44 protein-coding genes and 4 pseudogenes are annotated in these 46576 nt (G+C 72.5%); 33 read left to right on the top strand and 15 right to left on the bottom strand.

Translation table 11 applies throughout. From position 1 onward, the window contains the following. Positions 1-92: 92 nt before the first annotated feature. From ACYVGN_RS12325 to ACYVGN_RS12315, 3 genes and pseudogenes are all read right to left on the bottom strand, one after another. Positions 93-1403, bottom strand: a complete 1311-nt coding sequence (locus ACYVGN_RS12325; protein ID WP_460791103.1) for an ISL3 family transposase — start codon at positions 1401-1403, stop codon at positions 93-95. Between the two features lie 182 nt (positions 1404-1585). Continuing rightward, a pseudogene (locus ACYVGN_RS12320) lies at positions 1586-1897 on the bottom strand (NaeI family type II restriction endonuclease); the annotation flags it as partial. 29 nt (positions 1898-1926) lie between these two features. Next, positions 1927-2190, bottom strand: a pseudogene (locus ACYVGN_RS12315) (NaeI family type II restriction endonuclease); the annotation flags it as partial. Between the two features lie 151 nt (positions 2191-2341). Between ACYVGN_RS12315 and ACYVGN_RS12310 the strand changes: the two are divergent. The 6 genes from ACYVGN_RS12310 to ACYVGN_RS12285 all read left to right on the top strand — a co-directional run bounded on the left by ACYVGN_RS12310 (position 2342) and on the right by ACYVGN_RS12285 (position 8267). Beyond that, entirely contained in the window at positions 2342-3496 is a 1155-nt protein-coding gene (locus ACYVGN_RS12310) for an exonuclease SbcCD subunit D (RefSeq protein WP_460791101.1), read from the top strand. Further along, the gene (locus ACYVGN_RS12305; RefSeq protein WP_460791100.1) at positions 3493-6480 is read left to right on the top strand and encodes an AAA family ATPase; all 2988 of its coding nucleotides are present in this window, start codon (positions 3493-3495) and stop codon (positions 6478-6480) included. Before ACYVGN_RS12310 ends, ACYVGN_RS12305 begins: the two co-directional genes overlap by 4 nt. After that, positions 6477-6674 (top strand): YkvA family protein, encoded by a 198-nt coding sequence (locus ACYVGN_RS12300; protein WP_460791099.1) that lies wholly within the window; start codon positions 6477-6479, stop codon positions 6672-6674. Before ACYVGN_RS12305 ends, ACYVGN_RS12300 begins: the two co-directional genes overlap by 4 nt. 196 nt (positions 6675-6870) lie before the next feature. Continuing rightward, positions 6871-7053 (top strand): hypothetical protein, encoded by a 183-nt coding sequence (locus tag ACYVGN_RS12295; RefSeq protein WP_134745812.1) that lies wholly within the window; start codon positions 6871-6873, stop codon positions 7051-7053. Then, entirely contained in the window at positions 7053-7667 is a 615-nt protein-coding gene (locus ACYVGN_RS12290) for a nucleoside deaminase (protein WP_055992902.1), read from the top strand. The genes ACYVGN_RS12295 and ACYVGN_RS12290 overlap by 1 nt, the downstream gene beginning before the upstream one ends. Before the next feature lie 42 nt (positions 7668-7709). Next, positions 7710-8267 carry a hypothetical protein gene (locus ACYVGN_RS12285; RefSeq protein WP_055992905.1) on the top strand — a complete coding sequence of 186 codons (558 nt, stop codon included), beginning with the start codon at positions 7710-7712 and terminating at the stop codon, positions 8265-8267. A 149-nt stretch (positions 8268-8416) separates the two neighbouring features. Here ACYVGN_RS12285 and ACYVGN_RS12280 read toward each other — a convergent pair whose 3' ends face one another. After that, positions 8417-9871 carry a lipase maturation factor family protein gene (locus tag ACYVGN_RS12280; protein ID WP_460791097.1) on the bottom strand — a complete coding sequence of 485 codons (1455 nt, stop codon included), beginning with the start codon at positions 9869-9871 and terminating at the stop codon, positions 8417-8419. A 129-nt stretch (positions 9872-10000) separates the two neighbouring features. Continuing rightward, positions 10001-12076 carry an NAD(+) synthase gene (locus ACYVGN_RS12275; protein WP_460791095.1) on the bottom strand — a complete coding sequence of 692 codons (2076 nt, stop codon included), beginning with the start codon at positions 12074-12076 and terminating at the stop codon, positions 10001-10003. 186 nt (positions 12077-12262) lie between these two features. On the opposite strand from ACYVGN_RS12275, the gene ACYVGN_RS12270 reads away from it, so the two are divergent. Further along, positions 12263-15802 carry a TM0106 family RecB-like putative nuclease gene (locus tag ACYVGN_RS12270; protein ID WP_460791094.1) on the top strand — a complete coding sequence of 1180 codons (3540 nt, stop codon included), beginning with the start codon at positions 12263-12265 and terminating at the stop codon, positions 15800-15802. Positions 15803-15823: 21 nt separating this feature from the next. Here ACYVGN_RS12270 and upp read toward each other — a convergent pair whose 3' ends face one another. Next, complete coding sequence (gene upp / locus ACYVGN_RS12265) at positions 15824-16456, bottom strand: uracil phosphoribosyltransferase (RefSeq protein WP_134745815.1); 633 nt, start codon at positions 16454-16456, stop codon at positions 15824-15826. A 66-nt stretch (positions 16457-16522) separates the two neighbouring features. Between upp and tadA the strand changes: the two genes are divergently transcribed. Both tadA and ACYVGN_RS12255 read left to right on the top strand, forming a co-directional pair. Continuing rightward, complete coding sequence (gene tadA, locus ACYVGN_RS12260) at positions 16523-16984, top strand: tRNA adenosine(34) deaminase TadA (protein ID WP_460791092.1); 462 nt, start codon at positions 16523-16525, stop codon at positions 16982-16984. 235 nt (positions 16985-17219) lie between these two features. Then, positions 17220-17890: pseudogene (locus ACYVGN_RS12255) on the top strand (DUF1731 domain-containing protein). 75 nt (positions 17891-17965) lie between these two features. Here the strand turns inward: ACYVGN_RS12255 and ACYVGN_RS12250 are convergent. Together ACYVGN_RS12250 and ACYVGN_RS12245 are read right to left on the bottom strand one after the other, a co-directional pair. Continuing rightward, positions 17966-18259: a DUF503 domain-containing protein gene (locus ACYVGN_RS12250; RefSeq protein WP_460791091.1), complete on the bottom strand. Its 294-nt coding sequence runs from the start codon at positions 18257-18259 to the stop codon at positions 17966-17968. Between the two features lie 16 nt (positions 18260-18275). Further along, complete coding sequence (locus ACYVGN_RS12245; RefSeq protein ID WP_460791090.1) at positions 18276-19247, bottom strand: cation diffusion facilitator family transporter; 972 nt, start codon at positions 19245-19247, stop codon at positions 18276-18278. Between the two features lie 90 nt (positions 19248-19337). On the opposite strand from ACYVGN_RS12245, the gene proC reads away from it, so the two are divergent. From proC to ACYVGN_RS12230, 3 genes are all read left to right on the top strand, one after another. Next, positions 19338-20210 carry a pyrroline-5-carboxylate reductase gene (gene proC, locus ACYVGN_RS12240; protein ID WP_460791088.1) on the top strand — a complete coding sequence of 291 codons (873 nt, stop codon included), beginning with the start codon at positions 19338-19340 and terminating at the stop codon, positions 20208-20210. 82 nt (positions 20211-20292) lie between these two features. Beyond that, positions 20293-21657 carry a TrkH family potassium uptake protein gene (locus ACYVGN_RS12235; RefSeq protein WP_460791086.1) on the top strand — a complete coding sequence of 455 codons (1365 nt, stop codon included), beginning with the start codon at positions 20293-20295 and terminating at the stop codon, positions 21655-21657. Positions 21658-21682: 25 nt separating this feature from the next. Then, a complete protein-coding gene (locus ACYVGN_RS12230) occupies positions 21683-22378 on the top strand; it encodes a potassium channel family protein (protein WP_460791085.1) in 696 nt (231 codons plus the stop codon). Between the two features lie 9 nt (positions 22379-22387). On the opposite strand, the gene ACYVGN_RS12225 is transcribed toward ACYVGN_RS12230, so the two are convergent. Next, entirely contained in the window at positions 22388-23059 is a 672-nt protein-coding gene (locus ACYVGN_RS12225; RefSeq protein WP_055992931.1) for a potassium channel family protein, read from the bottom strand. Further along, the gene (locus tag ACYVGN_RS12220; protein ID WP_460791083.1) at positions 23052-24491 is read right to left on the bottom strand and encodes a TrkH family potassium uptake protein; all 1440 of its coding nucleotides are present in this window, start codon (positions 24489-24491) and stop codon (positions 23052-23054) included. The genes ACYVGN_RS12225 and ACYVGN_RS12220 overlap by 8 nt, the downstream gene beginning before the upstream one ends. Before the next feature lie 86 nt (positions 24492-24577). Here ACYVGN_RS12220 and ACYVGN_RS12215 point away from each other — a divergent pair, with 86 nt between their 5' ends. The 8 genes from ACYVGN_RS12215 (at position 24578) to ACYVGN_RS12180 (ending at position 27652) form a co-directional block, all read left to right on the top strand. Beyond that, the gene (locus tag ACYVGN_RS12215) at positions 24578-24991 is read left to right on the top strand and encodes an ArsR/SmtB family transcription factor (RefSeq protein ID WP_460791081.1); all 414 of its coding nucleotides are present in this window, start codon (positions 24578-24580) and stop codon (positions 24989-24991) included. 188 nt (positions 24992-25179) lie between these two features. Beyond that, positions 25180-25965, top strand: coding sequence for a hypothetical protein (locus ACYVGN_RS12210; protein ID WP_460791079.1), 786 nt, complete (start codon positions 25180-25182; stop codon positions 25963-25965). After that, positions 25944-26111, top strand: a complete 168-nt coding sequence (locus ACYVGN_RS12205; protein ID WP_460791077.1) for a hypothetical protein — start codon at positions 25944-25946, stop codon at positions 26109-26111. Before ACYVGN_RS12210 ends, ACYVGN_RS12205 begins: the two co-directional genes overlap by 22 nt. A gap of 107 nt (positions 26112-26218) precedes the next feature. Continuing rightward, a complete protein-coding gene (locus tag ACYVGN_RS12200) occupies positions 26219-26410 on the top strand; it encodes a helix-turn-helix domain-containing protein (protein WP_055992940.1) in 192 nt (63 codons plus the stop codon). Positions 26411-26525: 115 nt separating this feature from the next. Further along, entirely contained in the window at positions 26526-26624 is a 99-nt protein-coding gene (locus tag ACYVGN_RS12195; RefSeq protein ID WP_003792170.1) for a 30S ribosomal protein bS22, read from the top strand. A 122-nt stretch (positions 26625-26746) separates the two neighbouring features. Continuing rightward, the gene (locus ACYVGN_RS12190; RefSeq protein ID WP_055992946.1) at positions 26747-27040 is read left to right on the top strand and encodes a rhodanese-like domain-containing protein; all 294 of its coding nucleotides are present in this window, start codon (positions 26747-26749) and stop codon (positions 27038-27040) included. 11 nt (positions 27041-27051) lie between these two features. Continuing rightward, the gene (locus tag ACYVGN_RS12185) at positions 27052-27321 is read left to right on the top strand and encodes a glutaredoxin family protein (RefSeq protein ID WP_134745823.1); all 270 of its coding nucleotides are present in this window, start codon (positions 27052-27054) and stop codon (positions 27319-27321) included. A 31-nt stretch (positions 27322-27352) separates the two neighbouring features. Further along, positions 27353-27652, top strand: a complete 300-nt coding sequence (locus ACYVGN_RS12180; protein WP_055992952.1) for a Dabb family protein — start codon at positions 27353-27355, stop codon at positions 27650-27652. Positions 27653-27659: 7 nt separating this feature from the next. Here the strand turns inward: ACYVGN_RS12180 and ACYVGN_RS12175 are convergent, their stop codons facing one another. After that, a complete protein-coding gene (locus tag ACYVGN_RS12175) occupies positions 27660-28127 on the bottom strand; it encodes a DUF2231 domain-containing protein (RefSeq protein WP_134745824.1) in 468 nt (155 codons plus the stop codon). Positions 28128-28245: 118 nt separating this feature from the next. Here ACYVGN_RS12175 and ACYVGN_RS12170 point away from each other — a divergent pair, with 118 nt between their 5' ends. The 3 genes from ACYVGN_RS12170 (at position 28246) to ACYVGN_RS12160 (ending at position 30028) form a co-directional block, all read left to right on the top strand. Next, positions 28246-28773 (top strand): sigma-70 family RNA polymerase sigma factor, encoded by a 528-nt coding sequence (locus ACYVGN_RS12170; RefSeq protein WP_134745825.1) that lies wholly within the window; start codon positions 28246-28248, stop codon positions 28771-28773. Continuing rightward, entirely contained in the window at positions 28770-29429 is a 660-nt protein-coding gene (locus tag ACYVGN_RS12165; protein ID WP_460791073.1) for a zf-HC2 domain-containing protein, read from the top strand. Before ACYVGN_RS12170 ends, ACYVGN_RS12165 begins: the two co-directional genes overlap by 4 nt. 89 nt (positions 29430-29518) lie before the next feature. Continuing rightward, positions 29519-30028, top strand: coding sequence for a COG4315 family predicted lipoprotein (locus ACYVGN_RS12160; protein ID WP_460791071.1), 510 nt, complete (start codon positions 29519-29521; stop codon positions 30026-30028). Positions 30029-30049: 21 nt separating this feature from the next. On the opposite strand, the gene aspS is transcribed toward ACYVGN_RS12160, so the two are convergent. Beyond that, positions 30050-31831 (bottom strand): aspartate--tRNA ligase, encoded by a 1782-nt coding sequence (gene aspS, locus ACYVGN_RS12155; protein WP_460791070.1) that lies wholly within the window; start codon positions 31829-31831, stop codon positions 30050-30052. Between the two features lie 177 nt (positions 31832-32008). Between aspS and ACYVGN_RS12150 the strand changes: the two genes are divergently transcribed. Then, a complete protein-coding gene (locus ACYVGN_RS12150; protein ID WP_460791069.1) occupies positions 32009-32668 on the top strand; it encodes a DedA family protein in 660 nt (219 codons plus the stop codon). 53 nt (positions 32669-32721) lie between these two features. Here ACYVGN_RS12150 and ACYVGN_RS12145 read toward each other — a convergent pair whose 3' ends face one another. Further along, positions 32722-34719, bottom strand: a complete 1998-nt coding sequence (locus ACYVGN_RS12145) for a hypothetical protein (RefSeq protein WP_460791067.1) — start codon at positions 34717-34719, stop codon at positions 32722-32724. 93 nt (positions 34720-34812) lie between these two features. On the opposite strand from ACYVGN_RS12145, the gene ACYVGN_RS12140 reads away from it, so the two are divergent. The 5 genes from ACYVGN_RS12140 to resB all read left to right on the top strand — a co-directional run bounded on the left by ACYVGN_RS12140 (position 34813) and on the right by resB (position 39137). Further along, positions 34813-35442 carry a histidine phosphatase family protein gene (locus tag ACYVGN_RS12140; RefSeq protein WP_134745830.1) on the top strand — a complete coding sequence of 210 codons (630 nt, stop codon included), beginning with the start codon at positions 34813-34815 and terminating at the stop codon, positions 35440-35442. A gap of 39 nt (positions 35443-35481) precedes the next feature. Further along, positions 35482-35874 carry a hypothetical protein gene (locus ACYVGN_RS12135; RefSeq protein ID WP_460791065.1) on the top strand — a complete coding sequence of 131 codons (393 nt, stop codon included), beginning with the start codon at positions 35482-35484 and terminating at the stop codon, positions 35872-35874. Positions 35875-36033: 159 nt separating this feature from the next. Continuing rightward, positions 36034-36669 (top strand): TlpA family protein disulfide reductase, encoded by a 636-nt coding sequence (locus tag ACYVGN_RS12130; protein ID WP_460791064.1) that lies wholly within the window; start codon positions 36034-36036, stop codon positions 36667-36669. Positions 36670-36688: 19 nt separating this feature from the next. Continuing rightward, positions 36689-37447, top strand: coding sequence for a cytochrome c biogenesis CcdA family protein (locus ACYVGN_RS12125; RefSeq protein ID WP_134745832.1), 759 nt, complete (start codon positions 36689-36691; stop codon positions 37445-37447). Next, positions 37428-39137, top strand: a complete 1710-nt coding sequence (gene resB, locus ACYVGN_RS12120) for a cytochrome c biogenesis protein ResB (RefSeq protein WP_460791062.1) — start codon at positions 37428-37430, stop codon at positions 39135-39137. Before ACYVGN_RS12125 ends, resB begins: the two co-directional genes overlap by 20 nt. A 3-nt stretch (positions 39138-39140) precedes the next feature. On the opposite strand, the gene ACYVGN_RS12115 is transcribed toward resB, so the two are convergent. Further along, entirely contained in the window at positions 39141-39578 is a 438-nt protein-coding gene (locus ACYVGN_RS12115) for a VOC family protein (protein ID WP_460791061.1), read from the bottom strand. 83 nt (positions 39579-39661) lie between these two features. On the opposite strand from ACYVGN_RS12115, the gene ccsB reads away from it, so the two are divergent. From ccsB to ACYVGN_RS12095, 4 genes are all read left to right on the top strand, one after another. Continuing rightward, entirely contained in the window at positions 39662-40654 is a 993-nt protein-coding gene (gene ccsB, locus ACYVGN_RS12110; RefSeq protein ID WP_460791059.1) for a c-type cytochrome biogenesis protein CcsB, read from the top strand. Between the two features lie 427 nt (positions 40655-41081). Beyond that, positions 41082-41861 (top strand): DeoR/GlpR family DNA-binding transcription regulator, encoded by a 780-nt coding sequence (locus tag ACYVGN_RS12105; RefSeq protein WP_460791058.1) that lies wholly within the window; start codon positions 41082-41084, stop codon positions 41859-41861. After that, entirely contained in the window at positions 41858-42811 is a 954-nt protein-coding gene (locus ACYVGN_RS12100) for a 1-phosphofructokinase family hexose kinase (RefSeq protein ID WP_460791056.1), read from the top strand. The genes ACYVGN_RS12105 and ACYVGN_RS12100 overlap by 4 nt, the downstream gene beginning before the upstream one ends. A gap of 84 nt (positions 42812-42895) precedes the next feature. Next, positions 42896-44917: a PTS fructose transporter subunit IIABC gene (locus ACYVGN_RS12095; protein WP_460791054.1), complete on the top strand. Its 2022-nt coding sequence runs from the start codon at positions 42896-42898 to the stop codon at positions 44915-44917. Between the two features lie 164 nt (positions 44918-45081). On the opposite strand, the pseudogene ACYVGN_RS12090 reads toward ACYVGN_RS12095, so the two are convergent. Then, positions 45082-46576, bottom strand: a pseudogene (locus tag ACYVGN_RS12090) (hypothetical protein); the annotation flags it as partial.

The following is a 46576-nucleotide window of genomic DNA, read 5'->3' as shown; positions in this document are numbered from 1 at the left end:
TCCCTGCCCGCGACCGCGGACAACAGGACGACTCTCATAACGACTGGACCTACGAAACGGGGTCAGCCCAGGTCCAGGCGCCGTTTACTGGCTCATCGCATTTGAGCGTGTAGCTGGGGTCTGAAGCCGCCGGCTTCGAGTAGGGATCTCGCGATGTAGTTGGCGAGGTTGCGGAAGCCGAGTGCGGAGCCGCGCAGGTGCTCGAGACGCCCGTTGATCGCCTCGGTCGGGCCGTTGCTGGAGCCCGGGAGGTCGAAGAACGCGAGGATGTCGGCGCGACGCTTCTTGAGCGTGGCGGCGAGGCGGCGGACCTCGGCGAGCCCGGCCGGGATGCCGGTGGCGAAGTTGTCGATGAGTGCCTCCATGAGTTGCTTGCCGACCTTCCGGTTCGGGGTGCGGTAGGCGGTGATCATCTGCTGGTAGACGCCCCAGGTCGCCTCGACCGGCGCATGCTTGTCGTCTGCGAACAGGAGCTCCAGGCGCAGCCAGTGTCGTTCGGTGAGGAGCTTCTCGCCCGTGACCAGCAGGCGGCGGGCTTTGTAGAGCGGGTCGTTCTTGCGGCCGCGGCGTCCGAAGATGTCGTTCTGAATCCGGCGCCGGCAGACATCCAGCGCTTCGCTGGCGAGACGGACGACGTGGAACGGGTCCATCACCGCCGTCGCCTTCGGTAGTTCCTCGGTGGTGGCGGTCTTGAACCCGGTGAACCCGTCCATCGCGACGACCTCGACCCGCTCCCGCCAGCTCTCGGGGCGCTCCGCGAGCCAGGTCTTGAACACGAGCTTGGAGCGACCCTCGACCATGTCCAGCAACCGTGCAGGGCCGGTGCCGTCGCGGATCGGGGTGAGGTCGATGATCACCGTGACGTACTTGTCCCCGGCCCGCGTGTGACGCCAGACATGCTCATCGACGCCAAGCACACGGACGCCATTGAACCGGCCCGGATCATCGATGAGCTGGCGACGTCCTTCGGCGAGGACGGCATCGTTGGCGGTGTGCCAGGAGACGCCGAGGCCCGCGGCGACGCGGGCGACGGTGAGGTGATCGACGACCAGCGCAGTGAGCGCCCAGACCATGGCGAGCCGCGTGAGCTTCACGCGCGGCTCGGCGACCCGGCGCGTGTCCTCCTGCCAGAACCGTCCGCAGGGCGAGCAGCGGAACCGCCGAACGCGCAGCAGCACTGTCGTCGGGCGGTGCCCGAACGGCTCGTGTGCCAGCCAGCGCGCCGCCGTCCCACGCGGGGTCGCCTCGGCGCCGCATCCATGGCACCACGGGTCGACCTCGGCGAGGCGGCACTCGATCACCGCGCGATCGGCAGTGATGTGCTGGCCGACGGCTTCGAGGCCGAGCTCGTCCAGGCGGCAGAACGTGGTCAGGTCCGGGGTCGCGAATGTAGCGTTGATCACCGTCGAGGTCTTCTTGAGATGGCGAGCGTAGGAACTTCCATCTTCCGGGAGACCTCGACGCCTACCCGGCCACCGCGACGCTCAAACCGCTACACGCTCAAATGCGATGAGCCCGTTTACTCCGCGTGTTCTGGCGCGTACGTGATCTCTACGTATGAAAGCGATCGAGCCGACTCGCGAAATCATCTCCCTGGCCGCGGGAGCCGCCAGAGTTCGCCGTCGATGAGCCCCCGGGGCTCCGCGCCCGACGGCAGGACTCGGACTGCAACAAACTTATCGCGCTTCGGGATCGGCGCACCGAGATCGCGCGCGATGCGCGGGTGGTACTCGCCGCTCAGGATCAGGGGCCGCTCAGGTGCGAGAGAGCGACGGGAGCCGCCGCGTCCGCCGCGGATTCGGCACATGGCGTCGAGCTGTCGTGCGGCGGTGAGTATGGCTCCGCGGGGGACGATGCGGCCTTCCGCGACTCTGAAGAGCTCGTCGATTCGCTTGGTTCCGCCCTCAGGGCGGGAACCTCCTCAACGGCCGAGCGATCGAGCAGCAAGACATTCGGTCTGAGTAGCGCGTCACGCCACAGCCAGCGGGCGGCATCGCGGCCGGGGTTGTTCAGCGGGCTCTTCTCATCCCGATTCGACCCCTCGCTACGGTGCTCGGGACGCGCTCGGATCAACCCCGAGACCACACCGACCTGCTGCCGTCGCCTGTTGCCACGAGAGCAAATGTGGTCCACCACCTCCGGGGAAGCATCCATCCGCCAAACTCGCTGGCTCCACTTCGCGTCGACCATGTGCGCCGAGTGGCGGATCTACCAGTCGACGAGATTACGCACCCGTCACGGGCCGTGTTGTTTTCTTGCCTTCAGCGGTCCGACTAGTCAGACCGGCGGCATGTCGGCGGTCCTCCCGGCCAATGTCCCACCCCGTCCTTACCGTGGAGGCATGCGGATCCTGCACACCTCGGACTGGCACATCGGGCGGTCGTTTCACGGCCACCAGACGCTCGATGCGCTGCGCGGTGTGCTCGCGACGCTGACCGAGCAGGTGCGGGAGCATGAGGTCGACGTCGTGGTGATCGCGGGCGACGTGTTCGACTCCGCGACGCCGGCGGCCGCGTGCTACACGCTGCTGACGGATGTGCTGCGCGAGTTCAGCGCGACGGGCGCTCAGATCGTGGTGACGAGCGGCAACCACGACAACGCCGCTCGGCTCGGGTTCCTCGCGCCGCTGCTGCGCGACGGCATCCACGTCGTGACCGACCCCGCGAGCGTCGGCACGCCCGTGACCCTGAACGACGCGCACGGACCCGTGCACTTCTACGGCATCCCGTACCTCGAGCCGATCGTCGTGCGGAGCATCTGGACGGGCGCCGCGCTGCGCACGCAGGAGCACTCCATCACCCACGCGATGGGGCTCGTCGAGGCGGACCGCGCCGAGCGCGGCGGGCGATCGGTCGTCGTGTCGCACTGCTTCGCCGCCGGCGTCGAGCCGTCGCACGGCGTGGAGCGTGAGATTCGGCAGGGATCGCTCGACGTCGTGCCGCTGTCGGCGTTCGACGGGCCCGACTACATCGCCCTCGGCCACATCCACGGGCGCTCGCGCCTCGCCGAGCACATCCGGTACAGCGGCGCCCCGCTGCACTACAGCTTCAGCGAGGCAGACAAGCCGCGCGGCTCGTGGCTCGTCGACCTCGACGCCGACGGGCTCGCGAACGTCGAGTGGCTCGAGCTCCCGGTTCCGCGGCCGCTCGTCACCCTGCGCGGCACGCTCGAGGAGCTGCTCACTGACGCCGCCCACGACGCGCACGTCGACGCGTGGGTGTGCGCCGTGCTGACCGACGCGACCCCGCAGCCCGAGCCCATGCGCCGCCTGCAGCAGCGCTTCCCGTACTGCGCCACCATCCAGCCCGACCCGCAGAACCGCGCCGCGGACGACGGGCTCAGCTACCGCTCGCGCGTGCAGCAGACCACCAGCGACCCCGAGCTGATCGACACGTTCCTCACTCTCGTGCGCGAGGGCGAGGGCGCGACCGACGACGAGCGCGAGCTCATCGCCGACGTCGTCGCCGGCCGCACGCTCGCCGAGGTGTCGGCATGAGGATCCACCGCGTCGAGATCGAGGGCTTCGGCCCGTTCCGCTCGCGGCAGACAATCGACCTCGACGCATACGCCGCCGACGGCATCTTCCTCATCTCCGGCCGCACCGGCGCCGGAAAGTCGAGCATCCTCGACGCCATCTGCTTCGCGCTCTACGGCTCCGCGCCCCGCTACGAGGACGGCGAGAAGCGCCTGCGCAGCGACCACGCCGACCCCGAGGACCCCACCGAGGTCGCCCTCGAGTTCACCACCGGCGGCCGCACCTGGCGCATCGAACGCAGCCCCGAGTTCCAGCGCCCCAAGAAGCGCGGCGACGGCCTCACACCGCAGAAGGCCGAAGCCCGCATGTTCGAGCGGGTCGACGGCGAATGGATCGGACGCGCCGCGCGACCCGTGGACGTCGCCACGCTCGTCGACGAGGTCATCGGGCTCACGCAGCAGCAGTTCCTGCAGGTCATCCTGCTCGCGCAAGGCCGCTTCGCCCGCTTCCTGCTCGCCAGGAACGACGAGCGGCAGGCCCTGCTGCGCACGCTGTTCGGCACCAAGCGGTTCGAGGAGTACGAGAAGGCCCTCGACGAGCGGCGCAAGGAGGCCCTCGCTGAGGTCGAGCGCCGCAGCCACGCCCTCACCGCCCAGCTGGGCGAAGCGGAGCGCGTCGCAGAGGGCCTCGTCGACCCCGTCGACGGCGAGCCGCCCCTCGAGGAGCGGATCGAGCGGATCGGCCGCGCCGCCCTGCTTGCGCGTCACCTCGCCGAGAGCGCCGACGCCGCCGAGCGCGAGACCTCCCAGGCGCTCGCCGCGGCCGAGAGCCTCCACACCGAGCGCACCTCGCAGCGCGAGAAGCAGCAGCGCCGCGACGCGGCCCGCGCCACGCTCGCGACCCTCGAGCAGCGTGCGGACGAGATCTCCGGCCTCCGCGCAGAGCGCGACGCGGCCCTGCGGGCCGAGCCCGTGCGCGGGGCGAAGGACGCGGCGACCCGCGCGCTCGCCGCCGTGAACGCCGCGGCCGCGCGGCAGGACAGCGCCGCCGCGGCATGGGACGACGCCCAGCGTCCCGAGATCGACGACGCCCCGGCGGCGCTCGACGCGTTCGTCGCCGAGGCCCAGCAGCGCATCGGCGCGTGGCGCCCGCTCGGCGAGATCGAGGCGCGGCTCGACGCAGACGCCGCGGCGCTCGAGGCCCTGCGTGCGGACGCCGAGGCCACGGCGGCGCGCGCCGCCGAGCTCGAGGAGCGGGGGAAGGCCCTGCCCCAGGAGCAGAAGCGTGTGCAGGATGCGCTCGACGCCGCGACCGCGCTCGCCGCCGACGCGAAGTCGCTGCGCGCCGCCGTCGCGCAGCTCGAGGCCCAGCTCGCGGCCGCGCGCTCGATCCCGGCCCTCGCCGAGGCGCAGCGGCAGGCGTTCGAGGCGCTGCAGCAGGCGAAGCGGCGCAAGGACGAGGCCGAGGCACACCTCGCCGACCTGCAGCGCCGCCGCTTCGCGGGCATGGCCGGCGAGCTCGCGGCCGAACTGGTGGAGGGCGAGGCCTGCGCCGTGTGCGGCTCGACCGAGCACCCCGCGCCCGCGACCCGCGGGGACGACGCCGTGTCGGTCGACGACATCGAGGTCGCGGACGCCGCGCGGGTCGCCGCGACCGCCGCGTACGAGGCCGCGAACACCGCCCTGGCCGCCGCCGATCGCGCGCACGCCGACGCGCAGAAGGACGCCGGCGGCCGCGCGGCCGAGGAGCTCGAGGCCGAGCTGGCGACCAGGCGCGAGGAGCTCACCGCGGCCGAAGCCGCCGCGACGGAGAAGGACGCGCTGGCAGCCGAACGGGCGGCGCTCGAGGCCGAGGCGCGTGAGCACAGTGCACGCTCCGAGGCGTTGGTCGCGGAGCGCACGCAGCTCGAGGCGCGCATCGCCGCCGCCACCGAGACCCTCGAGCGGAACCGCGCCGCCGTCGCGGAGGCTCGGGGCGCGGCCGACTCCGTCGGCGCGCGCATCCGGTCCGAGGAGCGGCTCGTCGCCCTCGCCGCCGCCTACGCGGAGGCGCAGCGCGAGGCCGCGCGCGCCGAGACCGCCGCGGCCGAGGCCGCCGAGCTGCTGCAGGCGGCCGTCGACGAGGCCGGGTTCGCCGCGCCCGCCGAGGCGCTCGCCGCCCTGCGCGACGCCGCCGCGCGCGAGGCCCTCGACGCCCGCGTGCGCGAGCACGAGACCGCGCTCGCCAGCACGAAGGCCACGCTCATGGACCTCGAGCTCGAGGTGCTGCCTGACGAGCCCGTCGACACCGCCGCCAGCGCCGAGGCGGTCGCCACGGCCAAGGCTGCGTGGTCGGACGCGGTCAAGGCGCACACCGCGGCCGCGCAGCGCGCCCGCACGCTCGAGGACGCGGTCGAGCGCGTCGCCATCCTGCACGCCCAGATCGCCGACCTCGCGGCCGAGGCCGCGCGCATCCGGCGCCTGGCCGACACGGTCGCGGGCCGCGCGCACAACAGCAAGCGCATGAAGCTCGAGACGTTCGTGCTCGCCGCCGAGCTCGAGGAGATCGTCGCGGCCGCGAACATCCGGCTCGGCGAGATGTCGGGGGAGCGGTATCGCCTGCAGCACACCGACGCCCTCGCGGCCCGCGGGGCGGCGTCGGGCCTCGGCCTCGAGGTCATGGACCGCTACACCGGCCGGGCCCGCCCGCCGCACTCGCTCTCGGGCGGCGAGACCTTCCTCGCGTCGCTGGCGCTCGCGCTGGGCCTCGCGGAGGTCGTCACCAACCGGGCGGGCGGCATCCGGCTCGACACGCTGTTCATCGACGAGGGCTTCGGGTCGCTCGACGCCGAGACCCTCGACACGGCCATGGCCACGCTCGACGAGCTGCGGCAGGGCGGGCGGACAGTCGGCATCATCAGCCACGTCGAGGCCATGAAGGAGCAGATCCCCGCGCAGCTGCGCGTCGAGCAGACGCCGCAGGGCTGGAGCCGGGTCGTCCAGGACATCGGGGTGGGAGCGGCATGAACAAGCGGAAGGTCGCCGGTGCCGTGCTGGTCGGCGTCGCGGGGCTGCTTTACGGGGTCTCGCCGATCGATCTCATCCCGGATGTGCTGGCGCCGCTGGGGCTCGGCGACGACGCCGTCGCGATCGTCGGCGCGGCGATTGGCGCCTGGCGGCTGTGGTCGAGCGCGAAGCGGAAGCCGACCGATCGGGGGTGAGGGGGGCGGTGGGGTGTGAGTCGCGGGAGGCTTCGAAGGTTTCGACTCGCTTCGCTCGCTCAGCCCGTTTCGTCTCCGCTCGCTGGCGCTCGCTCCGCTCAACGACCGGGGAGGCCGCGCTCGCTCCGCTCAACGACCGGAGGAGCTCGCTCAACCAGCAACAAAGCGGAAACGTGGCGAAACTAGGGTGGGGAGCATGAAGGTCAGCTCGATCTGGACGATCCTCGGCGTGCTCGTCGCGGTGGTCATCGCGTGGTTCACCGTCGAACTGATGTTCCGGCTCATGTACTGGATGGCGAAGCTCGGCGCGGTCGTCGTCGTGGCGATCATCGTCTTCTTCATCCTCAACTGGATCTTCAGCCGCGGAGGCGACGACTGATGGACTTCCCGCCCCTCGCGACCCGGTTCACGATCGAGCTGCCGGAGTGGATCCGCGACGAGCTCGCCGACGTGCCCGACGTCATCCCGAGCCGGGACGAGCGGATGGCGCTCGTCAACCGGCTCGCCGACCGCAACTGGCGCGAGGGCAACGGCGGCCCGTTCGCCGCGATGGTCGCCGAGACCGCGACCGGCCGGATCGTGTCGGTGGGCGTCAACGTCGTGCTCAAGACCAACATCTCCTCGGGCCACGCCGAGGTGACCGCGCTCGGGCTCGCGCAGGCCCGCCTCGGCGCGTGGGACCTCGGCGGCGAGGGCCAGGCCGAGCACGAGCTGCTGGTCAACTGGCGCCCCTGCGTGCAGTGCTACGGCGCCGCCATGTGGTCCGGCATCCGCACGCTGATCATCGCCGGCTCCGGCCCCGAGTGCGAGGACCTCACGACGTTCGACGAGGGCCCGATGATCGCGGACTGGGCCGGGGCGTTCGAGGCGCGCGGCATCCGCGTCGTCCAGGACCTGCGTCGCGACGAGGCGGTCGACGTCTTCCGGGCCTACCGCGAGGCCGTCGACGGCGGCGGCGTCACGGTCTACAACGCCCGCAACGGCGCCGCCTGACAGCCCCTTCCGCACCCGCTCCGCCCCGGCATACAGTGGGGCATGGAGAACACGACCGGAACCATCGTCGCCGTCGTCGGATCCGCGTCCGACGAGGTCCTGGCCAGCCTCGAGGGCATCGAGGGGGTCGAGACCCTGTCGCTGCGCGACTCCGACCCGGCGCTCGCCACCCATCGCATCGCCGCCGCATCGCGGCCGTGGGTCGTGCACGACGCCGACCCGCTGGAGCACGTCGCCGCGGCGTGGGTCGAGCTGTTCGAGGAGCGCGCGACGCTCGGGACGCTCGAGCTCGAGGTGCAGCAGGCGCTCGAGCACTTCGCGGGCGGGACCGCGCTGATGCCGGACTACTACATCGTGCTCGAGCCCGAGGAGGCGCCCGACACCTGGCGGCACTGGTGGTGCGGGGCGCTCGGCTACCGCGCGCCGCGCCGCGTGCTGCCGGTGCACGCGCCGGAGTCGTCGCTCGACGGGGCCATCCGGAACCTGCTGCGGGCCCTGCCGTCGTCGCGTCTCTGGCCCGAGCCCGAGACCTGGCTGCCGGGGCTCGCGTTCGAGATCCCGGACCGGATCGGCCTGCGGGACCGCGTCGACGAGGGCTGAACGGGGAGGCTCAGCGGGTTTCGACTCGCTTCGCTCGCTCAACCAGCACGATGTTGGAGCGCTTCGCTCGCTCAACCAGCACGATGTTGGAGCGCTTCACTCGCTCAACCAGCACGAGGTTGGAGCTCGCTCAACCAGCACGAACCGGATCAGCGTGACGACAGCGTGACCGGATCGACGATCACCCTGCGGCGGTCGCGGATCCACACGACGCCGTGCTCGCGCCGCTCCTCGCGCGTCGCGAAACGGTAGCGGTACGACACCACGCGCACCCAGCGGGGGCGCGCCCCCTCGAACGGGTCCCGGCGCAGCAGCCTGAGCAGCTGCGGGTCGGCCTGCAGCAGCTTGACCAGCAGCGCCTGGAACCAGTCGTCGAGGTGCCGCCCGAGCGGCAGGAACCACATCAGCCAGTCCAGGCGCAGGTGATACGGCGCGTACTGGCGAGGGATGCGGCGCTGGTCGCCCGGCTTGCCCTTGAACTCGTACTCGCGCCAGCTCGCGCGGATCGGGTCGTCGTCGAGCGTGCCCTGGACGATCCACTCGATGCGCCGCTTGGTCACCGTGCCGAACGCGCCGTACGCGTTCGCCAGGTTCCAGCGGTTGAAGCTGGCGTTCATCAGCTGATTGCGCGCGAACAGGTTGCGTGCCGGCCACCAGCTCAGCACCGCGTAGAGCGCGGTCACGGCGAGCGTGATCACGAGCCAGTACAGCGGGAGGTCATCGCTCGGCGCCCGCAGGGCCGGCACCGCGATCGCGGACGCACCGAGCACCACGGTCGACCAGTTCAGCCACGCGAAGTTGCCCGTCACGATCAGCCAGAGCTGCGTGCCGATCACGATCACGGCCGCGACCGTGCCGATCAGCTGCGGGATGTCATCCGGCAGCCACAGACCCAGGATGGGCGCGAACAGGAACCACGGCACGACCAGCTGCGCGAAGTGGTTGCCCACGACCTCGCCCTTGTGGAACCAGCGCGGCAGCAGGTGCGCCTGGCGGCTGAGCGGGCCGGGCATGGGCTGGGTCTCGTGGTGATAGGTCAGCGCCGTGAGGTCGCGCCACTCCTTTCCGCCGCGGATCTTGATCATGCCCGCGCCGAACTCGAGGCGGAACAGCAGCCACCAGAACAGGACGATGATGTGGGTGGCAGGCGGCTGATCCTGAGAGCCGAGGAACGCTGCGAGGAACCCCGCCTCGAGCAGCAGCATCTCCCACCCGAAGCCGTAGAACGTCTGGCCGAGCGACACGACCGACATGTATCCGAACCACAGCGCGAGGAAGCACAGCATCGGCACCCACGGTTGCGCGAGCTGCGGCACTCCCGCGATGAGCAGCGCGGCGACGACCATCCCGCCGATCGCGAGCGCGCGCAGGCGGCGATCGGTGTACCGGACCCAGCGGAACAGCGTCGGGCGCAGCATCTTCGCGCGCCGCTCGGATGAGCGCGCCCACTCGAGCAGCCCCGGCGACGGCAGCAGGCCGCGCTCGCCGAGCAGCGCGGGGAACTGGTTGAACGTCGACAGGAACGCGATCAGGTACAGCGCGGCGATGCCCCGCTGCAGCACCTCTCGCGCGAACCAGAAGTCGACCGCCGCGAACCCGTCCACGCCGCCAGGCTAGGGCGCGGGCCGGGGGATGTCGCCGGGGTTGACGCGGCGGCGGGGCTTCGTGACGTTTCGTCTCCGCTCGCTGGCGCTCGCTCCGCTCAACGACCGGTGGGGTGGGCGCGGGAGCGGTCAGTCGACGAGGTGGGGGAGCGCGGCCTTCAGCTCCGCGAGCCACGCTCGGGCGTTGCCGTCCGAGGGGGCGCGCCAGTCGCCGCGCGGCGACAGCGAGCCCGACGGCGCGACCTTCGGCCCGTTCGGGATCGCGGAGCGCTTGAACTGCGAGAAGCCGAAGAAGCGCTTCAGGAACACCTGCTCCCACTTCACGATCGTCTCGAGGTCGTACGCGTAGCGATCCTCGGCGGGGAAGCCGGGAGGCCAGGCGCCGGCATCCGGATCCGACCATGCATGCATCGCGAGGAATGCGATCTTCGACGGCCGGTAGCCGAAGCGCAGGATGTGGTGGAGCGTGAAGTCGTGCAGCGCGTACGGGCCGATCGTGCTCTCGGTCGACTGCACCTGCCCGTCCTGCCCCGCGGGCACCAGCTCGGGGCTGATCTCGGTGTCGAGCACCGACTGCAGCACCTCGGCCTCGTGCTCCGAGACGCCCTGCTCGTCGCCGTGCGCGATGACCCAGCGGATCAGATGCTGGATCAGCGTCTTGGGAACGCCCACGTTGACCGCGTAGTGGCTCATGTGGTCGCCGACGCCGTACGTCGCCCAGCCGAGTGACAGCTCCGACAGGTCGGACGTGCCCACCACGATGCCGCCGTGGTGGTTCGCGAGGCGGAACAGGTAGTCGGTGCGCAGGCCCGCCTGCACGTTCTCGAACGTGACGTCGTAGACCGGCTCGCCCTTCGCGAAGGGGTGGCCCATCTGGCCGAGCATCTCGGTCGCGGCCGGGCGGATGTCGATCGTCTCGATCGAGGCGCCCACCGACTCGGCGAGCTTGATCGCGTTCGACTTGGTGTGGTCGCTCGTCGCGAAGCCCGGCATCGTGTAGGCGAGGATGTCGCTGCGCGGCCGGCCCATCCGATCCATGGCGCGCGCGATCACGAGCAGCGCGTGCGTCGAGTCGAGGCCGCCGCTCACGCCGATCACGGGCTTGGGGTCGCCGATCGCGCGCATGCGCTGCATCAGGCCCGCGACCTGGATGTTGAAGGCCTCGTAGCAGTCCTGCGCGAGGCGGGCGGGGTCGTCCGGCACGAACGGGAAGCGGTCGAGGTGGCGCTTCAGCCCCACGTCGCCGGTCGGCGGGTTCAACGCGAATCGGATCGTGCGGAAGTCGGGCTCGCCCTCGGTCGCGGGGAACACGGTGCGGCGGTTGTCGTCGAACGTGCCCTGGCGCAGGCGGTCCTGGCGCAGGCGGTCGAGGTCCACGTCCGCGATCGAGTGCCGCGGCCCGTCGGGGAAGCGCTCGGTCTCGGCCAGCAGGTTGCCGCCCTCGTAGATCATGGTCTGGCCGTCCCACGACACGTCGTTGGTCGACTCGCCCATGCCGGCCGCGGCATACGCGTACGCGGCCAGGCAGCGCAGCGACTGCGACTTGCAGAGGTCCTTGCGGTCCTCGGCGCGTGCGATCGTGATCGGGCTGCCCGAGAGGTTCAGCAGCACGGTGGCGCCGGCCAGCGCCGCGGTCGACGACGGCGGGATCGGCACCCACACGTCCTCGCACACCTCGGCGTGGATCGTCAGGCCGGGGACGTCCTCGGCCTCGAACAGCAGGTCGGGCCCGAACGGCGCCTCGGTGCCGGCGACGGCGATCGTGCCGCGCTGGTCGTCGCCCGGCGCGTACCACCGCCGCTCGTAGAACTCGCGGTAGGTGGGCAGGTACGACTTCGGCGCGACGCCGAGGACCTTCCCGCGGTGGATGATCACCGCACAGTTGAAGATGCGGCTGCCGCGCGCGAGCGGAGCGCCCACCACCAGCACCGGCATCAGGTCGGCCGACTCGGCCGCGATCCGCGCGATCGCCGCGTCGACCGCGTCGAGCAGCGCATCCTGCATCACCAGGTCGTCGATCGCATAGCCCGACAGGCACAGCTCGGGGAACACCGCGACCGCGACCGCCTCGTCGTGGCACTCGCGCGCCGACGCGAGCACATGATCCGCGTTCGTCGCCGGATCCGCGATCGCGAGGGGGATCGTGCACGCCGCGATGCGCGCGAACCCGTGCCGGTACGCGCTGGCGAAGTCGAAGTCGGTCACGCGTCCAGTCTGGCACGCGGGGTTCGCCGGGCGGCGAGGCGCCTCATCCGGCACAACGCAGGACTCCTGACGGATCCCGGGCGGGTCGGCCGCGTCGTTCGGCGGGGCGGCCGGCGTCGCGGGGCGGCGGCTCCTGCGTTGTGCAGACGCGGCGGCGGTGTCCGAGGCCCGGGCTAGCCTCGGAACGTGCGATACATCCCCTCCGAGAGCTCCACGGCCGGCGTCCTGACGGCGCCGCGGGTCGTGTGGAGCGCCAGCGACCTGAAGCTCGCCGCCGAGTGCGAGTTCGCGTGGCTGCGCAAGCTCGACGCGAAGCTCGGGCGCGTGCCCGAGGTCGAGGAGCCCGAGGACGAGATGCTCGAGCGCGCCGCCCGCCTCGGAGACGTGCACGAGGCGCGGGTGCTCGAGGCGTATCGCGCGGAGTTCGGTGCCGGCGTCCTCGAGATCGCGGCGACGCGGTCGGCCGACGACGACGGGATGGCCGCGGCGGTCGACGACACGCTCGCGGCCCTGGCGGACCCGCAGGCGCGGATCGTGTTCCAGGCCGCCTTCTCCACGGACGAGTTCGTCGGGTTCGCCGACTTCCTCAAGCGCGAGGACGACGGCCGCTGGCGCGTGCAGGACTCCAAGCTCGCGCGGCGGGCCAAGGTCACGGCCCTCATGCAGCTGGCCGCGTACGTCGATCAGCTCGACCGGCTCGGCATCCCGCGCTCCGACGAGGTGGACCTGCTGCTCGGCGACGGCACGACCAGCACGCACGCCGTGTCCGACCTGATGCCGCTCTTCCGCGTCCGCCGCGCGCGGCTGCGCGCGCTGATCGCCGACCGGCGGCTCGACCTGGGCGCGGCGGGGGAGGCGATCGCGTGGGCCGACCCGCGCGGCGAGCTGGGCGTCGTCGCGTGCGGGCGCTGCGCCACCTGCGAGCAGGAGGTCGTCGCGGCGCGCGACGTGCTGCTCGTCGCCGGAATGCGCCCGGTGCAGCGCGAGCGGCTGCGCGCCGGCGGCATCCGCACGATCGACGACCTCGCGGCCGCCGACGCGCCGCCGCAGGGGATGAACCCCGACGTGTTCGCGGGCCTGCGCACCCAGGCGCGCCTGCAGATCACCAGCCCGGCGGGCGTTCCGGGTCCCTCCGGGGAGACGCCGGATGCCGCACCCGCGTACGAGGTGGTGCTGCCGGAGGCGCTCGCGACCATGCCGCGCCCCGACCTGGGCGACATCTTCTTCGACTTCGAGGGCGACCCGCTCTACAGCGAGCCCGGCGCGCACGGCGCCGAATGGGGCATCGACTACCTGTTCGGTTGGATCGACATGCAGGAGCAGTACACGCCGCTCTGGGCCCACGACCTCGCGAGCGAGCGCGAGGCGCTCGAGAGGTTCTGCGACTTCGTCGCGGCGCGGCGCGCGGCGCATCCGCACATGCACATCTACCACTACGCGCCGTACGAGCCCACGCACCTGGCGGCCATGGCCGCGCGGCACGGCGTGCGCGAGGCCGACGTCGACCGGATGCTGCGCGACGAGCTGTTCGTCGACCTGTACCCGATCGTGCGCCGCGCCCTGCGCGTGGGCTCGCGGTCGTACTCGATCAAGAAGCTCGAGCCGCTCTACATGGGCGACGAGGTGCGCACCCAGGACGTCAAGGAGGGCGGCGACTCGATCCTCCGCTACGTCGAGGCGCGCGAGCTCCTCGCCGCGGGCGACGCGGCGGCCGCGCAGCTGATCCTCGACGACCTCGCCGACTACAACCGCTACGACTGCGTCTCGACCCGGCGCCTGCGCGACTGGCTGGTCGAGCGCGCCCGCGAGAGCCGCGTGCTGCCCGCCCGGCCCGACGAGCACGAGGCGTTCGCGTACGAGCCGTCGCAGCTCGCCCTGGCGCTCACCGCGCGGGCCGCGGAGCTCGGGACCGAACACCCGGATGCGCAGGCCCTCCGGCTGGCCGCCGCCGCGATCGACTACTACCCGCGCGAGCGCAAGAGCTTCTGGCAGGGGCACTTCCAGCGCCTGCGCGAGCCGCTGGCGCTGTGGGCGGACACCCGCGACGTGATCGCGGTGGACCCCGCCCGCAGCCGCGTGCTGCACGACTGGCACGTGCCGGAGGGCGGCCGCGCCACCCGCCGTGTGGTCGAACTGCGCGGTGACCTGGCCCCGGGCACGCGACTGAAGGAGGGCGTGCAGCCCTTCCTGCTCTACCCGCGACCCGCGCCGTTCGAGGCCGAGGCGTCGTCGCGCTGGATCCACGTCGGCCGCAGCGCCGAAGTGCTCGCCGAGCTCGAAGACGGCGTCGTGATCGCCGAGGGCTCGATCGGCGGCGCGACATGGGACGAGCTGCCGATCGCCGTCACCCCTGCCGCGCCGCCGCAGGCCGGCAACCAGCAGAAGTCGATCGACGCGTGGGCCGAGACCCTCGCCATGGGAGCCGAGCTCCCCACGGATCCCGCGACCGACATCCTGCGCCGTCGTCCGCCACGCACCCGGTCGGGCGCGCTTCCGGCGTCGGAGGGCGACGACGTCGCGGCGATCGTCGCGGCCGTGCGCGACCTCGATCGCAGCTACCTCGCGGTGCAGGGCCCGCCCGGCACGGGCAAGACCTACGTCGGGTCGCACGTGATCGCGCGGCTCGTGAACGAGCACGGCTTCAAGGTCGGCGTCGTGGCGCAGTCCCACGCGGTGGTCGAGAACATGCTCGACCGGGTCGTCGCCGCGGGCGTGCCGGCGGCGCGGGTCGCCAAGGCGCCCAAGTCCGGCGCCGGCGCGACGCCGGAGCCGAGCTTCACGATCATCCCCAAGAACGGCGTCGCCGCGTTCACCGCCGAGCGCCCGGACGGGCACGTGATCGGCGGCACCGCCTGGGACTTCGCGCACGAGGGCCGCGTGCCGCGCGGCAGCCTCGACCTGCTGGTGATCGACGAGGCCGGTCAGTTCTCGCTCGCCTCGACGATCGCCGTCTCGCTCGCGTCCCCGCGCCTGCTGCTGCTCGGGGATCCGCAGCAGCTGCCGCAGGTCAGCCAGGGCACGCACCCGGAGCCCGTCGACACGTCGGCGCTCGGCTGGGTGATGGACGGCGCCCAGGTCATCCCGGCCACCCACGGGTACTTCCTCGCGCGCTCGTGGCGCATGCATCCGGCGGTCTCGGCCGCCGTGTCGGGGCTGTCGTACGCGGGACGTCTCGCGTCGCACGAGCCGGCCGCGCTGCGCCGCATCGACGGCGTCGAGCCCGGCCTGCACGTCGTACCGGTGCGGCACCACGGCAACGCGACCGAGTCGCCCGAGGAGGCCGCCGAGGTCGTGCGGATCGTGCGCGAGGTGCTGGGGCGCGCGTTCACCGACATCCGGATCGGCGACGGCGGCACGGGGGAGCCGTGCCCGCCGCGGCCGCTCACGCAGGCCGACGTGATCGTCGTCGCGCCCTACAACGCGCAGCAGCAGTGCGTCGAGCGCGCGCTCGCCGAGGCGGGGTTCCCAGATGTCCGGGTCGGGACGGTCGACCGGTTCCAGGGGCAGGAGGCGGCGGTGTCGATCGTCACGCTCGCCGCGTCGAGCGGTCGCGACGCGCCCCGCGGCAGCGACTTCCTGCTGCTGCAGAACCGCCTCAACGTGGCGGTCTCGCGCGCGATGGTCGCGGCGTACCTGACCCACTCGCCCGCGCTGCTGGACGAGCTGCCCCGCACACCCGAGGGCGTCGCCCGGATGAGCGCCTTCGCGCGGCTGGTCGGGGCGTAGCCGGGGTGGCGGCGCCTGCGCTCAGACCGTGCCGTAGAGGCGGTCGCCCGCGTCACCGAGGCCGGGCACGATGTAGCCCTTCTCGTTGAGGCGCTCGTCGAGCGCACCCAGCACGAGCGTGACGTCGCGGCCGTCGACCTGCTTCTCGATCGCGGCGATGCCCTCGGGGGAGCCGAGGATGCAGACCGCCGTCACATCCTGCGCGCCGCGCTGGAACAGGAAGTCGATCGCGGCGCCCAGCGACCCGCCGGTCGCGAGCATCGGGTCGAGCACGAAGCACTGCCGGTCGCTCAGGTCGTCGGGCAGGCGCTCGGCGTAGGTCATGGGCTCGAGGGTCTCCTCGTTGCGCGCCATGCCGAGGAAGCCGACCTCGGCGGTGGGCAGCAGCTTCACCATGCCCTCGAGCATGCCGAGGCCCGCGCGCAGGATCGGCACGACGAGCGGCCGCGGGTCGCTGATCTTCACGCCGGTCGTGGTGGTCACGGGCGTCTCGATCTCGAGCGGCTCGACGCGGACGTTGCGCGTCGCCTCGTACGCGAGGAGCGTGACGAGCTCCTCCGTCAGCTGGCGGAACACCGGCGACGGGGTGCGCTTGTCGCGGAGCACCGTGAGCTTGTGGGTGATGAGCGGGTGGTCGGCGACGTGCAGGCGCATGAGAACAGGCTACCGGCCGCGCGTCTCGCTCTCCGAGAGAACGCCCGGCGGCCGTAGGCTCGTGACGTGATCCCGGATGAGCAAGACGCCCAGGCGATGACGCGCGCGCTCGCGCTCGCCGCCGCGGCCTCGGCTGCCGGGGAGGTCCCGGTCGGGGCGGTGGTGCTCGACGAGGACGGCACGGTGCTCGGCGAGGGCCGCAACCGGCGCGAGCTCGACCACGATCCGTCCGCGCACGCCGAGGTCGTCGCGATGCGCGAGGCCGCCCGCCGGATCGGCTCGTGGAACCTCGAGGGGTGCACGCTCGTGGTCACGCTCGAGCCGTGCGTCATGTGCGCGGGCGCGCTGCTGCAGGCCCGCGTCTCGCGCCTGGTCTTCGGCGCGTGGGACGAGAAGGCCGGCGCCGCCGGATCCATGTACGACGTCGTGCGCGACCGGCGCCTGCCGTACCGCGCCGAGGTCGTGGCCGGCGTGCGCGAGGACGACGCCCGGGCGCTGCTGCGCGACTTCTTCGAGGCGCGCCGCTGACGCGGCGCGAAGCCGCGGGAGGCGCGGCGATCCGGCCTCCCGCCCCCCTCATAACACGTGTTATGAGCGGCGACACGCGATCTTGGCGCCAGGATCGCGTGTGATGTCTCAGGACATCACAGGCGCCAGGATCGCGTGTGCTCGCTGACAACACGTGTTGTGAGGGGCTGAGGGTGTGAGGGGCAGAGGGGTAGCGTGAGGCCATGCTGATCGCCGTCCTGTGCACGGTCTCCGGATGACCCCTGTCGCCGTGCTCGCCGGCGCGAGCGGCTTCATCGGCACGGCCCTGCGCGACGCGCTCGCGGCCGAGGGCTATGAGATCCGGACGCTCGGGCGATCCGGGCCCGTCCGCTGGGGCGACACGGCGGCGATCCGCGCCGCGGTCGACGGCGCCGACCTGCTCGTCAACCTCGCGGGGAAGTCGGTGAACTGCCGCTACACCGACCGCAACCGCGCCGAGATCCTGCGCTCGCGCGTCGAGACCACGCGCGAGCTGCGGGACGCGGTCGCCGCTGCCGCGCACCCTCCCCGGGTGTGGATGAACGCCAGCACCGCCACGATCTACCGGCACGCCATGGACCGCCCGCAGACCGAGAGCGACGGCGAGCTCGGGACCGGCTTCTCGGTGGATGTCGCGCGCGGATGGGAGCGCGAGCCGTGAACCTCGCTGCGCCCGCGCCCAGCGACAACCGGACCCTGATGGCGACGCTGCGCCGCGCCGTCGGGGCGCCGATCGGGCTGCCCGCGTGGCGGTTCATGCTGGAGCCCGCGATGTGGCTGCTCCGGACCGAGCCCGAGCTGGTGCTCAAGAGCCGGTGGGTCGTGCCGGAGCGGCTCGAGGCCGCCGGGTACCGGTTCGCCTGGCCGGAGCTCGAGCCCGCGCTGCGCGACGTCGCGGGCGGCTGAGTCCGGGGGAGGCTTCCGGCGTTTCGACTCGCTTCGCTCGCTCAACGAGCACGGGTGCAGCGACCGGTGCGGGGCTCAGTCTTCGCTCGAGGCGAGGCCGCGGTGTGCCGACAGGAGCGTGACCTCGGGGCGCTCGGCCATGAGCCGCTCGGCGCCGTCCAGCACGTCGCGCACGTGCGAGGGCGAGGTGCCGACCACGGAGACGCCGATGGACGCGCGCCTGTGCAGGTCGTGCGCGCCGACCTCGGCCGCGGCGGCCTCGGTGCGGCGGCTCAGCTCGGCGACGATCGGGCGGATGACCGACCGCTTCTCCTTGAGCGAGTGGACGTCGCTGAGCAGCAGATCGAACTCGATCCAGCCGATCCACATGGCGACCCCTCCGGGGTCAGTCCGAGGACTTGAGGACGACCGCCTCGGTCGACAGCTGCTGCTGCCCAGCCGGGCGGAACACTTCCGGCTCCAGGTAGATCACGCGCGCGAACGGGACCTCGCGGCGGATGCGCGCCTCGACCGAGTTGATGTCGGCGGCGACGTCGCCCAGCGGCTTGTCGTGGGGGACCCCGACCTTGGCGGCGACCAGCAGCTCCTCCGGGCCGATGTAGAGGGTCTTGATGTGGATGAGCTTCTCCACCTCCGGGCCCTTCTCGATGGCCGCGATGATGCGGTTGAGGTCGGCCTCGGTCGCGCCCTCGCCCACCAGGAGGCTCTTGGTCTCGAAGCCGACCACGATCGCGATCAGGATCAGCAGCACGCCGATGAAGAGGGTGCCGAGCGCGTCCCAGAACGGGTTTCCGGTGATCACCGTCAGGGTGACGCCGAACAGCGCGAAGATCAGGCCGACGAGCGCGCCGATGTCCTCGAGCAGCACGACCGGCAGCTCGGGAGCCTTCGCGTGCCGGATGAACGACACCCACGACTGGCCCTTCTCGCGCACGGCGTTGCTCTCGACGACCGCGGTGCGCAGCGAGAACGACTCGAGCACGATCGCGACCACCAGGATCACGATCGGCAGCCACCACCACTGCTCGCTCAGCTCGTGGGGGTGCGTGAGCTTCTCGACGCCCTCGTAGATCGAGAACAGACCGCCGATCGAGAACAGGATGATGCCGACGATGAACGCGAACACGTAGCGCTCGCGGCCGTAGCCGAACGGGTGCTCGCGGGTCGCCTCGCGCTTGGCGCGCTTGCCGCCCAGGAGGAGCAGCAGCTGGTTGCTCGAGTCCGCCACCGAGTGCACCGCCTCGGCGAGCATCGACGCCGAGCCCGACAGGAGCCAGCCGATGAACTTCGCGATCGCGAAGCCCATATTGGCGAGGAACGCCGCGATGATGGCCCTGCTGCCGCCGTGTGCGCTCATGCCCCTGAGTCTATTCACGCGGGGCCGCCGATCCACGGCGTCTTGACATCGGGCCGGACCCGCGGCGCGCGCCGTCCCTAGAATCGGAGCATGGTCGACTCGCTGCCCTCGCTCGCGTTCCTCGGTGCCGGATCGATGGGCGGCGCGATCCTGCGCGGCGTCGTCGCGAACGGCATCCCGGTCGAGGGCGGCATCACTGCGACCAACCGCACCTCCGAGAAGGCCGCGGAGCTGGCGAAGCTCGACGGCGTCACGAGCATCTCGCTCGAGGAGGACCCGGAGGGCAATGTGCGGGCCGCCGCATCCGCTCGCGTGCTCCTCATCGGCGTGAAACCGGTCATGGTGCCCGACCTGCTTCGCGAGATCGCCCCGCACCTGCGCGACGACGCGATCGTGATCAGCCTGGCGGCGGGCGTCACGCTGCGGACGTTCTCCGCCATCCTGGGCGACGACGTCTCGACGCTCCGTTCGATGCCGAACACGCCCTCGCTCGTCGGCAAGGGCGTCACCGGGCTCGCGGCCGGGCCCGCGGCGGACGACGAGGCCGTCGTGATCGCGCGCCGCCTGTTCGAGACCGTCGGCACCGTGATCGAGCTCCCCGAGGAGCGGATCGACGCGCTGTCGACGATCTCGGGCTCGGGCCCCGCCTACGTGTTCCTGCTGATCGAGGAGCTCACGCGCGCGGCCCTGGACCGGGGCTTCTCGGAGCACGAGGCGCGCACGATGGCCGAGGGCACGTTCATCGGCGCGACCGCGCTGCTCGAGGCGACCGGCGAGGACCCCGCCGAGCTGCGTCGCCGCGTGACGAGCCCGAAGGGCACCACCGAGCGCGCCATCGCCGTGCTCGAGCGCGCCGACCTGGGCGGCATCTTCCGCGAGGCGACGTCGGCCGCCCTCGCGCGTGCCCGCGAGCTCGCGGGCGAGAGCACGCCGACCACGGGCACGATCCCCGGCGGCAGCTGAACCGCGCCCGCCTCCGGGCGGGGCGTATGGATAGCGTGAGGATCGCGGATCCGCCCGATCCGCGCGAGTAGCGTCGCCACTCGTGGCTTCCCGTTCCCTCGTGCCGACGCGTCCCCGGGCGCGCCTGCATCTCGCCCCCGCGCAGGCGATCGCGACCGGCTTCGGCATCGCCGTGCTCGCCGGCGCCCTGCTCCTGATGCTGCCGATCGCATCCGCGGACGGCCGCTGGACCGGATTCGTGGACGCGCTGTTCACGTCCACGTCGGCCGTGTGCGTGACCGGGCTGATCGTGGTGGACACCGCCACCTACTGGAGCCCGTTCGGCAAGGTCGTGATCATGCTGTTGATCCAGCTCGGCGGCCTCGGCATCATGCTGTTCGCCGCGCTGGTGGGCCTCGCCCTCGCGCGCAAGCTGTCGGTGCGATCGCGGCTCATCGCGAGCGCCGAGACCAAGGCCGGCGGCATCGGCGACGTGCGCCGCATCGCGCGCGGCATCCTGACCACCACGCTCCTGATCGAGGCCGTCACGGCCGCGATCTTCTTCGTGCGGTTCCTCACGGGGTACGGCTACGACCTCGGCAAGGCGGCCTGGCACGCGGTGTTCCACGCGGTCTCGTCGTTCAACAACGCAGGCTTCGCGCTCTACACCGACAGCATCATGGGCTTCGTCGCGGATCCGTGGATCTGCCTGCCCATGTGCGCCGCGATCATCCTGGGCGGGCTCGGGTTCCCCGTGCTGCGGCAGCTGCACCACGAGCTGCGCCGCCCGCTGCACTGGACCATGAACACGCGCGTGGTGCTGGCGGCGACCGCGACGCTGCTCGTCGTCGGCACGGTCTTCACGACGGCCGTCGAGTGGGACAACCCCGCCACGCTCGGCGGCCTCGACCCCGCGGCCCGGGTGCTCGCCGGGTTCTTCCACTCGGTGCAGGCGCGCACCGCGGGCTTCAACTCGGTCGACACGTCGCAGCTGCACGACGAGACCTGGCTCGTCACGGACGTGCTGATGTTCATCGGCGGCGGCCCGGCGGGCACCGCGGGCGGCATCAAGGTCACCACGTTCGGTGTGCTGTTCTTCATCATGTGGACCGAGCTGCGCGGCGGCACGGCCGTCAACGTGTTCGGCAAGCGCCTCTCGCGCGCCGTGCACCGCGAGGCCATCACGGTCGTGATTGTCGCGATCGGCGCCATCATGGCCGTCGTGATCGCCATCCTCGCGATGACCGACCTCGACCTGGACCGCGTGCTGTTCGAGGCCGTCTCGGCCTTCGGCACGGTCGGGATGTCCACGGGCATCACGGCCGGGCTGCCCGACGCCGCCCTCGTCCTCCTGACGCTCCTGATGTTCCTGGGCCGCCTCGGCCCGCTCACCCTCGGCTCGGCCCTCGCGCTGCGCGAGCGCCACGCCCCCTACGAACTCCCCAAGGAACGGCCGGCGATCGGCTGATCCGCACGCATCGAAAGGATCCCTCGTGGTCAAGTTCCTGTCGTTCGGCGAGGACGCGCGCCGCATCGCCGAGGCCGACTCCGTCGCCGTGATCGGGCTCGGCCGCTTCGGGTCGTCGCTGGCGCTCGAGCTGATGGCCTCGGGCACCGAGGTGCTCGGCATCGACTCCGACGAGGAGCTCGTGCAGTCGCTCAACGGCGAGCTCACCCAGGTGGTGCGCGCCGACTCGACGAAGCTCGAGGTGCTGCAGCAGCTCGCCATCGGCGACTTCGACCGCGTCGTGGTCGCGATCGGCACCGACATCAAGGCGTCCATCCTGACCGCCTCCCTGCTGCTGCAGATGCAGGTGCCGGTGATCTGGGCCAAGGCCGTCGACGAGCAGCATGGGCTCATCCTCGAGCAGCTCGGCGTGCACAAGGTGGTCTACCCCGAGAAGGACATGGGCCGCCGGGTCGCGCACCTGGTGCGCGGCGCCGCGGCGGACTACCTCGAGATCGATCCGGGCTATGCGATCGTCAAGACCGTTGCGCCGTCGCACCTGCACGGCATCACCCTCACGGAGGGAGGGGTGCGCGCCAAGCACGGCGTGACGATCGCGGCATACAAGCCCGGCCGCGGCGAGTGGCGCAACGCCGAGGCCGACACCGTGCTGCGCGACGGCGACGTGGTGCTGGTCGTGGGTCCGACCAACCGGGTCGAGGCGTTCGCGCAGCTGCGGTGAGGGGAGCTGTCAGCGGTCGAGGGCTGCGAAGCGCTCCACGTCGACGTTGGTGCCCGACACGATGATCAGGTCATGGTTGGTGACGACCGTCGTGGCCTCCGCATAGCGGAACGGCTTGCCGGGGCTCTTCACGCCCACGACCGTGACGTTGTACTTCGACCGCACGCCCGACTCGTTCAGGCCGATGCCGCGCACGAACTTCGGCGGGTACATCTTCGCGAGCACGAAGTCGTCGTCGAAGCGGATGAAGTCGAGCATCCGGCCGCTCACGAGGTGCGCGACGCGCTCGCCCGCCTCGCGCTCGGGGTAGATCACGTGGTTCGCGCCGACGCGGGCGAGGATCTTGCCGTGCGACTGCGAGACCGCCTTCGCCCAGATCTGCGGCACCTTGAGGTCGACGAGGTTCGCCGTGATCAGGACGGACGCCTCGATCGAGGAGCCGACCGCCACGACCGCGACCTGGAAGTCCTGCGCGCCGATCTGCTTGAGCGCGTCGATGTTGCGCGCGTCGGCCTGGACCGTGTGGGTCACGCGCTCTGACCACTTCTGCACGAGGCCGAGGTCCTCGTCGATCGCGAGCACGTCGCGATCCAGTCGGTCGAGCTCGCCGGCGCACGCGGCGCCGAAGCGCCCGAGTCCGATCACGAGCACGGGCGCGTCGCTGCGGATCTGCTCAACCAACGATCGGCCTCTCGACGGGCAGCGCGTAGAGCTGCGAGCGGGACGTCGCGGCGACCGCCGCGGCGAGAGTGACTGTACCAACGCGCCCCATGAAGATCGTCAGGGCCAGCACGTACAGCGCGGAGTCCGGCAGCTCGGCCGTGAGTCCCGTCGAGAGGCCCACGGTCGCGAACCCCGAGATCACGTCGAACAGCACCTCGGCGATCGGCGCCTTCGTGATCTGAGCGATGACGATCGTCGCGAGCGCGACGATCGTCGCGCCCCACGCGAGGACCGCGACCGCGACGCGCTGCACGTCGCTCGGGATCCGTCGGCCGAACGCCTCGACGCTCGAGCGGCCCTTCGCCTCCGACCACACGGCCAGCGCCAGCACCGCGAGCGTCGTGACCTTGATGCCGCCGCCCGTCGACGCGGAGCCGCCGCCCACGAACATCAGCATCGAGCCGACCACCAGGGAAGAGCCGTTGAGCTCCCCGATGTCGATCACGGAGAACCCGCCCGAACGCGTCATCGCCGAGAGGAAGAATGCCTGGAACGTCGTGTCCCACGCGTCGCGCGTGCCGAACGTGCCGGGGTTCTCGTACTCGAGGGCGAGGAAGGCGGCCGCGCCGAGCACGAACAGGATGACCGTGGTCACGAGCGTCAGCTTGGCGTGCAGCGGCCAGCGGCCGGGAGCGGTCAGCTGCTTGGAGAGCGCGTAGATCACCGGGAAGCCGATGCTCCCGAGGAAGACTCCCGCCATCAGCACCGTCATGAAGAAGTAGTCGTACTGGAATGCCTCCAGGCCGCGGTCGTTGAGCGTGAACCCGGTGTTCGTGAACGCCATGGCCGCGTACTCGGGTGCGATCCACAGTGCGTCCATCCAGCCGTAGCCCGCGCGGACGATCGGCAGGTAGAGGAGCACCGCGACTGCGGCCTCGATGATGATCGTCGAGAGAGCGACGGTCCGGAGCAGCTGGCCGACCTCGCCGAGCCGCACGGCCTGGCTCTCGCTCACGGGCCCGCCGTGGGAGCGCAGCGGGTTCGTATCGCCGGCCGCGATGAGCTTGGCCCGCAGGCCCAGCCTCTTGGACACGATGAGCCCCAGCATGGAGGCGAGCGTCAGCGCGCCCATCCCGCCGATGTTGACACCGACGAAGATCACGACCTTGCCGAACACCGACCAGTGCGCGGCCATGTCGACCGTCGTGAGGCCGGTCACGCAGATGGTCGACACGGCGGTGAAGAGCGCATCCGCGAACCGGGTCCGCTCACCCGCAGCCGCCGCGATCGGCAGCGACAGCAGGCCCGTGAAGATCAGGATGAGCGAGACGAACACGAGGATCGCGAACCGCGACGGCGACGACGTCGCGAAGTCTCGGAAGAAGTCGCCGACGCGATCCCAGAAGCGGTTCCATGCCTCGCGGGGCACGGACGACGCGATCGCCGTCATCGTCTGCCCCCTCGATCCCGAATCCGACCCCGGCCTGCCGGGACTGTGACATGGTACTCCGGTGCCTGCGCGGCTACCCTAGCCACATGGCGGACATCTTCGACGTGATCGCGGACGGCACGAGGCGCGAGATCCTGCAGCTGCTGCTGAGCCGATCGTCGGAGGGGGATGCAGGCACGAGCGTGTCGCAGATCGTCGCCGCGCTCGGCGTCAGCCAGCCCACGGTCTCGAAGCACCTCAAGGTGCTGCGCGAGGCCGAGCTCGTGTCCGTGCGCGAGGAGGGCCAGCACCGCTACTACAGCCTGTCGCCCGCGCCGCTCGAGGCCGTCGACGACTGGCTCGTCCCCTTCTTCGTCGAGGAGGGCGACTACGAGGACGTCGTCGACTTCAGCGCGCACCAGCTGCCCGAGCCCGCCGCCCGCGCCGCCGAGGCCGTCGGCCGCGCCGCCGCGTCGGCGAAGGTCGTCGTGCAGTCCGCGCTCAAGCGCCTCGGGGCATAGATCCCGGGCTCTCATGCCATCGGGAGAGCGCACCGCACTCGGGGGAGGCGGTGCGCTCTCGTTCTGCGCGCGCGTCGGAATATGACGAGCCTGTGAAGTCCTGGCCGACCGCGTCGGATCGTGGGCAGAATGGCGAGAGTGACGACTGACTCGGGATTCACGACCGTCCGCGCGCGGACGTCGGCTGGGTGCGCGACCTGTACCCGCCGGTCGGCACCCTGCTGGCCACGGTCGTCGCGCGCATCCTGCCGCTCGGCGCGCTCGGGCTGAGCCTGCTGGGCGCGCTGGCCGCGGGCTTCTTCCTGCAGAAGATCGCCGAGGCCATGGTGCAGCGCGGGCTCGCGCTGCCCACCCGCGTGCTGTTCCTGCTCGCGATCGCGTTCAACCCGTTCGGCGTCCAGCTGATCACGCGCGACTCGCTGCTGTTCCTCAGCATCGGCTTCTTCGCGCTCGGGGTGGGGGAGACCGTGCGGTTCCTCTACTGGGCGTCGACGCGCGACGGCTTCCGGGCCGGGATCCTGCTGATGATGGCGGCGCTGACGGATCCGCTGGGCGTCGCGCTCGTGGCGATCGCCGGCATCGCCGCGATGTTCTATCTGCCCGACGATCTGGAGCGGCCGGGCCGGCGACGGGCCAGCGTGCTGGTGGCGACGTTCCCCACGATCGGCGCGTTCGCGACGTTCGCGTTCCTGCAGTGGGCCTTCGGCGGGCTCACGGCCGCCGACGTCGCCGCGGTGCTCGACGGCGCCGGCGACCGCATGCGGGAGGTCGTCGCGGACCTGACCGGCCCGCAGGGACTCCTGCTGATGATCGGGCTCGTCTTCGCGTGGGTGCTGGCGATCACGCACGGGCGGGCCAGGTCCATCGTCTTCAGCGTGGTGGCGATCGTCGTGCACTACGTCGCGATCGTGCTGGGGTGGGCGAGGACCCGACGGACGGCGGCATCTGGCTCATGCTGCTCACGCTCGTGGTGATGTTCGTGCGGCCCGCGCCGGACGCGCTGGGCCGCGTGATGACGACCGTCGTCGCCGCGGCCGCGATCCCGCTCGTGTGGGCCGCATCGCTCTCGAATCCCGTGATCTTGGCCTGGCTCGAGGCGCTCCGAGGACTCGTCCGCTGAGCCGCGGGCGCCTCGCCAACCGTCACACGGGTCACAGGGGCACCTCGGGTTTACACCAGACCCGGGATGCCCCTAAAGTGAACGTCAGTTGAAGAGGGGGAGGCTCCGTGCCCGAGATGCCGGATGTGCGGTTCCTGACCGTCGCCGAGGTCGCCGAGATCATGCGCGTGTCGAAGATGACGGTCTACCGGCTCGTCCATTCGGGCGAGCTCCCCGCCGTGCGCTTCGGCCGGAGCTACCGCGTGCCCGAGTCGGCCGTGACGGCCGCCCTGCAGCGTCCCATCGCCGACGCGGGCTGACGCCCGCAGGGCGCGCTCGCCGCATACGGTAAGCTGTCCCGAAGGCACGCTTCTGCTGTGCCCGTTCCCGGACGCCGCGGCTCGGCGTCCAACCCCCTGACATTGTGAGGTTTCCGTGGGTTCTGTCATCAAGAAGCGCCGCAAGCGCATGGCGAAGAAGAAGCACCGCAAGCTGCTTCGCAAGACTCGCCACCAGCGTCGCAACAAGAAGTAAGCGACTGCAACCACTGACGCCGGTCCCGTTTCGGGCCGGCGTTTCTGGTTTCCCGGGCGCCGGATCACCGCAGTCTGATCCGGCCGGACGCCCCGGCCCCGTGCGGCGTCGATAATGGACGCATGAACGAGATCTCGGTCCAGGAGCTCCACGACCGCAAGGACGTCCCGCTGGTGGACGTGCGCGAGGTGCACGAGTACGAGGCCGGTCACGTGCCCGGCGCCGTGAACATCCCCATGTCGCAGCTGGGCGAGCGGATCGGGGACCTCCCGGCCGAGCCCTTCGACGTGATCTGCGAACTCGGCGGCCGCTCCGGTCGCGTGGTCGAGGCGCTCAGCGAGCGCGGCTACGAGGTCACCAACGTCGCGGGCGGCACGAGCGCCTGGCGCGAGGCCGGCTACCCGGTCGAGCTCTGAGCCCCGCTCACGTGACGACGCTCACGCTGATCGGCAAGCCCGACTGCCACCTGTGCGACGTCGCGCGCGAGGTGGTCGATCAGGTGCTGGCCGACCTCCCCGATCCCGTCGCCGACGCCGTCGAGGTGCGCGAGGCGTCCATCCAGGACGACCCCGCTCTGTACGACCTGTGGTGGGAGAAGATCCCGGTCGTGCTGATCGACGACCGCCTGCACGGCCACTGGCGCGTCGCGCCCGAGCGCCTGCGCGCCGCGCTGATCGACGCCGTCCCGACCGCCTGACCCACGACCCTCTTCCCCGAAGGATTCCCGGATGCTCCGCCACATCGTCATGTTCCAGCTGACCGCCACCGACCCCGCCGAGAAGGACGCGCAGGTCGCCGAGGCCAAGGCGCAGCTGGAGGCGCTCGTCGGCGTCGTGCCCGGCCTGCGCGCCATGGACGTGTCGCGCAACGTCGCGTTCGAGGGTCAGAACATGGACTTCGCGCTCGTCGCCGACTTCGACGACCTCGCCGCGCTCGAGGCGTACGGCACGCACCCGGCCCACGTGAAGGCGGCCGAGTACATCGGCACCATCCGATCGGGGCGCGCGGCGATCGACGTCGAGATCTGACGCCGGCTCAGCCCAGCAGCCCGCCCCACACCGCGCGGGCACCCGATTCGCCCGCGAGCACCACGGCCACGACCACGCCGACTGCGACGACCAGGACCGCGGCGCCGATCCCGAGCGTGATCGCCCGCGCGGCGCCGTCTCGCCGGATGCGGTCGCGACCCCGGCGGAACCACGCCCACTGACCCGCCGCCACGACGGGCAGCGCGAGCGCCCAGGGCTGAACGGCGCGTCCGCGCGCCTCGTGCGCCTGCACATCCGGGAGCGGGCCGACGACGGCCGCCAGCGCCTCCCCGGCCGCGATCGTGAAGGGCACGAGCGCCGCGACCGCGACCGCCGCGATCAGCGGCACGAGGCCCAGCCGCCGCCGCGCGGCCGGCCACAGCTGCGCGAGGATCAGCGCGAGCGCCGTCAGCGGGATCAGCACCACGACGAGGTGCACCACGAGCGGGTGCGCCGGGAGCCCCTGGATCTCCATGCCGGGACCACGCGACCGGGTGTCGCGCGGTTCACGCAGTGACCACAATGAACCTGACGGGCGCCGGCGACGTGTGCACGGCATGGACGATCGGCCCCGAGGGCGGAGCGCGTGGCCGATGACGGCGCAGCCGAGGCGGGCGGACCGCGGCCGGGACGCGGCCCTGCGGGAGCTGCACGACCGCCACGCGGGCGCGATCTGGCGGTACGTCGTGGCCCTGACCGGCCGTCCGGCCGACGCGGACGACGTCGTGCAGGAGACGCTCCTGCGGGCCTGGCGCACGCCCGGCATCCTCGACGAGGACCCGGATCAGCTGAGCGGCTGGCTGTTCACGGTCGCGCGGCACCTCGTGATCGACCAGGCGCGCAGCGCGCGCCGCCGGCACGAGCAGACCCAGGACGAGCCGGCCGACGAGGCCGTCGAGGACCGCACGGAGGAGCTGCTGGACGCGATCCTGCTGCAGGACGCGCTCGCGTCGCTGCACGAGCACCACCGGGAGGTCATCGTGCGTGCGTACTTCGGCGGGCGGAGCACCGCGGAGCTCGCGCGCGAGCTGCAGATCGCCGAGGGGACGGTGAAGTCGCGGCTGCACTACGGGCTGCGCGCGCTGCGGCTGGCGTTCCAGGAGAGGGGCGTGACGCGATGAGCGACCACGACGCGCTCGCCGAATGGGACGCCGCGTACGTGCTCGGCGCTCTGACTCCCGCCGACCGGCGCCGGTTCGAGGCGCACCTCGAGGAGTGCGCGCGGTGCCGCGCAGCCGTCGGGGAGCTCGTGCCCATACCCGGCCTTCTGGCACGGGCGGGCGCACCCGACGCCGCGCCGCCCGCCCCTCCCGCCGACCTCCTCGATCGCATGCGGGAGCGGGAGCGGCGCCGCGTGCGCGGCGTCCGCGCGCGGATCGCCGGATGGGCGGCGGCCGCCGCGGTCGCGCTCGCACTCGCGATCGGGGTGCCCGCGGCGATGGAGGCGCCGGACGAGCCGGACGTCACGGTCGCCCTGGAGTCGGCCGCGATGTCGGTCGAGGTCGGGCTCGAGCCCGTCGCGTGGGGCACGCGGCTGGTCATCCGGTGCGAGTACCCGGACGCCGGATACGGCTATGGCGCCGGCGCCGGCTACGCGCTCGTCGTGACCGACGTGGACGGGCGCTCGGAGCAGGTGTCCACGTGGGGCGCGATGCCGGGCCGCGCGGTCGAGCTCGAGGCCGCGACCTCGCTCCCGGTCGAGCGGATCGCGAGCCTGGCCGTCCGCGCGGAGGGCGGCGACATCCTGATGAGCGTCCCGGTTCCGCGCGAGGGGTGAACGCCGGGGACCCCGCGGCTCGTGTTCCCGTCGGACCGTCTTCGCGGCCCGCGACCCCGAGGGGTCGACTCCGACCAGGGGAGCACATCATGAGGACGAGGTTCAGCCGCCGCGCCGCGGCGGTGCTGCTGGGCGCGACGGCGCTCGCGACCGCGCTGGCCGGATGCGGCGGTGGCACGGGCGACGGGCCGATGTCGCCCGGGACGGATCCGTACGGCTCCGACGGCGGCGAGACCGGCACGATGGGCGCGGTGTCGCTCACCACCGCCGAGACCGACCTCGGCACGATCGTCGTGGACGGCGACGGCAAGGTCGTCTACCAGTTCGACAGCGACGAGCAGGGTGCGGGCGTCTCGACGTGCGAGGGCCAGTGCCTGGAGAACTGGCCGCCCGTGCCCGGCGGCGAGGACGTCGAGGCCGAGGGCGTGACCGGCGAGGTCGGCACCATCACCGGCGTCGACGGCGAGCCGCAGCTCACCCTGAACGGCTGGCCGCTGTACTACTTCGCGGGCGATCAGGCGGCCGGCGATACGAACGGCCAGGGCGTCGACGAGGTCTGGTGGGTCCTCGATCCCGCGGGCGAGCCCATCCGGGACTGACCGCGGTCAGTCCCGGGGGGCTCAGGCCTCGGCGGGCTCAGGCACGGCGTCCACGCCGGCCTCGGCGCGCTGCTGCGGCGTGATCGGCGCGGGCGCCTCCGTGAGCGGGTCGAAGCCGCCGCCCGACTTCGGGAACGCGATGACCTCGCGGATCGAGTCGGTCTTGGTCAGGTGCTGCAGCACGCGGTCCATGCCGAGCGCGATGCCGCCGTGCGGCGGGGCGCCGAACTTGAAGGCCTCGAGCAGGAAGCCGAACTTCTCCTGCGCCTGCTCCTCGTCGATGCCAATCACCTTGAAGACGCGCTTCTGCACGTCCTCGCGGTGGATGCGGATGGATCCGCCGCCGAGCTCCGAGCCGTTGCAGACGATGTCGTACGCGTAGGCGAGAGCCGATCCGGGGTCCGTGTCGAACGTGTCCTCGAACTCGGGCTTGGGGCCCGTGAACGCGTGGTGCACGGCCGTCCACTCGCCGGCGCCGACCGCGACGTCGCCCGATGCGACAGCGTCGCCCGCGGGCTCGAACATCGGGGCGTCGACGACCCACGTGAACGCGAAGGTGTCGGGGTCCATCAGGCCCAGGCGGCGGCCGATCTCGACGCGCGCGGCGCCGAGCAGCGCGCGCGAGGCCTTGGTCGTGCCGGCCGCGAAGAACGCGCAGTCGCCGGGCTGGGCGCCCACGAGCTCGGCCAGGCCCGCCTGCTCGGCCTCGGACAGGTTCTTGGCGACCGGGCCGCCGAGCGTGCCGTCCTCGTTGAACAGGACGTACGCGAGGCCGCGGGCGCCGCGCTGCTTGGCCCACTCCTGCCACGCGTCGAGCGTCTTGCGAGGCTGGCTCGCGCCGCCCGGCATCAGCACCGCGCCGACGTACTCGGACTGGAAGACGCGGAACGGGGTGTCGGTGAAGTACTCGGTCGCCTCGACCAGCTCCAGGCCGAAGCGCAGGTCGGGCTTGTCCGAGCCGTACTTCGCCATGGCGTCCGCGTACGTGATGCGGGGGAGCGGGGTCTGCACCTCGACGCCGATCGTGGCCCACATGGCCCGGATGACGTCCTCCATCATCTCGATGACGTCCTCCTGGTCCACGAAGCTCATCTCGATGTCGAGCTGCGTGAACTCGGGCTGACGGTCGGCGCGGAAGTCCTCGTCGCGGTAGCAGCGCGCGATCTGGAAGTACTTCTCGACGCCGCCCACCATGAGCAGCTGCTTGAACAGCTGGGGGCTCTGCGGCAGCGCGTACCAGCTGCCCGGGTGCAGGCGCGCCGGCACCAGGAAGTCGCGGGCGCCCTCGGGCGTCGAGCGGGTCAGGGTCGGGGTCTCGACCTCGACGAACTCGCGGGCGTGCAGGACGTCGCGGATGGCCTTGTACACCTGCGAGCGCAGGCGGATCGCGTGCGCCGGGCCCTGGCGGCGCAGGTCGAGGTAGCGGTGCTTGAGGCGCGCCTCCTCGCCGATCGGGTCGGCGTCGGCCAGGCCGCTCGAGACCTGGAACGGCAGCGGCGCGGACTCGTTGAGCACCTCGACGTCGCTCGCGATGAGCTCGATCTCGCCGGTCGGCAGGTTCGGGTTCTCGTTGCCCGCGGGGCGCTTCGACACCTCGCCGGTGACCTTCAGCACGAACTCGCTGCGCAGCGGATGCGCCACGGACTCGTCGCGGATCACGACCTGCGAGATGCCCGACGCGTCGCGCAGATCGATGAACGCCACCCCGCCGTGATCGCGTCGGCGGTCGACCCAGCCCGTGAGGGTGACGGTCTGACCGATGTGCTCGGCTCGCAGCGAGCCGGCGGTGTGGGTGCGAAGCACTTCAGGATCCTCCTGGGGCGTGACGGAACCCGACAAGTCTAGGCGGTGCGGTTTTCCGCGGCGGATCGCGGCGGTTCGGGACAGCCGGAAGCGGATCCGGGGGCCCGCACCCAGGATCCGGACACCTCCGCTCGATAGCGTCAGAGGGATCGTGCCCCGACCGGAGGATGCCGCCACATGATGACGACGACCGAGACCACGACCGACGGCTCCTGGCTGGGGTCGCTCGTCGACTTCGTCGTCTCCCTGATGGACGTGATCGGCCCCTACGGCGCCGGCGTCGCGATCGCAGCCGAGAACCTGTTCCCGCCGCTGCCCAGCGAGGCCATCCTGCCGATGGCGGGCCTGGCGGCGTCCCGGGGCTCGTTCGCGCTGTGGGAGGCCATCCTGTGGACCACGGTCGGATCGATCGTGGGCGCGCTCGTGCTCTACGGCATCGGCGCGTGGTTCGGCCTCGAGCGCCTGCGCCGGATCGCCGACCGCCTCCCGCTCATGAAGGTCGAGGACGTCGACCGCACGGTGGCGTGGTTCCACCGCCACGGCGGGGCCGCGGTGTTCTTCGGCCGGTTCATCCCGATCTTCCGCAGCCTGATCTCCATCCCGGCCGGCGTCGTGCACATGCCGCTGTGGCGCTTCGTGCTCTTCACGGGCGCGGGCAGCCTGATCTGGAACACGATCTTCATCCTGGTCGGCTGGTACCTCGGCGAGGCCTGGCACATCGTCGAGCAGTACATGGACGTGTTCCAGAACATCGTGATCGCGGTCGTGATCGTGGCCGTGGCCTGGTTCGTCGTGGCCCGCGTCCGCGCGCTGCGCGCCGAGAACCGCGCCGACTGACCTGCCGTTGCCCCGAGTCGCCGCCACGTGGCGACAACTCGGGGCAAGCCCTTTCAGTCGGCGGTGAGCGCCGCGGCGATGCGCTCGACGGCCTCGACGCCCTCGCGCATGCGCCACTGCGCCGGGTCGTCGGTGCTCGTCGTCGTGACCACGATGCGGTAGCCGGGGAGCCAGGACTCGAGCTCGAGGCCCGTGGGCACGTACGCGCCGACCACGAATCCGCCGGCGCCGTCCAGGATGTCCGAGCGCTGCACGCCGCCCAGCTCCGTCTTCTCGGCCTCGGAGCGGCGCTGCGCGACCTCCTCGGCGTCGGCGCTCTCGCGCGACACCCACACCTGCACGCGGGACCGGATGCCCGGGTCGGTGACGGCCTTGCCGCGCTCGCTCGCCCAGCCGCACGCCACGCGGCCGGTGCCCGAGGCGGTGATGCCGCGCAGGCCGTGGAAGCCCTCGGCCAGCGGAGCCGCGAGCTCGTAGATGTCGTCGCACGACAGCAGCGAGAGCCCGAGGCCGGCGAGCGCGTCGACCGCGAGGCGGGCGGCCTCCGGATCCGCCCACTGGTCGGGCAGCTGCGCCGCGAAGCGGGCGCGGTCGTCGGGGGAGCAGGATGCGAAGGGCGCGACCGCCGCGACCGTCGCCGTCGGCCATCCGGGGTGGGTCGCGAGCGAGCCGTCGGTGCCCGCGAACTCCGGCGCACCCGCCAGGTTCGCGAAGAGCGCGGCGGCATCCGCCTCGGCGTCGTCGCACGTCGGCTCCCACGCGCCGAGCACGGCCGGGTCGGATCCGCCCAGCACGGTCCAGGATGCGCCGCCCGCAGGCGCCGCGGCGGCCGCCACGAGCGCCTCCGAGCGCGCCTCCGCCAGCTCCTCGAAGGCGCCGGATGCGCCGATGCGCGCCGCGGCCTCGGCCGCGCGGCGGCCCTGTACCTCGGCCGCGGTCGAGGCCTCGCCCGCACCCGGCACCTGCTGCGCGCACGTCGTGAGCGCGGCGCCCAGCGCCGCGACCGCCGACGCGTCCTGCACCTCCCCGCCCCCGGCGGTGGCGCAGCGGAACAGGTGGGACAGCAGGCCCGTCGTGGACGCGTCCGGGACCTCGCCCAGCGAGACGCGTCGCGCGAACGCGGCGAGCAGATCCAGCGCAGCCGTGCGGACGTCCACGCGCGCGACCGCGCGGTGCGCGCCGCCGTCGGGCTCGCTCAGGCCCACGTCGACGCCGCCGCCCGGAGGCAGCAGCGCGGTGCGCTCGTCGTCCACCAGGGTCGCGGCCAGCGCCCAGAACCGCGATCCGCCGCGCTCGCGCGTGACCCAGTCGAAGGCGGCCTCGCCCGTGAGCGTGAGCGCCCGCGGCACGTCGTCCCGGCTCCGCGTGCGCACCGTCAGCACATCCGACCGGTGGGTCTCGACGCAGGCAGTGATCGCCGACTCGGGGCGCTCGGCATCCGGATCGGCGTAGGTCGCGACCCAGCCGGGCAGCTCGGCGTCGCCGCACGCGGGCAGGTCCGCCGCGGGAGTCGGCGCCGTGGCGTTCTGCACGGAGGCCGCGGCCCACGCGACGGTCCCCGGCTGCGTGATCCCGGCGGTCAGGCGGCCGCCCTCGACCACGGCGCCGGGCTCGGGCGCCCACACGCGCAGGTCGGGATCCCAGCGCACGAGCGACGCGCTCGCCGCGGCCTCGGCCGGCAGGGTCGACAGATCCCACGTGACGGTGATCGGATCGGCGAAGGCGCCGGCCGACTCCAGCCGGACGGGCGTGCCGAAGACCTCGCGCGCGATCCCGGAGTCGGCCTCGCCGATCCGTGCGCCGACCGTGACGTTGGCGACGTTCGTGCGCACGGCGCCGCCGGGCACGTCGATCGCGACGCCGGCCGCGCTCCAGCGCGCGCCCTCGGCGTCGACCTGCGTCGTGCGCGCGTCGGCGAAGGACGGGGCCGGGTCGCGCTGCGCTTCGCCCTCGGAGGGCTCCGCGACGCACGCGGTGAGGGACAGCGCCACGGCGGCCGCGATCGCGCCCGCCGCGAGGCGGCGACCGATCCGGCGCGGGCGACTGATCACGCGCCCACGGTATCCGGGGTGCCCGGGGTGGGCCCGGCGGCGCTCCGGCGCACGTCGGAGAGGGCCGCGCGCGGCTTCCGTAGGATGGGGCACGTGACGGCCGAACGGATCCACCTCGTGCGTCACGGCGAGGTCTACAACCCCGATCGCGTGCTCTACGAGCGGCTGCCCGGCTTCCGCCTGAGCGACGACGGGCGCCGGATGGCGCGCGCGGCGGCGGAGCACATCCTGTCGCTCGACCGGCCGGTCTCGGCGCTGCTGAGCTCGCCCCTGCAGCGCACGCAGGAGTCCTCGGAGCCGCTCGCCGAGCTGCTGGGGCTCGAGGTGCGGCTCGAGGAGCGCGTGATCGAGCCGACCAACGTCTTCGCGGGCATGCGGATGAGCCGCGCGCTGCGCAAGCCGTGGAACTGGCACCACCTGCGCCGCCCGTCGCTCCCCAGCTGGGGTGAGCCGTACTCCCAGGTCGTCGACCGGATGCACGCGGCGCTCGACGAGGCGTGGCACGGCACGGACTCGGGCGACGTCGTGATCGTCTCGCACCAGGCGCCCATCTGGCTCACGCACCTCTCGGTCGCCGGACTGCCTCTGCCGCATGACCCGCGCACCCGCCGCTGCGCGCTCTCGAGCGTCACGTCGTTCGAGCGCCACGGCGACGTCTGGCGCGAGGTCGCGTACGCCGAGCCCGCCCCGCTGCAGGACGCGGTCGACGTCGGCGCGGTCTGAATGCTGGCGCCGCGTGAGCGGCGCCGATAGCGTCGGGCCATGACGCGAATGATCCGGCTCGCGGCGGTCGTTGCGATCGTCTCCAGCGCACTCGCCCTCGCGGGATGCATGGCGGAGCCGCGCGGTCCGTTCTCTGCTCCGCCGACCGGTGACGTGCTGCCGGAGGTCGTCGACACGGCCGGGCTCCTGCCCGACTCGGTGCGGCACCTCGGTGAGGACGCCGACGGCAACCAGTACTACGCGGCGGAGTCGGAGGACCGCACCGCGCCCGACTGCCTGATCATCTACATCTCGGACGAGGAGTGGGTGCGCGCGTGCAGCAGCCTGCCGGTGAAGGCGGGCATCGCGGGATTGAGCGCGACGCTGCACTACGCCGCGCTGACGGACGTGCCCGAGGACAAGCGGGTCGGCGACTTCGTCGAGCTCGGGTGAGGCTCGCCCCACGTTTCGACTCCGGCGCTGGCGCGCCTCCGCTCAACGACCACGGGGAAGATGCCGGTCGTCGAGCGGAGCGAAGCGGAGTCGAAACGGGCTGAGCCGCTTTCGGCTGGCGCACAGCCGCCGCATAACCGCGAACGTAGGATTGGGGGCGTGCCTTTCGTCCCCGTTCTGAGCGTCTCGCCCCGCGTGCGCGGTGCGCGCCGGGTGGTCGCGGGGCTGGCCGTCGCCGGGCTCGCGTTCGCGCTCGCCGCGTGCGCTCCGGATCCCGTGAGCGAGCAGTACCTGAACGGCGCGAACACCGGTTACGTCGCCGGAGAATTCGCCGTGACCTCGATCGATGAGGCCGACCGCGGCGAGCCCGTGGAGTGGGCGGGCGTCACCGAGACCGGGGAGCCGCTGTCGAGCGACGACACCGCGGGCGAGGTCACCGTCGTCAACTTCTGGTACGCCCAGTGCGACCCGTGCCGCGCCGAGGCCGCCGACCTCGAGTCCGTGTGGCAGGAGTACCAGGCCGAGGGCGTGCGCTTCGTGGGCATCAACACCCGCGATCAGGCCGACCAGGCGATCTCGTTCGCCGAGAAGCACGGCGTCACGTACCCCAGCATCATCGACGTGCACGACGGCGCCGTGAAGCTCGCGTTCGTCGCGGCCACGCCCGTCAACGCCACGCCCGTCACGCTCGTGCTCGACCGCGAGGGCCGCGTCGCCGCGCGCATCATCGGCCAGCTGGAGGGCGCCTCGATCCTGTCGACCCTCGTGCGGGAGACGCTGGAGGAGAGCGCGTGACCTCCACGACGGGCCGCGGATGAACCCGGGCTCCGTCGTCTTCGACGGCGCGCTGTGGGCGGCGATCCCGATCGCGCTTCTGGCGGGCCTGATCTCGTTCCTCTCGCCGTGCGTGCTGCCGCTCGTGCCGGGCTACCTCGGCTTCATCGGCGGCGCCGTCTCGCCCAAGGGCACCGAGGCGCCCGCCGGACGCGGCCGGCTGCTGGGCGGCGTGCTGCTGTTCATCGCCGGGTTCACGCTCGTGTTCGTCACGATCATCGTGCTCGGCGGCATCGCGGGCGGCGCGACGCAGCGGTTCTCGCTGCTCTACGGCGACGCGATCACGCGCGTGCTCGGCGTCCTGATCATCCTGCTGGGCCTCGTCTTCATCGGCTTCTTCGGCTTCGCGCAGCGCACGGCCAAGCTCCACCTGAAGGGCGACCTGGGGCTCGTCGGGGCGCCACTGCTCGGCGTCGCCCTGGGCCTCGGCTGGGCGCCCTGCATCGGCCCGACCCTGACCGCGATCCTCGCGATCTCGTACGACCAGGGCGACGCCGGCCGCGCGACCCTGCTGGGGCTGGCGTACTCGCTCGGCCTCGGCATCCCGTTCCTGCTGGTCGCGCTCGGCTTCGGCTGGGCCACCCGGTCGCTCGCGTTCCTGCGCCGCCACGTGCGCGTCGTCAACATCGTCGGCGGCGTGCTGCTGGTCATCCTGGGCGTGCTCATGGTGACCGGCGTGTGGACCATGATCATGAACCGCCTGCAGGGGGTGTTCGCGAATGTCCCGCTCCCTCTCTGACCAGACCGACGCCCGGAAGGCCGCGCGGGACGGATCCGAGCCCCTGCGCCCGTCGGACCACGTCGAGAGCGACGCCGACTCCGGCGTGAACCAGCCGGCGCTCGGCGTCGTCGGATGGCTGCGCTGGGGCTGGCGGCAGCTCACCAGCATGCGCACCGCGCTCGTCCTCCTGCTGCTGCTCGCGATCGCGGCCGTGCCCGGGTCGATTTTCCCCCAGCGGATGGCCAACCCCAACGGCGTGAGGCAGTGGGAGCGGGAGAACCCCGACCTGTTCCCGATCCTCGACGCCATGCAGATGTTCGACGTCTACGTGTCGGCCTGGTTCTCCGCGATCTACCTGCTGCTGTTCGTCTCGCTCGTGGGCTGCATCCTGCCGCGCACCAAGCACCACTGGAAGGCGATGCGCTCGCGCCCGCCGCGCACGCCGGCGCGGCTCGCGCGCCTCGACGACCACCTCGAGGACCGGATCGCCGGCGACGCGGACGACGCGGCCCACGCGGTCGACCTGGCCGAGGCGCAGCTGCGCTCGAGCGGCTACCGGGTCGAGCGCTACGACGGGCGAGGCGCGTTCTCGGTCTCGGCCGAGCGCGGCTACCTGCGCGAGACCGGCAACCTCGTGTTCCACGCGTCCCTCGTCGGCGTGCTGGTGTCGGTCGGGGTGGGCGGGGGCTTCGCGTACACGGGCCAGCAGGTGATCATCGAGGGCCAGTCCGTGGTCAACTCGCTGGTCGACTACTCGTCCATGAACCGCGGCCGCTTCGTGGGTGACGACGCCCTGACGCCGTACGCCATGCGCCTGGACTCGTTCGACGTCACGTACCAGCCCATCGGCACCAGCGGCGCGGGCCAGGCGGGCGACTTCCAGGCGAACGTCACGGTCGTCGAGCCGGGTGGCGCCGAGCGCCAGGAGGCCGTCCGCGTCAACCACCCGCTCGACGTCGCGGGCGACCGGGTCTACCTGCTGGGCAACGGCTACGCGCCGACCATCACGGTCAAGGCGCCCGACGGCACCACGGTCTACAGCGAGCCCGTGCCGTTCCTGCCGCAGGACGCCAACATGACCTCGCTCGGCGTCGTGAAGATCCCCGACGGCCTGCCGGAGCAGGTCGGCATGATCGGCTTCTTCTACCCGACCCAGATGCAGCTCGCGAGCGGCGCTTTCTCGTCCGGATTCGGCGAGCTGCTCAACCCCGTGCTGACCCTGAACGTGTACGTCGGCGACCTCGGGGTCGACGACGGCGTGCCCAGCTCGGTGTACGAGCTCGACCCGAGCGGCATGGAGCAGATCGCCGGCCCGGAGGCTGACGTCGACTCGCTCGAGCTCGCGCCCGGGGAGACCGTCGAGCTGCCGAACGGCCTCGGCACGGTCACGTTCGAGGACGAGACCCCGGCGGATGCCGACCGCTCGCAGGTGGGCCTCACCGAATCGGTCAAGCGCTTCGTGTCGCTGCAGACGCACCACGACGGGTCCGCGATCTTCGTGCTGGCGTTCGCGGTGCTCGCGATGCTCGGCCTGCTCACCGCGCTGTTCGTGCCGCGCCGCCGCGTCTGGGTCAAGGCGACCGCGGACGACGCGGGCATCCGGCTCGAGTACGCGGCGCTCGCGCGCGGCGAGGATCCGACGCTCGCGACCGCGATCGCGGACCTGCGCACCAAGCACCGCGCCGCGCTCGGCGCCGACGACGCGTAGGCGTCAGCCTTTCCGCAGATCCTGGGCCAGCATCACGAGGATGCCGCTCGGGCCTCGCAGGTAGGTCAGCCGGTAGAGGTCCCGATACGTGGCCACGCCCCGCAGCGGGTGGCATCCGTGCCGCGCGGCGATCTCGAGCGACGCGTCGAGGTCGTCCACCGAGAACGCGACGCGATGCATCCCGATCTCGTTGGGGCGCGTCGGCTCGGTCTCGATCGCCTCGGGATGCAGGTATTCGAAGAGCTCCAGGCGCCCCTGGCCGTCGGGGGTCGCCAGCATCACGATGCGCGCGTGGTTGCCGTCCAGCCCGACGGCCGTGTCGGTCCATTCACCGCTGACCGTGTCGCGTCCGACGACCTCCAGGCCCAGGTCCGTGAAGAAGGCGATCGCCTCCTCCAGATCCCGGACGGCGATGCCGACGTTCTCGAGCGCGATGGCCATGCCCGCACGCTACCGGGGCCCGGGCCCCGCGGACAGGGCCCGCCCACAGAGAGCGCGAAGCGGGCACTCGTAGAATCGGGCTCATGCACCCTGACGCGCTCTCGCTGGACGAGATCTCGGTTCTTCTGATCTGGACGGCGATCTCGGTCTACGCCCTCGCGTTCGTCGCGTACGCGTTCGACCTGGCGCGCCGCTCGCAGCTCTCGCTCGAGCGTCAGGATGCCGCGCGCGAGCGCGTGCTGGTCGGGGCCGGATCGGGGACCACCGTGAACGGCGTCGCGCAGGACGCGCCCGCCGCCGCGAAGCCGCGCATGGTCATGGGCCGGATCGGCACCTCGCTCACGGTGCTCGGCTTCCTGTTCCACCTCGGCGGCACGGTGCTGCGGGGGATCGCGGCGGGACGCGTGCCGTGGTCGAACATGTACGAGTTCGCGATGACCGGCACCCTGCTCATCACGGCCGTGTACCTGGGCGTGCTGTTCTGGCGCGACCTGCGCTTCCTCGGCACCTTCATGGTGGGGCTCGTCACGGTGCTGCTGGGGGCGGCGACCCTGTCGTTCTACGTGCAGATCGTGCCGCTCATGGATCCGCTCAAGTCGGTGTGGCTCGTCATCCACGTGTTCGTCGCGTCGCTCGCCACGGCCTTCCTCGCCCTCGCGTTCGGGCTCTCGGTGCTGCAGCTGCTGCAGGCCCGCCGCGAGCGGATCGCGCTCGAGGCGGAGGACGCCGAGCCCCAGCGCTCGTTCCTGCGCACGCTCCCCAGCGCCGAGGCGCTCGAGGGGATGGCCTACCGCTTCGCCATCATCGGCTTCATCTTCTGGACGTTCACCCTCATCGCCGGCTCCATCTGGGCGCAGGACGCGTGGGGCCGCTACTGGGGCTTCGACACTAAGGAAGTCTGGACCTTCATCATCTGGGTGCTCTACGCCGGCTACATCCACGCCCGCGCGACGCGCGGCTGGCGCGGCACCCGCTCGGCCTGGCTCTCGATCGTCGGCTTCACCGCCGTGATCTTCAACTTCACGATCGTGAACATGTTCTTCGAGGGCCTGCACGCGTACAGCGGCCTGAGCTGAGAAGGACTTCTTCTTCAGAAGCGATCGCACGCTGCGGGGCCGCAAGCGGCACCTGTTCGGCAGCGCTTCGCGCTGCGTTCGGCCGCTTCGCGCTGCGTTCGGCCGCTTCGCGGCACGCTCGCTGGGTCCCCGGCGCCGAGGCTCCGTCCGTCGCGAATGCGACGGATGGAGAAGCGCACGGGGACGCTCGCACGACGGTAGATGACCGGTTTCGTGTCGGTCGTTGAGCGGAGCGAAGCGGAGTCGAAACGGGCTGAGGTGACCCGGCCGGTCGGGGAGGCTCGGCCACGTTTCGACTCCGGCTCGTTCCTCGCCTCCGCTCAACGACCATGGGGTTGCTGCTGGTCGTCGCGCGACCGCGCGCAAAACAACATCTGTGTTTCTGTGGGATTGTGTTGTAGTCTGTGGGCATCCGAAGGAGGGTGCCATGTACGCGACGGAGCGACGAGAGCTCATCGAGCAGGTGCTGCGGGACGAGGCGCGCGTCGCCGTCGCCGACCTCGCGGAGCGGCTCGACGTCACGACCGAGACCGTGCGCCGCGACCTCGCGCTGCTGGAGCGCGCCGGCGTCCTGCGCCGCGTGCACGGCGGGGCCGTCGCCGCCGACCGGGGGAGCGCCGCCGAGGCCGACCTGCGCGAGCGCGCCGGACAGCGCGGCCCCGCCAAGCACGCGATCGCCCGCCGGGCCGTCGAGGCGCTGGCGGACGACTTCCGCGGATCCGTGCTCCTGGACGCGGGCACCACGACCGGCGCGGTCGCCGAGCTGCTGTCCGACCGGCTCGCCGGCCCCGACGCCCAGGTCGTGACCCACTCCGCCGTGCTCGCCGCGCTGCTCACCACGCGCGGAGGCGTGCCCCTCACCACGATCGGCGGGCGCGTGCGCGGAATCACCGGCGCCGCGGTGGGCGCGGGAACCGTGCAGGCCATCGAGTCGATGCGCCCCGACATCGCGTTCGTGGGCACGAACGGGCTGAGCGCCGCCTTCGGGGCGAGCACCCCCGACCCGGACGAGGCCGACGTCAAGCGGGCGATCGTCCGCTCCGCGCGGCGGGTGGTGCTGCTCGCGGACGCGTCCAAGTTCGGCGACGAGTCGCTGCAGCGGTTCGCGCGCCTGGACGAGATCGATCTGCTGGTGACCGACCGCGCGCCCTCCGGCGCGCTCGCCGCGGCCCTCGAGGACGCCGACGTGGAGGTGTGGATCGCATGATCGTCACCCTGACCGCCAACCCGTCGCTCGACCGCACGATCCAGCTGGCCGGTCCGCTCGAGCCGGGGGCCGTGCAGGCCGCGGAGTCGTCGAGCGTTGATCCGGCCGGCAAGGGCGTGAACGTGTCGCGCGTGGTCGTCGCCTCCGGCGCCGAGACGCTCGCGGTGCTGCCGCTCGCGGACGACGACCCCTACGGCGAGCACACCGCGGGGCTCCCCGTGCGCGCGGTGCCGATCGAGGGGCACGCCCGCTCCAACATCACGCTCACGTCGCCCGACGGCGAGACCACCAAGATCAACCTGCCGGGCGCCGGGCTCGCGCCGGCCGAGGCGGCCGCCCTGATCGACGCGGTCGTCGAGGCGGCCGACGGCGCGCGCTGGCTCGCCCTGTGCGGCTCGCTCCCGCCGGGCGTCGCCGCCGACTTCTACGTCGAGGTCATCCAGGCCGTGCGGACGCGCGCCGCCCGCGCACCGCGCATCGCGGTCGACACGTCAGGCCCGGCCCTCGCCGAGGTGCTGGCGCGCGGCGGCGTCGACCTCATCAAGCCCAACGACGAGGAGCTCGTCGACGCCGTGGTACGCCTGGGTCTCGCGACCTCGAGCGAGGCGGACCAGGACACCGTCGCGGACGCCGTCCGGCTCGCCTCGGCCCTCGTGCCGCATCGCGTCGGCGCGGTCCTCGTCACGCTCGGCGGCGACGGCGCGGTGCTCGTGGACGCCGAGGGCGCCCACCACGCCGCGGCGCCGCCCACCGATGTGCGCAGCACGGTCGGAGCGGGCGACAGCGCCCTCGCCGGCTTCCTGCTCGCCGACCTCGCCGGAGAGGACGCCGACGGCCGGCTGCGCGCAGCCATCCGATACGGCTCCGCCACGGCCGCCCTTCCCGGCACGCGCATCGCGACGCCTGCCGACCTGCCCGGCGGGGACATCCCCGTCCGGAGGCTTCCCTGACCCGCGGCTCGCCGCATCCACCCCCACCCGATCCACCCGCCGCCTCGCGGCGCACCACGGACGCTCAGCCTCGAGGAGGAGACCATGTCCACCATCACCCCCCAGCTCGTGAGCCTCGATGAGGACCTCGGCCCGGACAAGCAGGCGGTGCTCCGCGCCCTGTCGCAGCGCTTCGTCGCGCAGGACCGCGCGACGGACGCCGAACAGCTCTTCGCCGCCGCCTGGGCCCGCGAGGAGCAGGACGCCACGGGCCTGCCCGGCGGCATCGCGATCCCGCACGCCAAGAGCGCGGCCGTGTCGCAGGCGTCGCTGGCGTTCGCCCGCCTGAACCCGCCGGTCGACTTCGGCGCCGAGGACGAGCCGAGCGACATCGTGTTCATGATCGCCGCGCCCGACACCGCGGCCGAGGAGCACCTCGCGGTGCTCTCGTCGCTCGCGCGCAACCTGATGGACGAGGAGTTCCTCGCCGCGCTGCGTTCGGCCGCGACGCCGGATGAGGTGGTCGGCATCGTGCGCCGCGCGATCGGCGAGGAAGAGGCGGCCGAGGCGTCGGCGTCCGTCGATCCGGCTCCGGCTCCGGCCGCGGCCGCCGCCGGCGACGCGATCCTGGTCGACGGCCGCCCCGCGCGGATCGTCGCGGTCACGGCCTGCGCGACGGGCATCGCCCACACCTACATGGCGGCCGACGGACTGGCCGCCGCCGCGCGCAAGGCCGGCGTCGAGCTCCACGTCGAGACCCAGGGCTCCAGCGGCTACACCCCGATCCCGGCCGACACGATCGCCTCGGCCGACGCCGTCGTGTTCGCGGTCGACGTCGACGTGCGGGAGCCGCAGCGGTTCGCGGGCAAGCCCGTCATCCGGCGCACGGTCAAGGCGGGCATCGAGAAGCCGGCGGAGCTGCTCGCGCTCGCGGCGGCCGCCGCGAAGGATCCGTCCGCCGAGCGGGTGAGCGGCACGGCCGAGACGGCCGCCGCGGCCAGCGCGCCGGTGGAGTCGTTCGGCGCGCGCATCAAGCGCATCCTGCTGACGGGCGTCTCGTACATGATCCCGTTCGTCGCGGGCGGCGGTCTGCTGATCGCGCTCGGGTTCCTGCTCGGCGGCTTCGACATCAACGAGTCGGCCAACGCGATCGTGCTCGAGAACGCCCTGTGGAACCTGCCCGAGGGCGGGCTGCTGCAGTACCTCGGCGCCGTGTTCTTCACGATCGGCGGCGTCTCGATGGGCTTCCTCGTGGCGGCGCTGGCGGGGTACATCGCATTCGCGATCGCCGACCGGCCCGGCATCGCTCCCGGCTTCGTGGCCGGCTCGGTCGCGGTCCTGATGAGCGCGGGCTTCCTCGGCGGCATCGTCGGCGGACTGCTCGCGGGTCTCGTGGCGTGGTGGCTCGGCCGCTTCGACGTGCCGCGCTGGCTGCGCGGCCTGATGCCGGTCGTGATCATCCCGCTGGTCGGCTCGATCGTGGCTTCGGGTCTGATGATCCTGTTCCTCGGCTGGCCGATCGCGGCGCTCATGACCGCCATGACCGACGGCCTGAACAACCTCGCCGACAGCGGCCTCATCGTGGTCGTGGGCGTGCTGCTGGGCCTCATGATGTGCTTCGACCTGGGTGGCCCGGTCAACAAGGTCGCGTACGCGTTCGCCGTGGCGGGCCTCGGCGCCGCGGCGGCCGACAACACGGTGCCGTACCTGATCATGGCCACCGTGATGGCGGCGGGCATGGTGCCCCCGCTCGCGATGGCGCTCGCCTCGACCGTGCTGGCGCGCGGCTCGTTCACGCCGGTCGAGCAGGAGAACGGCAAGGCCGCGTGGCTGCTCGGCGCGTCGTTCATCTCGGAGGGCGCGATCCCGTTCGCCGCGGCCGACCCGCTGCGCGTCATCCCGGCGTCGATGCTCGGCGGCGCGGTCACGGGCGCCCTGACCATGCTGCTGGGAGTCGGATCGCGCGCTCCGCACGGAGGCGTGTTCGTGTTCTTCGCGATCGATCCGATCTGGGGCTTCCTGCTCGCGATCGCCGTGGGCACCGTCGTGTCGGCCCTCGCGGTCGTGGCGCTCAAGAAGTACGCGCACCGTCGCACCGCGGCGCCCCCTGTGGCCGTCGCCGCCTGATCCCGATGCCCGAACGGCCCGGCCCTCGTCTCGAGGACCGGGCCGTTCCGGCGTCGTGGCGACCCGACCGGCTTCGACTGGTCTTCGGCGGCGAGACTGGTCTCGGCTGGACCAGTCTCGTCGCCCGGGACCAGTCGAAGCGCAGGGGGACGACCCCCGCGGCATCAGGCGGGCTGGGCCAGCAGCGCCTGGGCGGGGATCGTGCGGCGGCGCGCCACGGCCAGCGTCGTGGCGATGAACGCGAGCGCGGCCCACACCAGCAGCGCGGTCACCGCGGCGCCGGTGCCGCCCGCGTCCGTGACCGCGCCGAGGAGCGCGCGGTACGCGGGGGCGGTGGGCAGGATGTCCGCCAGCTCGCCGAGCCATCCCGGCATGGTCGAGACCACGCCGGTCGCGATCGCGATCGCGCCGATCAGCGCCGCGACCCAGCGACCCGCGCCGCCGAGCACGGCCACGAGCGCCTGGTGCACGGCCGCGAATGCGACGCCGATCAGGGCGCACAGCGCGAACAGCGCCGCCGCCGTCCCGCCGTCGTAGCCGCTGACCGCCTGGATGACCGCGGCCACGAGCAGGCCCTGCACCGCGCCGACCAGCGCGGCCGGCAGCAGCGCGCCGCCCGCGAGCAGCGCGGACGCGCGGCGCGACGTCAGGGCCCGCGCCGTGACGGAGCGCATCACGACGAAGGTCGCGAGACCGCCGAACCACAGCACGACCGCGGCGAGCAGCGGCACGGCCGACGACCCGAACATGGTCAGGCCGTCGCCGGACGTCGCCGACACCGGATCCGCGAGCACGGTCGCGAGGTCGTCCGCCTCGTCGTCGCTGTACGACGGGATCTGCTCGGTCGCACGGCCGAGGCCGTCCGCCAGCGAGCGCGTGCCCTCCGAGAGCTCGCCGATGCCGTCGCCGAGCTGCGTCGTGCCGGTCGCCAGCTGCCCGGCGCCGTCCGAGAGCCGCGTGGCGCCCGACGCGAGCTCGCTCGTCCCGGTCGCGAGGCCGCCCGCACCCGTGGCGAGCTGCGCCGCGCCGGTCGACAGCTCGCCCGCGCCGCCCGCGAGCTGCGATGCCCCGGCCGACAGCCGGTCGGCGCCTCCCGCCAGCTCCTCGAGCCCGGCCGTGAGCTGGGTCGCCCCGGCCGCCGCGCCGTCGGCGCCGGTCGCGAGGGCGCCGAGGCCGCCGGCGAGCTCCGTCGCGCCGCCCGACGCCGCGCGCAGCTGGGCCGCGAGCTCCGTGGGCAGCTGGGTCGCGAGCTGCTCCAGCCCGCCGGACGTCCCCGACGCGGCGGCGTCGGCCGTGCGCGCGGCCTGCGTGATCGCGGCGAGCTGCGCGCAGAACTCGGCGCCCGCCCCCGAGGCCGCGCAGGATGCGCTCAGCCCGTCGAGTCCGTCCGCGACGCCCGCGGCCGCCTGCGCCGCGCCGGCCGCGGCGCCCGTGAGCTCGGCCGGAACGACCCCGTTCCGCTCGATCGCGTCGGCGCCCGCGCCCAGCTCGGACGCCAGCGTCTGCGCCCCGGACGTCGCGCCGTGCAGACCGGGCGCGAGACCCGGGTTCGCGGCGGTGCCGTCGCCCGCGAGGCCGGTGGAGAGCTGCCGGGCGCCGTCCGAGAGCTGCCGGGCGCCGCCCGCGAGGTCGGCCGCGCCGCCCGCGACGCCTTGCGCG

It is taken from the genome of Microbacterium lacusdiani, assembly GCF_054779895.1.
Note: the sequence above shows the minus strand (reverse complement) of the source record. Positions and strands in the feature narration are given on the sequence as shown.

What these genes read in the sequence shown, in the direction of transcription:
- ACYVGN_RS12310 (WP_460791101.1), top strand. Translation starts at nt 2,342, where the DNA reads ATGCGGATCCTGCACACCTCGGACTGGCACATCGGGCGGTCGTTTCAC.
- ACYVGN_RS12305 (WP_460791100.1), top strand. Translation starts at nt 3,493, where the DNA reads ATGAGGATCCACCGCGTCGAGATCGAGGGCTTCGGCCCGTTCCGCTCG.
- ACYVGN_RS12300 (WP_460791099.1), top strand. Translation starts at nt 6,477, where the DNA reads ATGAACAAGCGGAAGGTCGCCGGTGCCGTGCTGGTCGGCGTCGCGGGG.
- ACYVGN_RS12295 (WP_134745812.1), top strand. Translation starts at nt 6,871, where the DNA reads ATGAAGGTCAGCTCGATCTGGACGATCCTCGGCGTGCTCGTCGCGGTG.
- ACYVGN_RS12290 (WP_055992902.1), top strand. Translation starts at nt 7,053, where the DNA reads ATGGACTTCCCGCCCCTCGCGACCCGGTTCACGATCGAGCTGCCGGAG.
- ACYVGN_RS12285 (WP_055992905.1), top strand. Translation starts at nt 7,710, where the DNA reads ATGGAGAACACGACCGGAACCATCGTCGCCGTCGTCGGATCCGCGTCC.
- upp (WP_134745815.1), bottom strand. Translation starts at nt 16,456, where the DNA reads ATGCGCCTGCACGTCGCCGACCACCCGCTCATCACCCACAAGCTCACG.
- ACYVGN_RS12250 (WP_460791091.1), bottom strand. Translation starts at nt 18,259, where the DNA reads ATGTGGATCGGCTGGATCGAGTTCGATCTGCTGCTCAGCGACGTCCAC.
- ACYVGN_RS12245 (WP_460791090.1), bottom strand. Translation starts at nt 19,247, where the DNA reads ATGAGCGCACACGGCGGCAGCAGGGCCATCATCGCGGCGTTCCTCGCC.
- proC (WP_460791088.1), top strand. Translation starts at nt 19,338, where the DNA reads ATGGTCGACTCGCTGCCCTCGCTCGCGTTCCTCGGTGCCGGATCGATG.
- ACYVGN_RS12220 (WP_460791083.1), bottom strand. Translation starts at nt 24,491, where the DNA reads ATGACGGCGATCGCGTCGTCCGTGCCCCGCGAGGCATGGAACCGCTTC.
- ACYVGN_RS12215 (WP_460791081.1), top strand. Translation starts at nt 24,578, where the DNA reads ATGGCGGACATCTTCGACGTGATCGCGGACGGCACGAGGCGCGAGATC.
- ACYVGN_RS12205 (WP_460791077.1), top strand. Translation starts at nt 25,944, where the DNA reads ATGCTGCTCACGCTCGTGGTGATGTTCGTGCGGCCCGCGCCGGACGCG.
- ACYVGN_RS12190 (WP_055992946.1), top strand. Translation starts at nt 26,747, where the DNA reads ATGAACGAGATCTCGGTCCAGGAGCTCCACGACCGCAAGGACGTCCCG.
- ACYVGN_RS12180 (WP_055992952.1), top strand. Translation starts at nt 27,353, where the DNA reads ATGCTCCGCCACATCGTCATGTTCCAGCTGACCGCCACCGACCCCGCC.
- ACYVGN_RS12175 (WP_134745824.1), bottom strand. Translation starts at nt 28,127, where the DNA reads ATGGAGATCCAGGGGCTCCCGGCGCACCCGCTCGTGGTGCACCTCGTC.
- ACYVGN_RS12170 (WP_134745825.1), top strand. Translation starts at nt 28,246, where the DNA reads ATGACGGCGCAGCCGAGGCGGGCGGACCGCGGCCGGGACGCGGCCCTG.
- ACYVGN_RS12165 (WP_460791073.1), top strand. Translation starts at nt 28,770, where the DNA reads ATGAGCGACCACGACGCGCTCGCCGAATGGGACGCCGCGTACGTGCTC.
- ACYVGN_RS12160 (WP_460791071.1), top strand. Translation starts at nt 29,519, where the DNA reads ATGAGGACGAGGTTCAGCCGCCGCGCCGCGGCGGTGCTGCTGGGCGCG.
- ACYVGN_RS12150 (WP_460791069.1), top strand. Translation starts at nt 32,009, where the DNA reads ATGATGACGACGACCGAGACCACGACCGACGGCTCCTGGCTGGGGTCG.
- ACYVGN_RS12135 (WP_460791065.1), top strand. Translation starts at nt 35,482, where the DNA reads ATGACGCGAATGATCCGGCTCGCGGCGGTCGTTGCGATCGTCTCCAGC.
- ACYVGN_RS12125 (WP_134745832.1), top strand. Translation starts at nt 36,689, where the DNA reads ATGAACCCGGGCTCCGTCGTCTTCGACGGCGCGCTGTGGGCGGCGATC.
- resB (WP_460791062.1), top strand. Translation starts at nt 37,428, where the DNA reads ATGTCCCGCTCCCTCTCTGACCAGACCGACGCCCGGAAGGCCGCGCGG.
- ACYVGN_RS12115 (WP_460791061.1), bottom strand. Translation starts at nt 39,578, where the DNA reads ATGGCCATCGCGCTCGAGAACGTCGGCATCGCCGTCCGGGATCTGGAG.
- ccsB (WP_460791059.1), top strand. Translation starts at nt 39,662, where the DNA reads ATGCACCCTGACGCGCTCTCGCTGGACGAGATCTCGGTTCTTCTGATC.
- ACYVGN_RS12105 (WP_460791058.1), top strand. Translation starts at nt 41,082, where the DNA reads ATGTACGCGACGGAGCGACGAGAGCTCATCGAGCAGGTGCTGCGGGAC.
- ACYVGN_RS12100 (WP_460791056.1), top strand. Translation starts at nt 41,858, where the DNA reads ATGATCGTCACCCTGACCGCCAACCCGTCGCTCGACCGCACGATCCAG.
- ACYVGN_RS12095 (WP_460791054.1), top strand. Translation starts at nt 42,896, where the DNA reads ATGTCCACCATCACCCCCCAGCTCGTGAGCCTCGATGAGGACCTCGGC.